At 72.5% G+C, this 55841-nt stretch carries 55 protein-coding genes (2 of these 55 running past the window's edge); 26 read left to right on the forward strand and 29 right to left on the reverse strand.

The window, feature by feature from the left end; translation table 11 throughout:
• From ACBJ32_RS40265 to ACBJ32_RS40275, 3 genes are all read right to left on the reverse strand, one after another.
• Positions 1-4, reverse strand: the 5' portion of a protein-coding gene (locus ACBJ32_RS40265; protein WP_375131252.1) for an MFS transporter. Its footprint begins 1403 nt before the window's first position; only the first 4 of its 1407 coding nucleotides appear in the window; its start codon is at positions 2-4; its stop codon lies beyond the left edge, outside the window.
• A 3-nt stretch (positions 5-7) separates the two neighbouring features.
• Positions 8-1072 carry a sigma-70 family RNA polymerase sigma factor gene (locus tag ACBJ32_RS40270; RefSeq protein ID WP_375131253.1) on the reverse strand — a complete coding sequence of 355 codons (1065 nt, stop codon included), beginning with the start codon at positions 1070-1072 and terminating at the stop codon, positions 8-10.
• A gap of 111 nt (positions 1073-1183) precedes the next feature.
• Positions 1184-1642, reverse strand: coding sequence for a hypothetical protein (locus ACBJ32_RS40275; RefSeq protein ID WP_375131254.1), 459 nt, complete (start codon positions 1640-1642; stop codon positions 1184-1186).
• Between the two features lie 365 nt (positions 1643-2007).
• On the opposite strand from ACBJ32_RS40275, the gene ACBJ32_RS40280 reads away from it, so the two are divergent.
• Positions 2008-5100, forward strand: coding sequence for a BTAD domain-containing putative transcriptional regulator (locus ACBJ32_RS40280; RefSeq protein ID WP_375131255.1), 3093 nt, complete (start codon positions 2008-2010; stop codon positions 5098-5100).
• 107 nt (positions 5101-5207) lie between these two features.
• On the opposite strand, the gene ACBJ32_RS40285 is transcribed toward ACBJ32_RS40280, so the two are convergent.
• A complete protein-coding gene (locus tag ACBJ32_RS40285; RefSeq protein WP_375131256.1) occupies positions 5208-5573 on the reverse strand; it encodes a YybH family protein in 366 nt (121 codons plus the stop codon).
• A 97-nt stretch (positions 5574-5670) separates the two neighbouring features.
• On the opposite strand from ACBJ32_RS40285, the gene ACBJ32_RS40290 reads away from it, so the two are divergent.
• Positions 5671-6573 carry a LysR family transcriptional regulator gene (locus ACBJ32_RS40290; RefSeq protein ID WP_375131257.1) on the forward strand — a complete coding sequence of 301 codons (903 nt, stop codon included), beginning with the start codon at positions 5671-5673 and terminating at the stop codon, positions 6571-6573.
• 176 nt (positions 6574-6749) lie between these two features.
• Entirely contained in the window at positions 6750-7703 is a 954-nt protein-coding gene (locus ACBJ32_RS40295) for a DUF3500 domain-containing protein (RefSeq protein ID WP_375131258.1), read from the forward strand.
• Positions 7704-7821: 118 nt separating this feature from the next.
• Here the strand turns inward: ACBJ32_RS40295 and ACBJ32_RS40300 are convergent, their stop codons facing one another.
• A complete protein-coding gene (locus ACBJ32_RS40300) occupies positions 7822-8415 on the reverse strand; it encodes an ankyrin repeat domain-containing protein (protein WP_375131259.1) in 594 nt (197 codons plus the stop codon).
• A 70-nt stretch (positions 8416-8485) separates the two neighbouring features.
• Complete coding sequence (locus ACBJ32_RS40305; protein ID WP_375131260.1) at positions 8486-9082, reverse strand: heme-binding protein; 597 nt, start codon at positions 9080-9082, stop codon at positions 8486-8488.
• Positions 9083-9291: 209 nt separating this feature from the next.
• On the opposite strand from ACBJ32_RS40305, the gene ACBJ32_RS40310 reads away from it, so the two are divergent.
• From ACBJ32_RS40310 to ACBJ32_RS40325, 4 genes are all read left to right on the forward strand, one after another.
• Positions 9292-10473 (forward strand): sensor histidine kinase, encoded by a 1182-nt coding sequence (locus ACBJ32_RS40310; RefSeq protein WP_375131261.1) that lies wholly within the window; start codon positions 9292-9294, stop codon positions 10471-10473.
• Positions 10470-11093 carry a response regulator gene (locus tag ACBJ32_RS40315; RefSeq protein ID WP_375131262.1) on the forward strand — a complete coding sequence of 208 codons (624 nt, stop codon included), beginning with the start codon at positions 10470-10472 and terminating at the stop codon, positions 11091-11093. Before ACBJ32_RS40310 ends, ACBJ32_RS40315 begins: the two co-directional genes overlap by 4 nt.
• A 231-nt stretch (positions 11094-11324) precedes the next feature.
• A complete protein-coding gene (locus ACBJ32_RS40320) occupies positions 11325-12041 on the forward strand; it encodes a dihydrofolate reductase family protein (protein ID WP_375131263.1) in 717 nt (238 codons plus the stop codon).
• 183 nt (positions 12042-12224) lie between these two features.
• Positions 12225-13451: an MFS transporter gene (locus tag ACBJ32_RS40325; RefSeq protein WP_375131264.1), complete on the forward strand. Its 1227-nt coding sequence runs from the start codon at positions 12225-12227 to the stop codon at positions 13449-13451.
• A 103-nt stretch (positions 13452-13554) separates the two neighbouring features.
• On the opposite strand, the gene ACBJ32_RS40330 is transcribed toward ACBJ32_RS40325, so the two are convergent.
• Positions 13555-14565 carry a MerR family transcriptional regulator gene (locus tag ACBJ32_RS40330; RefSeq protein ID WP_375131265.1) on the reverse strand — a complete coding sequence of 337 codons (1011 nt, stop codon included), beginning with the start codon at positions 14563-14565 and terminating at the stop codon, positions 13555-13557.
• Positions 14566-14636: 71 nt separating this feature from the next.
• Positions 14637-16292, reverse strand: coding sequence for a serine hydrolase (locus ACBJ32_RS40335; RefSeq protein WP_375131266.1), 1656 nt, complete (start codon positions 16290-16292; stop codon positions 14637-14639).
• Positions 16293-16505: 213 nt separating this feature from the next.
• Between ACBJ32_RS40335 and ACBJ32_RS40340 the strand changes: the two genes are divergently transcribed.
• Entirely contained in the window at positions 16506-17456 is a 951-nt protein-coding gene (locus ACBJ32_RS40340) for a helix-turn-helix domain-containing protein (RefSeq protein ID WP_375131267.1), read from the forward strand.
• A gap of 217 nt (positions 17457-17673) precedes the next feature.
• On the forward strand, positions 17674-18897 hold the full coding sequence (gene fdhA, locus ACBJ32_RS40345) for a formaldehyde dehydrogenase, glutathione-independent (RefSeq protein ID WP_375131268.1): 1224 nt from the start codon (positions 17674-17676) through the stop codon (positions 18895-18897).
• Between the two features lie 8 nt (positions 18898-18905).
• Here fdhA and ACBJ32_RS40350 read toward each other — a convergent pair whose 3' ends face one another.
• Entirely contained in the window at positions 18906-19562 is a 657-nt protein-coding gene (locus ACBJ32_RS40350) for a TetR/AcrR family transcriptional regulator (protein ID WP_375131269.1), read from the reverse strand.
• Positions 19563-19840: 278 nt separating this feature from the next.
• Between ACBJ32_RS40350 and ACBJ32_RS40355 the strand changes: the two genes are divergently transcribed.
• Positions 19841-21196, forward strand: coding sequence for a sensor histidine kinase (locus ACBJ32_RS40355; protein ID WP_375131270.1), 1356 nt, complete (start codon positions 19841-19843; stop codon positions 21194-21196).
• 171 nt (positions 21197-21367) lie between these two features.
• Positions 21368-21832 (forward strand): hypothetical protein, encoded by a 465-nt coding sequence (locus tag ACBJ32_RS40360; protein ID WP_375131271.1) that lies wholly within the window; start codon positions 21368-21370, stop codon positions 21830-21832.
• 83 nt (positions 21833-21915) lie between these two features.
• Here the strand turns inward: ACBJ32_RS40360 and ACBJ32_RS40365 are convergent, their stop codons facing one another.
• From ACBJ32_RS40365 to ACBJ32_RS40375, 3 genes are all read right to left on the reverse strand, one after another.
• A complete protein-coding gene (locus tag ACBJ32_RS40365) occupies positions 21916-22182 on the reverse strand; it encodes a hypothetical protein (protein ID WP_375131272.1) in 267 nt (88 codons plus the stop codon).
• Between the two features lie 116 nt (positions 22183-22298).
• Positions 22299-22856 (reverse strand): GNAT family N-acetyltransferase, encoded by a 558-nt coding sequence (locus ACBJ32_RS40370; RefSeq protein WP_375131273.1) that lies wholly within the window; start codon positions 22854-22856, stop codon positions 22299-22301.
• Between the two features lie 80 nt (positions 22857-22936).
• The gene (locus ACBJ32_RS40375; RefSeq protein WP_375131274.1) at positions 22937-24859 is read right to left on the reverse strand and encodes a serine/threonine-protein kinase; all 1923 of its coding nucleotides are present in this window, start codon (positions 24857-24859) and stop codon (positions 22937-22939) included.
• Positions 24860-25007: 148 nt separating this feature from the next.
• On the opposite strand from ACBJ32_RS40375, the gene ACBJ32_RS40380 reads away from it, so the two are divergent.
• Positions 25008-26183: a tyrosine-type recombinase/integrase gene (locus ACBJ32_RS40380; RefSeq protein ID WP_375131275.1), complete on the forward strand. Its 1176-nt coding sequence runs from the start codon at positions 25008-25010 to the stop codon at positions 26181-26183.
• 365 nt (positions 26184-26548) lie between these two features.
• Here the strand turns inward: ACBJ32_RS40380 and ACBJ32_RS40385 are convergent, their stop codons facing one another.
• The 4 genes from ACBJ32_RS40385 to ACBJ32_RS40400 form a co-directional block, all read right to left on the reverse strand.
• Complete coding sequence (locus ACBJ32_RS40385) at positions 26549-26782, reverse strand: hypothetical protein (RefSeq protein WP_375131276.1); 234 nt, start codon at positions 26780-26782, stop codon at positions 26549-26551.
• Between the two features lie 112 nt (positions 26783-26894).
• Complete coding sequence (locus ACBJ32_RS40390) at positions 26895-27590, reverse strand: hypothetical protein (protein WP_375131277.1); 696 nt, start codon at positions 27588-27590, stop codon at positions 26895-26897.
• A complete protein-coding gene (locus ACBJ32_RS40395) occupies positions 27587-28492 on the reverse strand; it encodes an ABC transporter ATP-binding protein (RefSeq protein ID WP_375131278.1) in 906 nt (301 codons plus the stop codon). The genes ACBJ32_RS40390 and ACBJ32_RS40395 overlap by 4 nt, the downstream gene beginning before the upstream one ends.
• Positions 28489-28863 carry a GntR family transcriptional regulator gene (locus ACBJ32_RS40400; protein WP_375131279.1) on the reverse strand — a complete coding sequence of 125 codons (375 nt, stop codon included), beginning with the start codon at positions 28861-28863 and terminating at the stop codon, positions 28489-28491. The genes ACBJ32_RS40395 and ACBJ32_RS40400 overlap by 4 nt, the downstream gene beginning before the upstream one ends.
• A gap of 293 nt (positions 28864-29156) precedes the next feature.
• On the opposite strand from ACBJ32_RS40400, the gene ACBJ32_RS40405 reads away from it, so the two are divergent.
• Positions 29157-29396, forward strand: a complete 240-nt coding sequence (locus ACBJ32_RS40405; RefSeq protein ID WP_375131280.1) for a hypothetical protein — start codon at positions 29157-29159, stop codon at positions 29394-29396.
• Between the two features lie 33 nt (positions 29397-29429).
• On the opposite strand, the gene ACBJ32_RS40410 is transcribed toward ACBJ32_RS40405, so the two are convergent.
• Both ACBJ32_RS40410 and ACBJ32_RS40415 read right to left on the reverse strand, forming a co-directional pair.
• A complete protein-coding gene (locus tag ACBJ32_RS40410) occupies positions 29430-30302 on the reverse strand; it encodes a hypothetical protein (protein ID WP_375131281.1) in 873 nt (290 codons plus the stop codon).
• The gene (locus tag ACBJ32_RS40415) at positions 30259-30618 is read right to left on the reverse strand and encodes a DUF4158 domain-containing protein (protein ID WP_375131282.1); all 360 of its coding nucleotides are present in this window, start codon (positions 30616-30618) and stop codon (positions 30259-30261) included. The genes ACBJ32_RS40410 and ACBJ32_RS40415 overlap by 44 nt, the downstream gene beginning before the upstream one ends.
• A 363-nt stretch (positions 30619-30981) precedes the next feature.
• Between ACBJ32_RS40415 and ACBJ32_RS40420 the strand changes: the two genes are divergently transcribed.
• Complete coding sequence (locus ACBJ32_RS40420) at positions 30982-32397, forward strand: cellulase family glycosylhydrolase (RefSeq protein WP_375131283.1); 1416 nt, start codon at positions 30982-30984, stop codon at positions 32395-32397.
• A 209-nt stretch (positions 32398-32606) separates the two neighbouring features.
• Here the strand turns inward: ACBJ32_RS40420 and ACBJ32_RS40425 are convergent, their stop codons facing one another.
• Complete coding sequence (locus tag ACBJ32_RS40425) at positions 32607-32936, reverse strand: hypothetical protein (RefSeq protein WP_375131284.1); 330 nt, start codon at positions 32934-32936, stop codon at positions 32607-32609.
• Positions 32937-32999: 63 nt separating this feature from the next.
• Here ACBJ32_RS40425 and ACBJ32_RS40430 point away from each other — a divergent pair, with 63 nt between their 5' ends.
• A complete protein-coding gene (locus tag ACBJ32_RS40430) occupies positions 33000-34535 on the forward strand; it encodes a long-chain fatty acid--CoA ligase (protein WP_375131285.1) in 1536 nt (511 codons plus the stop codon).
• A gap of 13 nt (positions 34536-34548) precedes the next feature.
• Here the strand turns inward: ACBJ32_RS40430 and ACBJ32_RS40435 are convergent, their stop codons facing one another.
• From ACBJ32_RS40435 to ACBJ32_RS40445, 3 genes are all read right to left on the reverse strand, one after another.
• Entirely contained in the window at positions 34549-35520 is a 972-nt protein-coding gene (locus ACBJ32_RS40435; RefSeq protein WP_375131286.1) for a helix-turn-helix transcriptional regulator, read from the reverse strand.
• A complete protein-coding gene (locus ACBJ32_RS40440; RefSeq protein WP_375131287.1) occupies positions 35517-36737 on the reverse strand; it encodes a cytochrome P450 in 1221 nt (406 codons plus the stop codon). The genes ACBJ32_RS40435 and ACBJ32_RS40440 overlap by 4 nt, the downstream gene beginning before the upstream one ends.
• A 106-nt stretch (positions 36738-36843) precedes the next feature.
• Positions 36844-37869, reverse strand: coding sequence for an NAD(P)H-dependent flavin oxidoreductase (locus ACBJ32_RS40445; RefSeq protein WP_375131288.1), 1026 nt, complete (start codon positions 37867-37869; stop codon positions 36844-36846).
• 183 nt (positions 37870-38052) lie between these two features.
• Between ACBJ32_RS40445 and ACBJ32_RS40450 the strand changes: the two genes are divergently transcribed.
• From ACBJ32_RS40450 to ACBJ32_RS40485, 8 genes are all read left to right on the forward strand, one after another.
• Positions 38053-39903 carry an RNA ligase family protein gene (locus ACBJ32_RS40450; protein ID WP_375131289.1) on the forward strand — a complete coding sequence of 617 codons (1851 nt, stop codon included), beginning with the start codon at positions 38053-38055 and terminating at the stop codon, positions 39901-39903.
• A complete protein-coding gene (locus tag ACBJ32_RS40455; RefSeq protein WP_375131290.1) occupies positions 39903-41615 on the forward strand; it encodes an RNA repair domain-containing protein in 1713 nt (570 codons plus the stop codon). Before ACBJ32_RS40450 ends, ACBJ32_RS40455 begins: the two co-directional genes overlap by 1 nt.
• A complete protein-coding gene (locus ACBJ32_RS40460; RefSeq protein ID WP_375131291.1) occupies positions 41612-42679 on the forward strand; it encodes a hypothetical protein in 1068 nt (355 codons plus the stop codon). Before ACBJ32_RS40455 ends, ACBJ32_RS40460 begins: the two co-directional genes overlap by 4 nt.
• A gap of 58 nt (positions 42680-42737) precedes the next feature.
• A complete protein-coding gene (locus ACBJ32_RS40465; RefSeq protein ID WP_375131292.1) occupies positions 42738-43721 on the forward strand; it encodes a hypothetical protein in 984 nt (327 codons plus the stop codon).
• A complete protein-coding gene (locus ACBJ32_RS40470) occupies positions 43721-44086 on the forward strand; it encodes a GntR family transcriptional regulator (RefSeq protein WP_357885471.1) in 366 nt (121 codons plus the stop codon). The genes ACBJ32_RS40465 and ACBJ32_RS40470 overlap by 1 nt, the downstream gene beginning before the upstream one ends.
• Before the next feature lie 82 nt (positions 44087-44168).
• Complete coding sequence (locus ACBJ32_RS40475; protein ID WP_375131293.1) at positions 44169-44723, forward strand: GNAT family N-acetyltransferase; 555 nt, start codon at positions 44169-44171, stop codon at positions 44721-44723.
• A 166-nt stretch (positions 44724-44889) separates the two neighbouring features.
• The gene (locus ACBJ32_RS40480; RefSeq protein WP_357885475.1) at positions 44890-45315 is read left to right on the forward strand and encodes a spore-associated protein A; all 426 of its coding nucleotides are present in this window, start codon (positions 44890-44892) and stop codon (positions 45313-45315) included.
• A 147-nt stretch (positions 45316-45462) separates the two neighbouring features.
• Positions 45463-45651, forward strand: coding sequence for a cytochrome P450 (locus ACBJ32_RS40485; protein ID WP_375131294.1), 189 nt, complete (start codon positions 45463-45465; stop codon positions 45649-45651).
• Between the two features lie 62 nt (positions 45652-45713).
• On the opposite strand, the gene ACBJ32_RS40490 is transcribed toward ACBJ32_RS40485, so the two are convergent.
• Both ACBJ32_RS40490 and ACBJ32_RS40495 read right to left on the reverse strand, forming a co-directional pair.
• Positions 45714-46121 carry a hypothetical protein gene (locus tag ACBJ32_RS40490; RefSeq protein ID WP_375131295.1) on the reverse strand — a complete coding sequence of 136 codons (408 nt, stop codon included), beginning with the start codon at positions 46119-46121 and terminating at the stop codon, positions 45714-45716.
• Positions 46122-46236: 115 nt separating this feature from the next.
• A complete protein-coding gene (locus tag ACBJ32_RS40495; protein ID WP_357885481.1) occupies positions 46237-46911 on the reverse strand; it encodes a TetR family transcriptional regulator in 675 nt (224 codons plus the stop codon).
• Positions 46912-46999: 88 nt separating this feature from the next.
• Here ACBJ32_RS40495 and ACBJ32_RS40500 point away from each other — a divergent pair, with 88 nt between their 5' ends.
• From ACBJ32_RS40500 to ACBJ32_RS40510, 3 genes are all read left to right on the forward strand, one after another.
• Positions 47000-48529 (forward strand): acyl-CoA carboxylase subunit beta, encoded by a 1530-nt coding sequence (locus tag ACBJ32_RS40500; RefSeq protein ID WP_375131296.1) that lies wholly within the window; start codon positions 47000-47002, stop codon positions 48527-48529.
• A gap of 307 nt (positions 48530-48836) precedes the next feature.
• On the forward strand, positions 48837-50570 hold the full coding sequence (locus ACBJ32_RS40505; RefSeq protein WP_375131370.1) for an acetyl/propionyl/methylcrotonyl-CoA carboxylase subunit alpha: 1734 nt from the start codon (positions 48837-48839) through the stop codon (positions 50568-50570).
• 145 nt (positions 50571-50715) lie between these two features.
• The gene (locus ACBJ32_RS40510) at positions 50716-50907 is read left to right on the forward strand and encodes a hypothetical protein (RefSeq protein WP_375131297.1); all 192 of its coding nucleotides are present in this window, start codon (positions 50716-50718) and stop codon (positions 50905-50907) included.
• A 61-nt stretch (positions 50908-50968) separates the two neighbouring features.
• Here the strand turns inward: ACBJ32_RS40510 and ACBJ32_RS40515 are convergent, their stop codons facing one another.
• The 5 genes from ACBJ32_RS40515 to ACBJ32_RS40535 form a co-directional block, all read right to left on the reverse strand.
• Positions 50969-52618, reverse strand: a complete 1650-nt coding sequence (locus ACBJ32_RS40515) for a helix-turn-helix domain-containing protein (RefSeq protein ID WP_357885489.1) — start codon at positions 52616-52618, stop codon at positions 50969-50971.
• Between the two features lie 47 nt (positions 52619-52665).
• A complete protein-coding gene (locus ACBJ32_RS40520) occupies positions 52666-52815 on the reverse strand; it encodes a hypothetical protein (RefSeq protein WP_375131298.1) in 150 nt (49 codons plus the stop codon).
• 19 nt (positions 52816-52834) lie between these two features.
• Positions 52835-53695: a GNAT family N-acetyltransferase gene (locus ACBJ32_RS40525; RefSeq protein ID WP_375131299.1), complete on the reverse strand. Its 861-nt coding sequence runs from the start codon at positions 53693-53695 to the stop codon at positions 52835-52837.
• Between the two features lie 115 nt (positions 53696-53810).
• Positions 53811-55196, reverse strand: coding sequence for a serine hydrolase domain-containing protein (locus ACBJ32_RS40530; RefSeq protein ID WP_375131300.1), 1386 nt, complete (start codon positions 55194-55196; stop codon positions 53811-53813).
• Positions 55193-55841: the 3' portion of an ABC transporter ATP-binding protein gene (locus ACBJ32_RS40535; protein ID WP_375131301.1), read on the reverse strand. The gene runs 140 nt beyond the window's last position; 649 of the gene's 789 nt are visible here — the last part of the coding sequence; its start codon lies beyond the right edge, outside the window; its stop codon occupies positions 55193-55195. Before ACBJ32_RS40535 ends, ACBJ32_RS40530 begins: the two co-directional genes overlap by 4 nt.

Consider the following 55841-nt stretch of genomic DNA (forward strand, 5'->3'; position numbering starts at 1 on the left):
GCATCTCTCAGCGCTCGCCCGACGGGAGGCCGCGCAGCGACCGGGGCAGGCCGAACATCGGCAGGAACGAGTTGTCGTGGAAGCGCGTCAGCGCCGAGATGCGGTCCCCGGCCAGGGTCAGGACGAGCAGGCCGTACGCGTGCAGGACCGGGGTGCGCGGGTCGCGCAGGTAGCAGCCGAACGCCGGCTGGCCGTTCGCCCGGGTCGGGACCAGCACGTAGCGCCGGCAGCCGCGCACCGCGACCGTGGACAGGAAGTGCCCGATGGCATCCGGGCCCTGGTACTCCAGCGGCATCGGCGGCATCGTCAGCCACGCGTCGTCCGTCAGCATGGCGACGATGGCAGCCACGTCGCCGGCCTGGAGCGCGCGGCTGAACTCGTCCACGATCCGGCGTTCCTGCGGCGAGTCCGGCAGCGGGCCGCTCTCCCGGCCGCCGGGCAAGTCGCGCGCCAGCGCGGCCCGCGCTCGCTTGAGCGCCATCGTCACCGCGTTCTCGGAGGTGTCGAGCATGCCCGCCACCTCGGCGGCGCGGAATCCCAGCACGTCCCGCAGCACCAGGACGGCCCGCTGCCTCGGCGGCAGCTGCTGCAGCGCCGCCAGGAACGCCAGCGACACCGACTCCCTGACCTCGTACCTGGCCTCCGGCCCCGGCAACTGGTCGGCGATCTCGCCGAGCAGCACGTCCGGGTACGGCTCCAGCCAGCTCGGCTCCTCCCTGCGGCGCGACGGCTCGGGCATCGGTACCTCCGTCCGGTAGGCCGCCGGATCCCGCGGGCGGCGCCCGGCGGCCCGCAGAGCGTTGAGGCAGCGGTTGGTCGCGATCCGGTAGAGCCACGTCCGCAGCGACGCGCGCTCCTGGTAGTCACCGATGCCGCGCCACGCGGCCAGCAGCGTCTCCTGCAGCAGGTCCTCGGCGTCCTGCACCGAGCCGAGGATGCGGTAACAGTGCACCTGAAGCTCGCGCCGGTACGGCTCGATCAGCCTGCGGAACGCCTCGCCGTCTCCGCTGCGCGCCGCTTCCAGCAGCTCCGCAACGGCATCGGGGACCCCGGTCGGCGGGATCTCTCGCATCGTGACTCCTGGTGTCTCGTCATCCTGTCTTCACATGGATGGACACCAGCGGCCGCGGAAAGCGGTCGGCCGTCGCGCGATTTTTCCGGCCTCCGCTCGTCGCCGGGAACCTCAGGCCAGCGCGGGGATCTCGATCCGGGTGTTGTCGGTGCGGGCCACCAGGCAGGGGAGCACCACACCGCCCCGCTCCAGGCGTTCGCCCATGGACGAGGTGAGCCGGGCCGTGCGCTCGATCTCGTACGGGCTGCCGGCCTGAGGGGTGACGCGCAGCCGCAGCAGCCAGATGTAGCGCCCGTTGAGCTTGTTGGACGTCTCCTCGGCCCCCAGGACCGCCGCGTCGCACGGCATCGCCGCCGCGCGCTCCTGCTCCGTGAACGTCCGCAGCGCGGCGGACTCCAGGCTCGCGAACGAGACGGAGCCCATGGTGAGGATCCCCGCGCCCAGGAACAGGAACGTCGCGCTGATGTACGCCCCGGCCCGGGTCTCCGGCTTGCGCCTCAACCTGAGGAACAACACCACACCCACGACCACCGCGATCACGGCCGTGGTTCCGAAGACAGTCGATGCCATCCTGCTACCTCACGCTGAAGGGCGGGCCTGGTGGGCCGGCCTGATCCGTTCCGATGCGGCCAGTCGATCAGGTGCCGCTTGCACGGCGACTGCAACCCGCATGATCGTGCCGTGGTTCCGGCGGACGCTCCAGCGGGCTGCCGTGGACTCTCATCCGCAGTTACCCGGCGGACACAGGAGCGACCGGCGCTGATCGGGAGACCCGGGCCCGTCAGCCGGGCCCCTGATAACGGTCCGGTGAAGATCGGTGGCGAGGGCGGGCTGGGAGCGGTGGCGGTTCGTCTGGATCGTCCGGGTTCGGCACAATGGCTGGCGTGCGAGTCGGATTGCTAGGACCGTTCGAGGTCAGAGGCCGTGATGGGGCCGTGGTGGAGGTTCCTGGGATTCGGCTGCGCGGGTTGCTCGCCGCGCTCGCCCTGGAGCCCGGGCGGATCGTCACGCGGGCGAGGCTGGTGGACTGGATCTGGGGGGAGCAGCCGCCCTCGGACGAGGTGAACGCCCTGCAGGCGTTGGTGTCGAGGCTGCGCAGGGTGCTGCCGGACGGCGTGATCGAGGCGGACGCGGGCGGGTACCGGCTGGCGGTCGCTCCTGAAGCCGTGGACGTGTGGCGGTTCGAGCAGCTGGTCGGCAAGGCACGGGCGGCGGCGGAGCCCGCGGAGCGCGCGGAACTGCTGCGTTCGGCGTTGGCGTTGTGGCGTGGTTCGGCGATGGCCGACATCGCGCTGCGTGACAGCGAGCTGTTCGACGCGGCGGTCGCGCGGCTGGACGAGCTGCACGTGGCCGCGCTCGGGGACCGGGTGGACGCCGACATCCGGCTCGGCCGCGGCTCCGAGCTGGTCTCTGAGCTGACCGAGCTGGTCGCCACGTATCCGCTGCGGGAGGGGTTCGTGGCGGCGCTGATGCGGGCGCTGGCCGAGGCGGGCCGCGGGACCGAGGCGTTGACCGTGTTCCAGCGGACGCGGGAGCTGCTGGCCGAGGAGCTGGGCGCCGATCCGTCGGCGGAGCTGTCGGCGCTGCACACGGCGTTGCTGCGGGGCGAGCTGGGCGAGCGGGCGGAGAACCGCCGGACGAACCTGCGCGCCGAGCTGACGAGCTTCGTCGGCAAGGACGATGACGTCGCCACGGTGGCCGGGCTGGCCGTCAAGCATCGGCTGGTCACGCTCACGGGGCCGGGCGGTTCCGGCAAGACGCGGCTGGCCACCGAGACCGCGCGCAGGATGCTGGCCGAGCTGCCGGACGGCGCGTGGCTGGTCGAGCTGGCGTCGGCACGGGCGGGTGGCGAGCTGGCGCAGGCCACGCTCACCGTGATCGGCCTGCGGGACCAGGCCGTGCTGGGCGGCGCGCGGGGCGGGGAGCCGATGGATCGGCTCATCGCCGCGATCCGGGAGCGGACGATCCTGCTGATCCTGGACAACTGCGAGCACGTGATCGAGGAGGCCGCGGAGTTCGCGGATCGGCTGCTGGGGGAGTGCCGGAGGTTGCGGATCCTGGCGACGAGCAGGGAGCCGCTGGGCATCACGGGGGAGGTGCTGTGGCAGGTCGAGCCGCTCGCGCTGCCCGCGCAGGGCGCCGGCGCCGACGAGGTCCGGTCCTCTCCGGCGGTGCGGTTGTTGCGGGACCGCGCGGCCCTGGTGCGCAAGGACATCGGCTCCGACACGCCGACCCTGGCGGTCATGGCGGGCATCTGCCGGGCGCTGGACGGGATCCCGCTGGCGATCGAGCTGGCCGCGGCGCGGCTGCGGACGATGTCGGTCGATCAGCTGGCACGCCGGCTCGACGACCGGTTCCGGCTGTTGACCAGCGGCAGCCGTACGGCGCTCGCCCGGCACAAGACGCTGCGCGCGGTCGTGGACTGGAGCTGGGATCTGCTGAGCGAGGCCGAGCGCGGCGTGCTGCGGCGGCTGTCGGTGTTCTCCGGCGGGGCGAGCCTGGAGGCGGCCGAGCGGGTGTGCGGCGGCGAGACGTTCGCGGGGGAGCACGTGCTCGACGTGCTGACGGCGTTGATCGAGAAGTCGCTGCTGGTCGCCGACGGCGATGACCTGCCGCGTTACCGGATGCTCGACACCATCAGGGAGTACGCGGCGCACCGGCTCGCCGAAGCCGGGGAGAGCGAGCCGGTACGGCGGGCGCATCTGGCCTACTTCGTCGAGCTGGCCGAGACGGCCGATCCGCACCTTCGGCGGGCCGAGCAGATGGAGTGGCTGGCCACGCTGCAGGCCGAGCACGACAACCTGAGCGCGGCCATGCGCGGGGCGATCGCCGAGGGCTGGGCCGAGGAGGCGATGCGGCTGGTCGGGGCGACAGGCTGGTACTGGTTCCTCAGCGGGCACCGGGCCGAGGGCACCGAGCTGGGCATCGCGGCGGCCTCGCTGCCGGGTGAGGTGCCCGACGAGGTGCGGGCGCTGGCGTACACGATCCTGGCGGTGTTCGTCTCCTCGGGGCCTGGCGGCGATCAGTTCCAGGCGCGCGAGTGGATCGAGAAGGCGCACCGGTTCGCCAGGCCGGAGCATCGCAGTCCGATGGTCGGGTTCGTCGCGCCGCTGGAGCGGCTGCTGGAGAACCCCGCGGAGGTCATGCCCGCGTTCGAGCCGCTCATCGCCGACGACGATCCGTGGGTGCGCGCGCAGGCCAGGCTCAGCCGTGCCAGGTTCCGGCTCACGCTGGAACGCGACGAGACCGACGTGGACACCGACCTCGAGATCGGCCTGGCCGAGTTCCGCGCGCTGGGCGACCGGTGGGGGATCTCGCTGGCGCTGACGTTCCGGGCCGACCGGCTCGCTCTGCGCGGCGAGTTCGCGTGCGCGTGCGAGCATTACGAGGAGGCGGCCGTGGCGCTGGCCGAGGTGGGCGCGGGCGAGGACGTGGTCGGGCTGCGGACGCGGCAGGCGCAGCTCCACTGGCTGGCCGGCGACGAGCGGTCCAGCGCGTCGGCCATGGCGGAGGCCCAGCGGTGCGCGGACGGGATCACCTGGCCGGGGACGCTCGCCGGACTGGCGCTGTCGAAGGCACAGCTGGCCCGCTGGCGCGGCGAGCCGGACGAGGCACGCGAGCACCTGGCCACGGTGCGGGCGGTGCTGGGCGGCGCGGACGTGGGCGACGCCGTCCACGCCCAGGCCCTGGACCTCCAGGGTTACCTCGCCGAGGATCTCGAGGAGGCGCGGGGGCATCGGGCCGAGGCGTTCCGGATGGTCGTGGAGCAGCCGTATCCGCCGATGGTGGCCGAGATACTGGTCGGGATCGCGGATCTCGCGCTGCGGCAGGGGCAGGACGAGCAGGCCGTGCGCCTGCTCGCCGCGAGCGAGGCCGTGCGCGGCACGCCGGACCGTTCGCTGCCGGACGTTGCCCGGATCACGGCGGACACGCGCGACCGGCTCGGTGAGGAGGCGTTCACCGAGGCGGTTCGTGAGGGCCGGCAGCGGGAGTGGCGTGAGCTGGCGGAGATCACGCTCGCTCCGTGAACGACGCGCGCGCCCGCCGATGGCCGATCGGACCGGCGACAGCCCGGCGCGCCCGCTGGTAGCCGATCGGATCGGCGAGAGCCCGGCGCGCCCGCGGGCGGGGACCGTCAGCGGGCGGGGGTGACGAACTCGGGCTGGTCGAGCACGCGCAGCCAGCTTCCGTCCGGCTGGCGGCGCACGACCTGGGCCCGGGCGCCGGCCCCGTCCCTGGGCGGGGTGGAGGTGAGGGCGAGCTCCCCGCTGATGAGCGTCGGCAGCGGCTGCTCCGGCTCGAAACGCGGACGGCCGGCCAGCACCTTCTCCCACAGCTCCTGGATGGCCGCGCGGCCGGTGGTCCGGCTGCCCGGCGGGTAGGCGATCACCGCGTCCTCCTCGTACAGCGCGGCGACCCCGGCCGCGTCCCCGGCGTTGGAACGCTCGACGAACAGCCGGGTGATGTCCTCAGGCCGCATGGCCTTCTCGTACTCGGTCATGGAGTTCTCTCCTCTGCGTGTCTCGGTCCCTCCAGCCTGCCGCGCTCCGATCTAGAAGTCCAACAGCTAGTTCCGATGACATCTAGAATTGAGAGTTATGGAACTGAGGCAGCTCGAATACTTCGTGGCGGTCGCCGAGGAGCAGAGCTTCACCCGGGCCGCCGAGCGGGTGCACATCAGCCAGTCCGGCGTCAGCGCCCAGATCCGCCAGCTCGAACGCGAGCTCGGCGCCGAGCTGTTCGACCGTTCGGCCCGCGCGGCCACCCTCACCGTCGCCGGCAAGGCTGCGCTCGAGCACGCCCGCGCGGCGCTGGCCGCCGCCGGGGCGGTCGGCCAGGCGGTGGGGGAGGTCACCGGCCTGATCAGAGGGCGGCTGACGGTCGGCATGGTGATCGGCTGCACGGTCACGCCGCTGTTCGAGGCGCTGGCCGCCTTCCACGCGGCGCATCCCGGCGTCGAGCTCTCGCTGCTGGAGGACAACTCCGACCGCCTGGCGGCCGCCGTCCGCGACGGTGCCGTCGACCTGGCGCTCGTCGGCACCACCACCGCCACGCTCGACGGGCTGGAGGCGCTGACGATCATCGAGGAACGGCTCGTCGCCGCGGTCCCGCCCGGCCATCCGCTGGCGCGGGGCGGCCGGGCGGTCACCCTGCGCGAGCTGTGCGAGCACGCGATCGTGTGCATGCCGCCGGGCACCGGCCTGCGCACCCTGTTCGACCAGGCGTGCGCCGCCCAGGGCCTGCGGCCGGTCGTCTCCCTGGCGGCCAGCGCCGCCGACGCCATCGCCGACCTGGCCGTACGCGGGCTCGGGGTGGCGGTGCTGAGCGAGTCGATGGCCGCGCACTACCGCGACCGGCTCACCGGCCTGCTCATCGACGACGTGGCGGCGCCCGCCCTGCTCGCCCTGGTCTGGCGGCGGTCGAACAGCCCGGCGGTACGCGAGATGCTGCGTTGCGGCCGCCGTGCGTTCTTCGGGGGAGACGACGCCGCCCCGCGTTGAGAGCCGGTCAGCCGTCCCCTGGGCGCGAAAGACGCCGCCGCGATCGGCACGGTGACGAACATCGGCAAAGGGGCCGCGCCATATGCCGTTAAAGTGCAGTATGTTGCGGTTCGTGGCATCAGGACCCCGATGTTCTGATCTCTGTGGCGGCACCCCCACCCCTTAAGGAACCCTTCATGAGTAGCCATGACGTCCAGCTGATGCGGCAGGCGGCGTTGCGCTTCCTCGGCTCGCTCGACACCGAGCGGAGAGCCGCGGCGACGGCGGCGTTCGGCTCGCCCGAGCGCACCGAGTGGTTCTACCTGCCCGGCCCGCGTCCGGGGCTGCCGCTGGTCGAGATGACCTCGAGGCAGCAGGAGCTGGCGCTCGCCCTGCTCGACCTCGGCTGCGGTCTCGCCGGGTCGCGCGTCGCGAGAGGCGTCATCGAGCTGGAGCGGGTCCGGCGGCGCCTGGTGACCGGTGTCGACGAGATCGACGGTGACCGCTACTGGTTCCGGGTGTTCGGCGAGCCGGGAGGGCCGCAGCCATGGGCGTGGCGGGTCAACGGCCACCACCTCGCGGTGCACATCACGGTCGTCGGCGACTCGATCGCCGTCACGCCGAGCTTCCTGGGCGCCGAACCGGCCATGGTGCTGTCCGGGCCACAGCGGGGCCTGCGGCTGCTGGCCGAGGAGGAGGACATGGGCCGGGCCCTGCTCGCCGACCTCGCCCCGCACCAGCGGTCCACCGCGATCACCAGCGAGGTGGCCCCCGACGACATCCTCACCCGCAACGATCCCGTCGCCGACCCCGACCGGATTCCCTGCGGACTGTCCTACGCCGACATGTCGACCACGTCGAAGGACCTGCTGGAGCGGCTGGTCCGCCGCTACTTCGACCGCGCCCCCGGCTGGTACGGCGAGACCTGCTGGCGGCACGCGCTCGATGCCGGCCTCGACAAGGTGACGTTCGCGTGGATGGGCTCCGACCAGCGAGGACAGGGCCACTACTACTGCGTCGCCGGGCCCACGTTCCTGCTGGAGTACGACAACACGCAGGACGAGGCCAACCACATCCACTCCGTCTGGCGCGATCTGCGTGACGACTGGGGCGTGGACCTGCTCGCGCGGCACTACGCCGACCAGCACTGATCATCCGGGCCGGCCGGCCCGGTCCATCTCGCGCCCGGCGTGCCCTTCGTGCGGGCCCGGGCAGCCCGTACGCCGATCCCGCCCCCGCCCCGCCTGAGGCGGTGAGGACGGCGGGCGGTCAGCGGGCTCCGGCGGTGCGCAGGAGGGCGGCCACCTCGCCCTGGCCCTTGGCGAGCGCGTGGGCGAGCGGCGTCACCCCGTCGCGGTCGGCGAGGTTCACGTCGGCGCCCGCGGCGATCAGCAGGCGCACGATCTCCTGGTACGGCCCGCCGCCGTCGCCGAGGATGACGGCCTCCAGCAGGCCGGTCCAGCCGAGGTCGTTGACGTGGTTCACGTCGATCCCGGTCTTCAGCACCTCGCGGACGTAGTCGACATGCCCCCGCTCGCAGGCCGGGATGAGGGAGACGCCTCCGTACCGGTTGCGCACGGTCAGGTCGGGACCGGCCGGCAGGAGCGTGCGCAGCATCGCGACGCTGCCGGTGACACCGGTGACGAGCCAGGGCGTGTCCTGGCGGGCGTCCTGCGCGTCGGGGTCGGCACCGGCCTCCACCAGCACCTCGGCCACCTCGACGTGGTCGGCCGCGGCGGCGAGCAGCAGCGCCGTGCGGCGCCGGCCGTCGCGGGCCTCGATGTCCGCCCCGGACCGCAGCGCGTCCCGGACTGCGGCGGCATCCCCTCGTGCCGCGGCTGCCAGCAGTTCCTCGTCGAGCACAGTTTCTCCCTTGGTCTCGCGGCGGCCGCATGCGGCGAGCACCGAACCACTCCCGTCGATCTCGCGCCCTTCATCGCAGCCGGTCCGCGACCGCCTTGAGACCGGCGCGGGCGATGGCCTCGTCGAGGTCGCCGCTCGGCGCCCCGCCGACGCCGATGCCCGCCACGGGCGCGCCGCCGGAGGTGACGGGGACTCCGCCGCCGAGGAAGAGCGTACCGGGGATGTCGGCGATGGTCGGGCCGTCACCGTTCAGCCCCTTGGCGAGCTCGCTGGTCGCCCGGCCGAAGGAGACGGCTGTGAACGCCTTGCGCCTGGCCGACTCCTCGGTCTGCGGGCCGGCACCGTCGCCCTTCAGCACCAGCCGGGTCGCGCCCGAACGGTCGACGATCACCACGGTGACGCGCTGCTTCTGCCTGGCGGCCTCCTGCATCGCCGCCTCGGCGATCTCCAGGGCGGCGCCGGCCGAAAGCACCTCGGTCTGGACGACCGGCTGGGCCGCGCGCGAGCCCCGTACCGACGTGGCAGGGGTGGGAGAGGACACCTCGGCGGCGGTGCGGCCGAGAGGAGAGGACGCCTCTGCGGCGGTGGGGCCGAGGGTCGCGCCCAGGAGGGCGAGGCCCGCGAGCGGGCCGGCGGCGATCAGGCGGATGCGGCGGGAACCGGTCATCGTCTCTTCCGTTTCGTCAGGTTTCACATGGGGTGTTCGAGCAGGTCAAAGCCTTTCAGCGGCGGCGCCGCGAGCCATCGGGAGCACGGGCGATCCCGCGGCGCCAAGCGGTTGAGCCGCCGGTCAACCGATCGGTTGATGTGCCGCCGTCCCGGTCCGGCCGGTCCCTGGCACTGCATAGGGTCGGGGCAGAACGGACAGGGAGGGTGATGAGGGAGCGCGTCTGGCTCAACTGGGCCATGCATGCGGGCTTCTACCTGCTGCTGGCCGCCTCGGCATGGAGGCTGGTGTCCCGGCACGGCATGGTCGCGCAGACCGTGACGTCGCTGGCCGTCTGCGCCGTCCTCGCCCTGGCGTACCTGGCCGGCATGGTGTTGTGGAGCTGGCTCGGGCGCGGGCGGCTGGTCTGGCTCGGCTGCGTGGCGGTGGTCTGGCTGGGGCTGGTGGTGCTCGCGCCGTCGTTCAGCTGGTGCGCGGTGCCGCTGCTCTTCCTGTGCCTGCGGTTGCTGGACGCGCGCGCGTTCGCGGTGGCTGCGGCGGCGCTCACGCTGGTGGTGATCGCGGCGCAGACCAAGATCGCCCGGGAGATCGACCCGAGCCTGATCCTCGCGCCCATCGGGATCGCCGCGATGACGGCGGTGACGTTCTGGGAGCTCCAGCGCGAGAGCGCCGCCCGTCAGCTGCTCATCGACGACCTGATCGGCACCCGGGAGACGCTGGCCGGCTCGCGGCACCGTACCGGCGTGCTGGAGGAGCGCGAGCGGCTGGCCAGGGAGATCCACGACACGCTCGCGCAGGGGCTGACCAGCATGGGCATCCTGCTGCAGGCCGCCGACCGCGTCTGGGCCACCGACCCCGACCTCGCCCGCGCCCACGTACGGCGGGCCGCCGCGGCCGCCGCGGAGAACCTCGACGAGGCCCGCAGGTTCGTCCGCGACCTGCGGCCGCCGGGCCTGGACAACGGGACGTTGCCCGAGGCGCTCGGCCGCCTCTGCGCGAGCACAGGCGGCGACGGCGGCGGGCCGCGCGTGCGGCTGAGGCTGGAGGGCGAGCAGTACCCGCTGGAGCCTGGCGTGCAGACGGCGCTGCTGCGAGTCGCACAGGGCGCGCTGGCCAACGTCCGCGACCACGCGGGCGCCGAGAGCGCCACGGTGACCCTGTCCTACCTGGACGGCGAGGTCACGCTGGACGTCTTCGACGACGGGGCGGGGTTCGCCGAGCCGGCCCCCGCTCCCGGACGCGGATACGGTCTGCGCGCGATGCGCGAGCGGCTGGACGAGGTGGGTGGCGTCCTGATCGTCGAGAGCGCCCCTGGCGAGGGCACGGCGGTCGCGGCCAGGGTCCCCGTCCGGCCGTCCGGAGATCCGCACGGGCGGGAGGGGGCGCGGTGAGGCTGTTCCTGGTGGACGACCACCCGGTCGTCCGGGCGGGGCTGGTGGCGCTGCTCGGCGGCGAGGACGACATCGAGATCGTCGGCGAGGCGTCCGGCGCCGACGAGGCGCTGAGCGGGATCGCCGCGCACCGTCCCGACGTCGTGCTCATGGACCTCCAGCTCGGCGACGGCATCGACGGGGTCGAGGCCACCCGCCGGATCCGGGCGCTGCCCTCACCGCCGCAGGTCCTGGTCCTGACGACGTACGAGACCGACGCGGACGTCATGCGCGCCGTCGCCGCGGGGGCCACCGGGTACCTGCTGAAGGTGTGCCCGCCGGAGGAGCTGTTCCAGGGCATCAGGGCCGCGGCCAGGGGCGAGAGCGTGCTGTCGGCCAAGGTGGCGACCCGGATGATGCGGCGGCTGCGCGACCCGGGCCCGGCGCTGAGCGTGCGGGAGGTGGAGATCCTGGAGCTGCTGGCGAGCGGTGCGGGCAACCGCGAGATCGCCAGGCGGCTGTTCATCACCGAGGCGACGGTCAAGACCCACCTGGTGCACATCTACGGCAAGCTCGGCGTGGACACGCGTACCGCCGCCGTCACCGCCGCCGTCGAGCGGCGCCTCATCAGGCTGCCCTGACCTGCGCGGTCGCGTCGCCGATCGCGTGGACGGCCAGGTGGCGAGCCCTTCCGGTTCAGGCCGTGCCGTTCACCGTGGACGTGACCGCATCGCAGGCCCACGGATGAAGAGGTGACACGCGGCGGGCTGCACAGGCGACGGCAGGACGATGTAGAGAACCGGCCGGCGGCTACGACCTCCTGGCGAGCGGGCCCGACCGGGGCGCCGCCAGGAGGAGGAAGGCGAAGCACGATGACCAAGGTCACGGCACAGCTGTCGGTGTCACTGGACGGCTTCTACGCGGGCACCCGGCACAGCGGCGACGGAGACTGGACGGACTCGGCGGAGGCCGCGGGGTTCTTCAGGATCACCCGCTGGATGATCGACGCCATGTCCTGGCGCGAGCGGCAGGGCTTCGCCGGCGGCGAGCAGAGCACGAGCTCCGACCTCGTCGCCGAGTCGTTCGAGGCCGCCGGCGCCTACGTGATGGGCCGGCGCATGGCCGACGGCGGCGAGGTTCCCTGGGGGGAGGAGCCGCCGTTCCACGCACCCGTCTTCGTCGTGACGCACCGCCCCCGCCAGACCGTGGTGCGCCGGGGCGGCACCAGCTTCACCTACGTCACCGACGGCATGGCCGCCGCCGTCGAGCAGGCCCGCGCCGCGGCCGGCGGCAAGAACGTCGCCATCGCCGGCGGCGGCAGCCTGGTACGCCAGGTGCTCAAGGCCGGCCTGCTGGACGAGCTGGACCTCCACATCGTCCCCGTCGTGCTCGGCACCGGGATGCGGCTCTTCGACGCCGATCTCGACCTCGCCGGCAAGGAGGCGATCGAGCTGACACCGACCAGGGTCGTCCACACCCCGGACGTCACGCACGTGCGCTACACGGTCAACGGCCGCGCGGCACTCGTGCTCGACGACCGCGGAAGCGGCACCGGCCGGCCGATGCCCGCGAGCCCGGACGAGCCGTAAGCCGAGCCGTTAGCCGAGCCGTAAGTCGGGGCGGGGGTCGCACGCGGCGCGCGGGCGGCCCCTTCGGCACGGACGACTTGCTGTTCGGAGCCAGGTGCCGGGCGGGCGGCGGGCGCGCGCTGGTGCCGCCGGACCAGAAAACGCGTTGCCATGGATCCCGGCAAAACGTAAGGTTCTACGCTCGTGATCACAGTGGTTGAGCGAGTTCTCCCTGCCCGGCTGGGGACAGGGTTCAGGTGGTTGCTGGCCTCGAGCTGGCTGACGAACCTCGGTGACGGGATCGCGGCCGCGGCGGGCCCGCTGCTGATCGCGACGTTGACCCGCGACCCGCTGCTGATCTCGCTGGCGGCCCTGGTGAGCTGGGCGCCTCCGCTGCTGTTCGGCCTGTACGCGGGCGTGCTGTCGGACCGGTACAACCGGCGCGGCATCGTGCTCGTCGCGAACGCGGTGCGGGCGGTGGTGCTGGCGGCGCTCGTCACGCTGATGGTGACCGGCACCGTGACCGTGGCGACGGCACTGGTGGCGCTCACGCTCCGGTCCATCGCCGAGGTGTTCGCCGACAACGCGACGGCCACGCTGACGCCCATGATGGTGAGCAAGGACGATCTCGTCATCGCCAACGCCCGCCTGGGCACGGGTTTCATCACGCTCAACCAGCTCGCCGGGCCGCCGATCGGCGCGGCGCTGTTCGGCCTGGGCCTGACCTGGCCGTTCGCGGGCCAGCTGCTCCTGGTGGCGGCCGGGATCGTCCTGGTCTCCCGCATCACGCTGCCGCCGCACGGCCGGCAGGCCGGCGATCCCGCGCCCGACACCGTCCGGGAACTCCTCGCCGGGTTCACCTGGACCGTCCAGCACGCGGCGGTCCGCACGCTGGCGCTCACCATCCTGATCTTCAACTTCACGTTCGGCGCGGCCTGGTCGGTCCTCGTCCTCTACACCCAGGAGCAGCTCGGCCTCGGCGCCATCGGCTTCGGCCTGATGACCACCCTCGGCGGGATCGGCGGGTTGATCGGCACCGGCCTGTACGGGGCCATCACCCGCAAGGTGAGCCTGGGCGCCCTGATGCGGATCGGGCTCATCATCGAGACGCTCACCCACCTGGGTCTGGCCCTGACCCACTCGCCGTGGATCGCCGGAGGCATCTTCCTGGTCTTCGGCGCGCACGCTTTCATCTGGGGCACGACCTCGGTCACCGTCCGGCAGCGGGCGGTGCCGCACGAGCTGCAGGGCCGGGTGGGCAGCGTCAACACCATCTGCGTCTACGCCGGCCTGGTGGTGGGCTCGTTGATCGGCGGTGTCCTGGCCACCCACTTCGGTGTCGCGGCGCCCTTCTGGTTCGCCTTCGCGGGCTCCGCGGTGTTCGTGGTGCTGCTGTGGCGGCAGCTCATGCTCATCGCCCACGACGACTGATGGCGGGGAGACGCCGCAGCGTGGCGGCTGGGTCACGGCTTGCGTTCGAGCCTGTGTGCCCTTCCGCCGATGCGCCGGAAGGGCCTGTTCGTCGCCGGTCAGGTCATGGCTCGGAGGCGGCGCGCATGGCGTCGGCGATCCAGGTGTAGGGGAGGGAGTCGGGGCCCTCCTCGGTCGCGGTCCCGTTGATGAGCGCCACCAGGGACAGGTACCGGCCGTGGGTGGCGTCGTAGACGGGGCGTTCGGAGGTGGCTTCCTCTTCGGCGATCCGGCGAAGGATGTCGGGGATCTGCCGGTATCCGTCGGCCATCCGGTCGCGGACCTCGGGCGTGAGCGGTGTGCCGGACAGCGCGGTGGCCGCTTCCATGAAGCGTGTGACGGCCTGCTGGGCCCGGGGTGAGCGGGGGGAGTGCCCGGCCCGGTGCGCGGCGAGGAGCTCTTCCACGAGCGGGGCTCCGCTCTCGTGCATGAACTCCTGGAACGGCTCGGTGGCCAGGACCCGGGCTTCCGGCGCGGAGTAGGTGTCTTGCAGGTAGGTGCGGACCGCTTCGCGGAAGGCCGGGTCCGACACCAGGTCGCCCAGCTCGATCCAGGCTTCGAGCTGGGCGGCCGTGGGGTCGGCGGGCAGGACGGGGCGCATCGCCCGCAACCGGTCGACGAAGCCCTCGGGGACGTCGAGGTCCTGGCCGACGTCGTTCCAGAAGTCGTCGATGGTCCGTTCGCGTTCCTCGTCGGTCATCGAGACGAGCTTGTGCATCAGGTCGGCCTGCGCCGTCGTGCCGCCCTGTCGGATGAGGGTCCTGAGCACGGCCCGCCTGGCCCGCAGGGTGCGCTCCTGGCGCTCGACGATCTCCAGGTGCGTGGTGAGCAGGTCGTGCAGGGTGGTGCCGCCTTCGAGCAGGCGGCGGATCTCGTCCAGGTCGGTGTCCAGCTCACGCAGGGTGCGGACGAGTTCGAGCCGGGCGATGGCCTGGATGTCGTACAGCCGGTGGCCGGCCTCGTTCAGGGCCGTGGGGGTGATGAGCCCGGTGTCGGCGTAGAAGCGGACGGCGCTCACGCTCAGGCCGCTGCGGCGCGCGGCGTCCCCGATGGGGTACAGGTCGTGGTCGTTCATGGGGCCACTGTGGTACCTCAAGCTGCTTGAGACGCAAGCGGTTTCTGGACGGGCGGCCGTGCGGGGAGCGGTCAGGCCGTGGGGAGTCCGACCGCGTTGGCCGCGTCGGCCTCGAAGTACTCCGTGGTGGCGAAGGGGCCGGCATGGTCGTCGAAGAAGGTCCTGACGGCGTCGAGCGAGTCGTGGACGATGACGTTCACCGCCTTGCTCCCGTCGGTGCTCGCCACCGACATCGTCCATGTGGCGCCGCTGGGGAGGCGGCCGTACGCCTGCTTCAGGGCGTCCCAGAAAGCATCGTTGTCGGAAATCGTGGAAACGGCCATGACGTGCATCGTGGCGCCCTTCTCGTTGACTCTTGGATTCACTCGGCAATTGGTGTGCAGGTACTGTGCGGAGCCGTTCTTGAAGTCGTAGATCGCGACGGTCTGAGGGTCTTCCAGCGGGTCGTCCGAAGGCATCAAGAAGTGGGTCTCGCTGATCGGGAGCAGCTCGTAGTCGAGCTTTTCCGGTTTGTTGAGGAGGTGTGCCTCCATGGGGTTGAGGGTGAATCTCAGGTGGAGCTTTCCGCGTTCGGCCGCCACCTCGTAGCGGGTGCCGGGGCGCTCGTAGGAGCCTTCGTACCTGGACAGGTCGAGGGCCAGGGCCGGGTCGGGCTGGGGCAGGTCGGGGATGGTGACCGCGCCGAGTTCGGCCAGGATGTGGTTGAACACCTTCCGGTAGAAGCTGTCGCGTGGCCCGGCGTTGGCCAGCATCGAGATGGCGATGCCCGCTTCCGGCAGGATCCGCAGGCGGGCGCTCTGGCTGACCGTGCTGCCGTCGTGGGCGTAGACGGTGTGGCCGTGCCAGTCGCACACGATGAGGCCGAGCGCCCATTCCGGTCCGAACAGGTACGGGTCGGGGACGGGGACGCGCGACTGCGTCATCTCACGGATGATGCCGGGTGAGACGATCCTGGTCCCGTTCGGGGCGGTTCCTTCGTCGATGAAGACGCGGGCCATGGTGAGCAGTTCCCGGGCTGTGGTGTTGACGTTGCCGCCGGGGCCGAAGGAGCGCGGCAGGTGGGCCAGCGGTGAGGGGACGGGACCCTCGTCGAGGGAGCGGATGAGGTATCCCGTGGCGGCCCGGTGCTGGTCGGCGTGCTCGTGCCGGCTGGTCGTCGAGGTCAGTCCCAGGGGGTCGAACAGGCGGGCCTTCATGATGTCGTCCCACCGCTTGCCGTCGGTCACCTCCATGATGCGGGCGAGGACGGCGTAGCCCAGGGCGGGGCTGTAGCCGTGGGTGTGGCCCAGGGGGTGGACCTGGCGGGCGCCGGCGAGGTTCGCCACCATGCGCTCGTACACGTCGTCGTCCTCGCCCGGATCTCCGTAGTCCTCCTCGATGCCGCTGGTGTGGTTGAGGAGGTGGCGGGGCGTGACCTTGGCGCTGACGTCGGGGTCGGCGACCCGGAAATCAGGCAGGTAGGTGCGCACCGGCTCGTCGAGGGCGGCTTTCCCCTCGTCGACGAGCTGCATGAAGGCCAGGGCGGTCCAGGTCTTGGACACCGAGCCGCACTGGTAGATGGTGTCGGGCGTCGCGGGCTCCCGCGTGGAGATGTTCCGGACGCCGACGGCGAAGTCGGTGATCTCACCGTCGGCCAGGACGCCGATCGCGGCGCTCGGGATGCGGTACTCCGCGAGCAGCTCGGCGAGGCGCGCTCGCATCCGGGTCACGTCCAAGGTTGTTGCCATCAGGGTTTCCTCGTCCAGCCGATTCTTTCCAAGCGCGAAAAGGCTACGTTGCGTTTCAAGATCCGTCAACGAGAAAACCCTTGAAGAGGGCGTTCATACTGGGTTTTCACGTCAATCGTTGCATTGATATTGTCGATAAATGCAATTCGCGCCGACCAGTCGTTGCAATGTACTGTTGGTGAACGCACTCCCGAATCGACAGAAGGCGAGCTGATGCCCGGAGGCAGGCTGACCCACGAGGATCGCCGGCAGATCGCGAGCTGGCTGGCCGACGGGCTGGGATACGCCGAGATCGCCAGGCGGCTGGGCAGGCCCACCTCCACGATCAGCCGCGAAGTGGCCCGCAACAGCGCGCCCGGCGGCTACCTGGCCGACCGCGCCCAGCAGGCCGCCGGGCAACGCGCCCGCCGCCGCAGGCCCGCGCAGGCCGCGGAGCCACCGGCCGGAGGGCGGCCTGCCGAGGCCGTGCGGGGTTTCGTGGAGCAGTTCGCCGCGCTGCTCGTCGGGGTCGGCCTGCCGAGGATGCCCGCCCGGGTGTTCGTCTGCCTGCTCACCTCCGGGTCCGGGAGCCTGACGTCCGCCGAGCTCGTACGCCGGCTCCAGGTCAGCCCGGCGTCGGTGTCCAAGGCCATCGGCTACCTCGAGGAGATGGAGCTCGTCAGGCGCACGCAGGAGTCCGGCCGCCGCGAGCGGTACGTCATCGACGACGACGTCTGGCTCCGGGCGTTCAAGGCCGACACCGGGGCACACGCCGAGGTCGCGGCGGCCGCGCGGCGCGGGATCGAGATCTTCGGCGCCGGCTCGCCCGCCGGTGCCCGGCTGGGCCGGATGGCCGGCTTCTTCGCCTGGATCAGCGAGCAGATGAACGGCAGTGGCCTCACCGACGCGGCCGTCCGCGACGCCCTGACCGTGCTGGCCGCGCTGGTGCACGCCGCGCGGCCACTCTCCGTGGACGAGCTCGCCACGGCGCTGGGCTGGCCGGTCCAGCGGGCGGCCGGCGCCCTGGACACGATCGGCCGCCGTGAAGCCCTCGCCGACCCGCTCACGGTGGAGCGGGCCGGGCACGGCACGTTCGCCGTCACCCCGAGGCCGGACCGGCTGAGCGCGGCACAACGCGCCGCGCTGGCCGCCGGTCCGCGCCGGGACGAGGAGGCTCGCAGCTGACGGCCGGCCGGCGGGAGCCCGCCGGCGGCGGCACCAGCCATGGCATAAAACAGTGATGAATTAACAAAGCGGATTTGGGGCGAACTCTCGGGATATATTCGGATATTGGGGACAAAACGCTAGCCGATGTCCCCCGCCCCTCCGGAAGGGAGGTGATCTCCGAGCCCGTGCAGCGCACCGTACGTCCATCGCTTCCGCTCGAGAAAGAGATCACCACATGCCTGGCAACAAGGGAGTCGTGTACGAAGGCCCGGGCAAGGTCGAGGTTCACGAGATCGACTACCCCGGATTCGAGCTCAGGGACGGCCCAGGGGTGAACCCGGCCAACGTCGGGCGCAAGCTGCCGCACGCCGCGATACTCAAGACGGTCGCGACCAACATCTGCGGCAGCGACCAGCACATGGTCCGCGGCCGGACCACCGCGCCCCAGGGGCTCGTCCTCGGCCACGAGATCACCGGTGAGGTCGTCGAGACCGGTCCCGGCGTGGAGTTCGTCAAGACCGGCGACCTGGTGTCCGTGCCGTTCAACATCTCCTGCGGCCGGTGCCGCAACTGCAAGGAGGGCAAGACCGGGATCTGCGAGCACGTCAACCCGGACCGGCCCGGCTCGGCGTACGGGTACGTCGACATGGGCGGCTGGATCGGCGGCCAGGCCGGGTACGTGCTGGTGCCGTACGCCGACTGGAACCTGCTGAAGTTCCGGGACAAGGACCGGGCGATGGAGAAGATCCTCGACCTGGCCATGCTCGCGGACATCTTCCCCACCGGTTTCCACGGCTGCGTGACCGCGGGCGTCGGGCCGGGATCGACCGTCTACATCGCCGGCGCCGGCCCGGTGGGGCTCGCCGCGGCCGCCTCGGCGTTCCTGCTGGGGGCCGCCGTCGTCATCGTCGCCGACCTCAACAAGGAGCGCCTGGACCAGGCGCGCAGCTTCGGCTGCGAGACGGTCAACGTCGCGCTCGGCGATCCGAAGGACCAGATCGAGCAGATCCTGGGCGAGCCGGAGGTCGACTGCGCCGTGGACGCGGTCGGCTTCGAGGCCCGCGGGCACGGCCGCGAGGCGGAGGTGGAGCGCCCCGCCACCGTGCTCAACGCGCTCATGGACGTCACCAGGGCGGGCGGCGCGATCGGCATCCCCGGCCTGTACGTGACGGGCGACCCGGGCGCCTCCGACGAGGCCGCCAAGCACGGCTCGCTGTCCATCCGCATCGGCCTCGGCTGGGCGAAGTCGCACGCTTTCGCCACCGGCCAGTGCCCCGTCATGCGCTACAACAGGCAGCTCATGCAGGCGATCCTGCACGACCGGGTGCAGATCGCCAAGGCCGTCAACGCCACGCCGATCTCCCTGGACGAGGCGCCGCGGGGATACCGGGAGTTCGACGAGGGCGCGGCACGCAAGTACGTGCTCGATCCGCACGGCCTGCTGCCCCGAACGCCCTGACCGATGGATCAGGCCGGGTGAACGGGGGCCGGGCCGGCTCCGGTGGCGATGGCCGGCCACAGCACCGCCACGACCCGTTCGTGGATCTCCTGCTTGGGCTCGCCGGCGTAGAACGCGGCGAAGTAGCTGCCGAAGCAGAGCAACGCGATCGTCCGGACGTCGAGGCCGGCGTTGACCGCCCCGCGCTCGCGCAGGCGCTCCAGGACCTGCTCCACCAGCGCGACGCGGGGCTCGACGGCGTGCTGGCGCAGGATCTCCAGCAGCTCCGGGGTGCGGGACGCCTCGCCGGCGAAGTCGCCCATGAGGATCATGGCGCCGGGGTCGAAGAAGGCGGGGTCGAGCCGCCGGACGGCCTCGACCAGCGCCTCGCGGGGCGCCAGCGCGGACAGGTCGGCGGCGTACATGTCGCGCTGCTGGCGGAAGCCGTGGTCGAGCGCGTCCACCACCAGGTCGAACTTGTTCTTCCAGCGGCGGTAGAGGGTGGGCCGGGTCACCTCGGCCTCGGCGACGATGTCGCCGATCGTCATCCTGGAGTAGCCGTCGCGGGCGAGCAGCTTGCGGGTGGCCAGGATGATGGCCTCGTCGATGGCCGCGTCGCGTGGGCGGCCACCGGCGCCGGCGCGCCCGGCCTCCGCTTCGCCGCGTGCCGGCCGGGTGCGGCCCATCGCCCACCTCGCAGGATGCCCCGGTTACGTTACAGCTCGTAACTGTAACAGAAGGAGAGACGACAGGCAGAGGGTTACGTACGAGCAATAACTGTAACGCAACCTTAAGGGGAGAACTCGGTCATGAGCAGCACAGACCCACTCGCGGAGTCGGCCATGGCGAGGGTGTCCTGGCTCGACGGCACCGCCCCCGGCGAGCGGCCGCGCCGGCCGGCCGACGAGTGGCCGTCGTGACGCCGCAGGCCCCGGCCCGGCGCCTGCGGCCGTACGGAGACGACATGCCGCCCCTCGCCCGCCCGGGTTCGGTCCGGGCCCGGTGCACGCTGATCGCGGCCCTGTTCGCGATGTGCGTGCTGGTGGTGCTCGGCGCGACCGTGGACCTCGCGATCCGCTGGCGGGTCCAGTCCGACGCCTTCCGCCAGGCCGAACGGGTGGCGAGCCAGTGGAGCCCGATCGCCCGCGACGGTTACGTGCCGCACCCGATCCCGGCCAACCCGCCCGTGGATCTCATCCAGGTCGTGGACGCCCGTCATCGGGTCGTGAAATCCAGCCGGGAGGCCTCGGCGACCGTGCCGCTCAGCACCCTGCGACCGCCGCCGGACGCGCGCTTCCAGCCGCGCACCGAGTGCCCGCCGCACGGCAGGTGCATCCTGCTCCAGGCCATCCGCCTGTCCCCGGCGCCGGACGCGAGCGTCGTGTACGCCGGCATCCCGGAGCCGGACCTGCTGGCCACGCACGATCTGGAGTACGCCGTCGCGGCCGGGACCGCCGTGTTCACCGGCATCGCGGCCTGGACCGCGTGGGTGCTGGTGGGGCGCGCGCTGCGGCCCGTCGAGGCGATCAGGGCCAGGATCTCGCAGATCACGGTGAGCGACCTGAGCCTGCGCGTCCCGGTGCCGAGGGGCAACGACGAGATCACCCGGCTGGCCGCCACCGCCAACCACACGCTCAGCCAGCTGGAGGGCGCGGTGGAGCAGTTGCGCCAGTTCGCCTCCACGACCAGCCACGAGCTGCGCACCCCGATCGCCGGGCTGCGCACGCAACTGGAGGAGGCGCTGCTCTATCCCGGGGACGTCGATCCCCGCGAGGCGCTGCGCAGCGCGCTGGCCACGGCCGGCCGGCTGGAGGCGATCGTCGACGACCTGCTGCTGCTCGCCCGCCTGCGGGCCGCCGACCCGTCGCCTCCCGAGCGCATCGATCTCGGCGAGCTCGTCGCCGCCGAGGTGAACGCGCAGCCGGGCTCCGTCCCGGTCCGCGTCCACGCGCCCCGCGGGCTGGAGATCCGCGGCTCGCGCATGCAACTGGTCCGCGTGCTCGCCAACCTCCTGGCCAACGCTCGGCGGCACGCCGAGTCCGCCGTCGAGGTCAGCGTCGGACCGGCCGATGACGGGGTCGCGGTCACCGTGACCGACGACGGGCCGGGCATCCCGCCCGCCCACCGGGAACGCGTCTTCGAACGGTTCGTCCGCCTCGACGACGGCCGCCGCCGCGACCCCGGAGGCAGCGGGCTCGGCCTGGCCATCTCCCGCGACATCGCGCACTCCCACCACGGCACCCTCACGGCCGAGGACTCGCCGCGCGGGGCCAGGTTCGTCCTGTGGCTGCCGCTCGTCAGCGGCGGCCCCGGGCACTGACCATCCCCGCACGCACCGACCGCTCCTCACCCGCGCCTGATCGCCGTCGCGGGCACCACGATGGTCATCTAGGGTTGCCAAGCGAACCAGCTGATCGGAAACCGAGGCCGGCGAACCGCGTCAGGCAAGCAGGCCGGGCGTGCGGTCGCCGTGCCGGGGAAGGAGCCGCTCATGATCACCGATCCGACGATCCTCCGGATCGGCCACGGGGTGGAATTACACCACCACCAGGGCCGGCGTGAAGCTGCTCGCGACGTGTTCGCGCAGATCTGGGACGACATCGGCGGCGAGCAGGGCGATCCGCTGCACGTGTGCGTCCTCGCCCACGCGATGGCGGACGTGCAGGACGACGCGCACCAGGAGCTGACGTGGGATCTGCGGGCGCTCGCCGCCGCCGATCTGGTCACCGACGAGCAGGTGGCCCAGGCCGGGGTGACGCTCTCCGTGGCCGGCCTGTACCCGTCGTTGCACCTCAACGTGAGCGAGTGCTACCGCAAGCTGGGCGATCTCGCCCGCGCCCGTGAGCACCTCCAGCAGGCGCGGGCCACGATCGGCGCGCTCGGCGACGACGAGTACGGGCAGCTCATCAGGGGTGGCCTGGAGCGGCTGGCCGAACAGCTGGGGGAGCCCACCTGACCGCGCTGTGAGCCGGATCACGGTTGAGGTTGACCTTGGACCAGGGTGGAAGCTCGGCGCGACGCCGCCCCGGACACCGCTGATCAAAGGATCGACCCACCATGACGATCACCCTTCCCGGCCAGGACAAGAGCATCCTGCGCACCGCCGCGTACGGCGCCGTGTCGCTGATGGCCGCCGCAGGCGCCGCCGGCGAGCCGCGCAAGATCGCCGTCCACGGCGGCATCGCGCTGGGCTCGGCCACCGGCCTGGTCGGGCACTTCCTCGCCCATCCGGCGCATCTGAAGATCGTGACCGGTATGCGCGCCCGCACCGAGGCCGGGACCCGGTACAAGCTCCTCGCCCTGCACGGCGAGGAGCAGGGATCGGCCGGGGCCCGGGGGGTCGCGCTCGTCGAGGCCAAGCTCCGCGCCGCCGGCATCCCATCCCCAGACCGGACGCCCACTGACCGCGCCGGACCCCCGGATCAGACGCGGAACGTGGACAGGGGAGCCGTGCACAGGGTCTGCTCGGCGCCCCACTCCTCGAACGTGCCGACAGGGCGGAAGCCGAGGCGGGCGGCGAGCGCCAGGGATCGTTCGTTCGCGCTCTGGGTCACGAGCAGGACCGGCTGGTCGGGGAGCTCGACGGCCGCGGCGCGCAGCGCGGCCGTCGCGGCCTCGAAGGCGTACCCCGCGCCCCATGCGCCGCGCCGCAGCACATAGCCCAGCTCCAGTTCCTCGCCGTCCTCGGTGACGTGCCCGGTGTGATCGTTCGACCGGCGGCCGAGCATCAGCGTGCCGAGGAAGCGGCCCGTCGTGCCGTCCGCGATGACGAAGTTGCCGGGCCTGGAGGCGCCGGCGGTCATGACCGTGTCGAAGTGCTTCTCGACGTCGCTGCGCGGCCGGGGGCCACCGAGGTACGCCTGCACCTCGGGATCGGTCATGAGCTCGATGAATCCTTCCCGGTCGGCATCGCGCACCATGCGAAGCAGGAGCCGTTCCGAGAGGACTTCCGTGGCGGACAGCGTGCGCGATGGGCTCATAAGCGCATGATCATAGAACACCGGGGGCTCCCATGCCTGTGGTGCTTCCGCCGCGCCGGCCAGGGAACCTGGCGACGCGGTCAGCCCGTAGCAGGCGGGTACGGAGCTTGCAGGCTCCACACCCGCAGCTTGCCGTCGTCGCCGCCGGACACCGCCACCGGGCGGCCGTCCAGCAGCCCGACCGCCACCGACTCGATCAGGCCCCGGTGACCGAGGAAGGGGCCGCCGAGCTGCGTTCCCGCGGCGAGGTCCCAGACGCGCACCGTCCCGTCCCTGTAGCCGCCGGACACCGCCACGGCTCGGCCGCCGGGCAGCTCGCCCGCCGCCAGGCCCAGGGCCCAGCTCCGGTGCCCGGCCAGCGGCTCGCCGATCGGCGCCGCGCCGGCCAGGTCCCAGACCCGCACCGTGTGGTCGCCGTCGCCGCCGCCGGAGATCGCCACGGGGCGGTCGCCGAGCCGCCCGACCGCCGCCGACTCCACCGGGCCGCGGTGGGCCCGGGCACGTGCGGCCACCGTGGCGCCGGTGACCAGGTCGGAGACGAGGACGGTGCCGTCGTGGCCGCCGGAGACCACGACAAGGCGGTCGCCGAGCTGCCCCACGGCGACCGCCAGCACCCAGGACGCGTGGCCCTCGGCGGGTTCGCCGGCGAGGGCGCCGGTCGTCAGGTCCCACGCGCGTACGGTGCCGTCGAGGCCGCCGGAGACCGCCACGGGGCCGCCGGGTGACAGGCCCGTGGCCACCGACTCCACCGAGCCCCGGTGCCCCGTGAACGGTTCGAGGAGCGGCGTGCCGCTCGTCAGGTCCCACAGGCGCACGGTGCCGTCGAGGCCGCCGGAGACCGCCACGGGACCGCCGGGTAACAGGCTTGTCGCCACCGACCAGACCGGACCGCGGTGACCCCGCAGCGCCGCGCCCACGGGAGCGCCGGTGGCCAGGTCCGCCACGGCGACGGTGCCGTCGTAGCCGCCGCTGACCACGACCGGGCGACCGTTCAGCCGGGTCAGCGCCACCGACAGGACCCACTTCTGCCGGCCCGCGACCGGCTCGCGCACCAGGTTCCCGAACGGGACCCCGGCGCCGGAGGAAAAGAGGCTCGCCAGCCCGTACACCGCGGGGACCGCGGCGACGGCGGCGCCCGCCGCGAGCACCCGCACCAGGCGGCGGCGCCGCGGATCCACCCGGGGGCCGGGCAGCGACCGTTCCTGGGTGAGGGTGGTGAGCAGGTCGGCGACGGCGGGCCGGGAGCCGGGGTCCTTGGCCAGGCAGGCGGCCAGCAGCGGGCGCAGGCGGCCGGGCACGCCCGCCAGGTCGGGGTCGCGGGTCATGATCGCGTTGAGGACCACCGCCGTGACCGCGCCGGGGAAGGCCCGGTGCCCGGTGGCGGCGTAGACCATGGTGGCGGCCCAGGCGAACACGTCCGAGGCGACGTCGGCGGGGTCGCCGTTCAGCAGCTCGGGCGACAGGTAGGCCGGGGTGCCGACCAGGCCGGAGCCCGTGGTGGACTGTTCGAGCAGGCGAGCGATGCCGAAGTCGATGACCACCGGCCCCTCCGGCCCCATGATCACGTTGCTCGGCTTGAGGTCCCGGTGCACGACGCCGGCCCGGTGGATCGCCTGCAGCGCCGTCAACGTGGTGATCGCCAACCGGTCCAGGCCGCCGCCGGCGCGCGGCCCGTCGCGCGCCACGAGACCTTCCAGGGACGGGCCCGGGACGTACTCGCTGACCAGGTACGGCCGCCCGTCCTCGATGCCCGCGTCCAGCACGCGCGCGGTGCAGAACGCCGCCACCCTCGCGGCGATCGCGGCCTCACGCAGGAAGCGCTCCTGGGCCTCGGCGTCGCCGGCCAGACGGGCGTGCAGCGTCTTGACGGCCACCGGCTGCCCCTGCGGCGTCCGGCCCAGGTAGACCACGCCCTGGCCGCCGGACCCCAGCACGCCGGTCAGCCGGTAGCCCGAGATCCGCCGGGGATCGCCCTCGGCCAGCGGGCGCGGATCGGACGTCACGGCTCCCGCACCCGGCTCCACAGGTGAACCGTACAAGACGGGGTGCCGGTAAGAAACGTGTCATGAGCCCCAAACGAGCTGCTGGCCCAAGCTCGCGCTTGGCCGATTCTCTTCAGGAAATGGCCCTTCCGTGAAGTAATGTGGCCGCATGCTGTCCTCCACCCCCAGCTCGGCGTCCCTGCTCGCCGGGCAGGATCACGCCGAAATCACTTCACGAAAGGTGGCCGGGCTTCCCGAACGCCTCGATCCGGCCGACGACAGCCTCCCAGTCTGGACGGAGCGCTACCTCGATCTCGCCGTGCGCGGAGTCCGCTCAGCTGAGGTCACCGCCAAGATCTCCCGGCACCTGGAGCGCTTCGGCGCCTGGATCACCGGCGGCCTCGGGCACGACCGGCTCTCGGCCGTCACCCCGCGCGAGATCACAGCCTGGCGCGACCACCTGGCCGCCGCCGGCAACCGCGGCCGCGACAACATGCCCGCGCCGATGGCGCCAGCGACCGTCAACAACCACCTCGCGCACCTGTCAGCGCTGTTCACCTGGATCACCGCGCACGCCCCCGAAGGGCTGCTGCGCCACGGCGACCCGACCAGGAAAGTCCCCCTGCTACCACTGCCTGCCCCGCAGCCGCGAGCGCTGGCCGCCGCCCAGGTGCGCACCGTCAAGAACGTCGTGGACCGGATCGAGACCTTCCACGAGCTCAAGGGCCGCCGTCACCGCGGCGCCGCCACGCCCCGGGTGCACGCCCACGCTCGCCCGCTGCGGGACCGGGCCATCATCTACCTGCTGTTCGGCACCGGGCTGCGCCGCGCCGAGCTGGTCGGCCTGGACCTGGACCAGCTGGAGCCGGCCGCCCCCGAGCGGCTGCGCCAGGCCAAGAAGGCGCGCCTTGTCGGCGTGCGCGGCAAGGGCCGCACCAGCCGCACCGTGTTCCTGGGCCGCGACGCCCGCCAGGCGCTGGCCGACTACCTCGACCAGGAGCGGCCCGGCGACGCCGCCGCCAGCGCCGGCCCGGCCGCGCTGCTGCTGTCGGCCGCCTCCATCGCCGCCCGTCGCCCCGACGGCCGCCTCTCGGCCCGCTCCATCAACACCATCGTCGGCGAGATCGGCCGCCTGCACGACGCGCAGATGCCCGACCCCGACCGCAAGCTCGGCACCCTGCGCCCGCACGACGCCCGGCATACTTTCGCCTACGGCCTGTCGCAGGCCTCCGGCCACAACCGCGCCGAACTCGAGCGCCGCCTCGGCCACGCCAACGACCGCTACCTGCGCCTGTACACCAACCCACCCGACGACATCGCCGCCGACTACGTCGAAGACCTATGACCGCGAGACCTGGTCGCACCTCGACACGACGGGCAGCGTAGCCATCCGCCCAGTCGACGATCCGGTCGGCGAGTGCTTGACGGCAGCCGCGACGCCGGGAGCGCCTGGACCGCCGGCTGCGTCGATGACGCTGAGTGTGAGCCGAGTATGGAACACCGCTTGGCCTGGCGTCGGTTCGACCAAGCTGTACCGATACCACATCGCCATGGTGGTGGCCGGCTGCTGATCCAACTCAACCGCCACCAGATCTCGGCCCGCCGGGGCGCGATCATCTGACGCGGCCACCATCGCCAGCGCCGTTGCGTTGCTTCCTGGACTTCCCGGTGGCGCCTATGACCCCGTAGCCGATACTCGGGTTCGACGGTTCAGGAGTCGCGGCGGGCATTCCTTCGCGGCGCGATGAAGACGGCCCAGGCGGCTATGCCCAGGCCCGGACCGATGGACGAACCCAGCGCGACACCGTAAGCGAGGTTGTCGAAAAAACCCCCGACGACGACGCCGACGAGGAGGCCGAAGGCAGCGCCAAATGCGATCCAGATCCCGAGATTTTCCCAGATCCCGAGACCTTCGGCGGGCGGGGGCGTGTTGTTGCTCGTCATTGCATTTCTCCCAAGGACGGGGGCGGACAGGGCTGACAATCTGGCGGCCCATCACGGCGGATGTTGGCGTTCGCGTTGTCCGGTGTCCGGAGCGGCCGAGTGCCCGCCGCGCCTACGCCGTGGCACGGCGGATGAGCCCGTACCCGCCGACCGCGAACGCGGCGGCCACCAGGACCGGCCAGCCGGCGAGCAGCGCCGTGGGGGACTGGTCGAGAAACCAGCGGCCGATCGCGTGCCATTGCCGGGTCCACGTGATCAGCGCGGCGGCCAGCCCGAGCGCTGTGAACGCCAGGGTGAGGCCGGCGAGGACGCCGGTGGTGCCCCAGTGCAGGTACACCGTGCCGAGCAGGATCCCGAGGTGGGTCACGACCAGCATGGGTACCGCGTACCCGAGCAGGAGCAGCACCGGGTTGGCGTCATCCATGAACGGCAGGGCGAAGAAGCGCATCCCCCACCCCCAGTAGCCGGTGGCCTGTTCCATAGCGCGCAGCAGGCAGAGCACCAGCGCGTAGAGCACCGACTGGACGACCGCGAGCAGCGACCAGGCCAGGTAGAACTCCCGGCGGGTCACGCTCATGCCCAGCGCGTACGGGAAGATCTGGGTGACCGAGACGGTGGCCATCGCGATCGCGACGCCGCACAGGCTGACCAGGCCGCCGGTGGTCGTCACACCGTCGCCCGGGTCGTAGTTCGCCATGACGCTCAACAGGTTGATGCCGAACGCGACGGCCACCATGCTCCACGTCCATCCAAGGATCTGCGGCCAGGCCGGCATCTGGAGACGGACCACCTGACGGATGCGGTTCATCGGGCGGCCTCCCGGTCCGCCGGCGCCGTGGTCGTCGGCGGTACGGTCAGGCGGACCACGAGTTGCTGCAACGACAGCGGCTCCAGCTCGACGTCCAGCGCCTGCGCGAGCGCCTTCGCGTGCGGTCCGAGCCCACCGAGGATGGTCGACCGGACCAGGCCGCTCAACCGCTCGCGGTGCAACTCGGTGCGTCCGGCGGCGAACCCGTCCACGGCCTCCGCCCGTCCGGTGGCCGCCACCGCCCGCCCGCGCAGGTCGTCGGCGTCCTCATCGAGCAGCAGCCGGCCGCGGTCGATGAGCAGCACCCGCTCGACCAGGTCGCTCACCTCGTCGATGAGGTGAGTGGACAGCACCACGGTGCGGGGATGCCCGGCGTAGTCGGCGAGCAGGCGGTCGTAGAAAAGCTGCCGGGCGGCCGGGTCGAGCCCGAGGTACGGCTCGTCGAAGAACGTCAGGGGCGCCCGCGCGGCCAGCCCGACGGTCACGCCGAGGGCCGACAGCATGCCCCGCGAGAGCCTGCGGACCAGCCGCCCGGCCGGTAACTGGAAGTCCGCGGCGAGGCCGTGCGCGAACGTGTCGTCCCAGTTCGCAAACAGCCGGCGTGCGGTGTGAAAGACGTGGCGCACGGTGTAGACGTGGGGGTAGCGCTGGCTCTCCCGGACGAAACAGACCTTCGACAGGACGGCCGGGTTCTCCACCGGTGGCGCGTCGAAGACCGACACGTTCCCCGACGACGCGAACGCCTGCCCGGTGAGGATCTGCATCAGGGTGGTCTTGCCCGCCCCGTTGCGCCCGAGCAGGCCGTAGATCGTGTGCTCGGCCAGCGCGAAGCTCACGTCGTCGAGCGCCGTGACGTCACCAAAGCGCTTGGTCACCCCGTGTGCGGTTGCTACCGCTGTCATCCCAGGTCCCTCCCGACAACCGCACCGAATGAATCGATCATCTTCATCAGCTCGTCGTGGCCGATGCCGAGCTTGCGGGCCTCGGCGAGCAGGGGTTCCACGTACTGTTCGGTGAACCGTTCCCGTCGCCGCTCGCGCAGCCTGGCCCGGGCGCCACCGGCGACGAACATGCCGATGCCGCGTCGCTTGTAGAGCGTTCCCTCCGACACGAGCTGGTTGACGCCCTTGGCCGCGGTGGCCGGGTTGATCCGGTGAAAGGCGGCAAGCTCGTTGGTGGACGGGACCTGGGCCTCCTCCACCAGCGACCCGTCGATGATCGAGTTCTCGATCAGCTCGGCGATCTGAAGGAAGATCGGTCGGTCGTGGTCCATCGCTGGCTTGGCCGCCCAACTGGTTAGCTACATGTGTAACTAACCATGCAACCTTGCGTCGCGGCTGTCAAGCCGCCCGGGCGTCCCGCGACCTCAGCCGACGGCGGCGCCGGGACCCGTTTCCCGCTCAGGAAAAGGCAGCCGGGGATGCGTGGGCGGCGTCGTCTCGACGCAGCGGACGGTGTGATCGGGCCGTACGGCTGGCGGCGCAGTGCGCACCTGGGGCAGAGCGGACGCAGACACCGGCACCGACACCGACACCGACACCGACACCGACACCGACACGAGGAACGGTGGCCGACCAGGACGAGCGACAGCACCGTCCGCGGGACCGCGCCCTCGTGGAGCGCGTGCGCCTGGTCCGCGAGTCGGAGCTGAAGCTGACCGAGCGTGAGGACGATGCCGACGCACGGGACCGGGCGGCGGATGCCCGGGACCGCACCGCCGATCAGCGGGATCACCGTGCCGATGAGCGGGACAGGGCGTTAGAGCCTGGCTGTCATGGCCACGATCGCGGCGATCATCATCTGTGACTTGCATCGCTCCATGGCGTGATTCTGGGATCGCTATTTGGCGTACTTTTCGATCTTCGGAACGGTCTCGGCCAGACAGAATGTGGATACTGTCCTCTCCCGGGACTCGTGCACCAGATCCCGCAGCGTCTGCTCGCCGCCGCTGACAGCCGGGAAGATGACCTGGCGGACCGAATCGTCGGACTGGCCGAGCGCGGCGTCGGCGACCTTGAACAGGATGTTCTCCTTGCCGGTCACCCGCTTGAACGCGTTGATCAGCTCCTTGGTCACCTTGCTGTCGGCCCACGCCTTGATCCGGTGCACGGTGGCGATCAGCAGTTCCACCAGCGCGTCGGTGATCTCCCGCTCCCGCTCGCAGACCAGCGCCGCCAGCAGCAGCACCGTCAGCTCGCGCGGATGCGTGCGCATGTGGGAGGGCGCTTCCACCGCCGCCCGGGCCCGCCAGGCGGCCAGCACCTTGGGCGCCACGTCGGCGAACAATCCGGGCGGCAGCTCGATCGAGCGTGCCGCCGCCAGCTTGCGGATCTCGGTCATCATCGACTCCAGGCTCACGTTGCCCGGCGCGGACTTGATCAACGTCAGGAGGCCGGAGTCGATGTCGTCATCGTCCTCGGCGGGTGCCTCAACCATAGGTTCCTGACGGTCACCGGCCCCCTCGTTCACCGCGCGGCTCGCATCTTCGATGCCGACCAGCGCGTAGATCCGCTGCGTGGTCTCGGGACTCAACCGGGAGGCGATCCGCACCGACCGGGCGACCTCCGCGTTGTGCAGGGCCGAGGCCACGATCCGGGAGATCCGTCCAGGCGCCGGCGGTTCGATCCGCTCCTCGCGCAGATGCTTGAGCAACTCCTCCTGAACCCGTTCAGGCCGCCGCTCGGCGTGCGCGACCTCCTCGGCCAGCCACACCGCCAGCTTCGTTGCGTCCTCGGTCGTGCAGGTGCGAAAGCCCAGGTGCGGTACGGATCTGACTGCGGTGGCACTCGATCGTGGAGCCGGACCACTCATAAAAGCCGAGCTCCGAGGCAGGAACCCGGACGTGCTTGGCCACGTGATCAACCACGTCTTCCGGCAGCTCTGAACGGCCGCGCGGGAACCTGCCGTGCTGCGTGTAGCACTTCAGCAAGATCGCGAAGCCGAGTCGCGTGGCATCGCGCTTTCCGGCGATCAGGTCGCGCTCTTCATCCAGGATCGTCCAGTGCTCGACCAACTCGTCGATGTGCATCGGGGGGTGTTTCACGACCGCCCAGCATTGACCAGGCAAGTCACAGCAAGATCAACGCCGTTTGGGGCTCATGACACGTTTCTTACCGGCACCCCAAGACGGGCCTCCGCCGAGGACACACCCGGCGCGACGGCGGCCGGCCGCGTCCGCGGGCCCTGGACCGCCAGGAGAGGCGGCCGTGACCTTTCTGGAACTTGGGTCTTGTGTAAGGCGCGATGTCAATTTAGGCTGCGCCGCAAGTTAAGAAACCTTCCTAACCGGGTGAAGCCGAGACGGCCTTCCCGCCGATCCGCCCCTGCCTGTCCCCCCGAAGAATCGGAGTCGTACGTGAGGCGAAGTGCAGTAGCGAGGATCTTAACGATCGTGGCCGCGCTGGCGCTGCCGCTGGCGGTGCCGTCCGGCGCGAGCGCGGCCGGCGCGCGGCAGGCGGCGGCCGACCCCCTGGTGTCGCAGGGCAAGGCCGTGACGGCCTCCTCGGTCGAGGCCGCCGGCCTGGAGCCGGGCAAGGCGGTGGACGGCAGCACGTCCACGCGCTGGGCCAGCGCCGAAGGGGTGGACCCGCAGTGGATCCGGGTGGACCTCGGCTCCGCGTACAACGTCTCGCGGGTGCGGCTGACGTGGGAGGCCGCCCACGCCACGGCGTACCGGGTGCAGACCTCGCCCGACGGCTCCACCTGGAGCGACGTCCACTCCACCACCGCCGGCGACGGAGCGGTCGACGACCTCACCGTCACCGGCACCGGCCGGTACGTCCGCGTGTACGGCACGCAGCGCGGCACCCCCTACGGCTACTCCCTGTGGGAGCTGGAGGTCTACGGAACCCCCGCCGGCGGCGGAGGCAGTGGCACTCCCGTGCAGGCGAACGGGCAGTTGCGCGTGTGCGGCATCAAGCTCTGCAACGAGAACGGCAAGCAGATCCAGCTGCGCGGCATGAGCAGCCACGGCATCCAGTGGTACAACCAGTGCCTCAACACCGCGTCGCTCGACGCGCTGGCAGGCGACTGGAAGGCCGACGTCCTGCGCATCTCGATGTACATCCAGGAGGGCGGCTACGAGACCAACCCCCGGCTGTTCACCGACCGCGTGCACTCCCTGATCGAGATGGCCACCGCCCGGGGCATGTACGCGATCGTGGACTGGCACATGCTCACCCCGGGTGACCCGATGTACAACCTCAGCCGGGCCAGGACGTTCTTCACGGAGATCGCCCAGCGGCACAACGGCAAGAAGAACGTCCTGTACGAGATCGCCAACGAGCCGAACGGCGACGCGGTCACGTGGTCCGTCATCCGCGACTACGCGCACCAGCTCATCCCGGTGATCCGGCAGTACGACCCCGACGCCCCCGTCCTGGTCGGCACCCGGGCGTGGTCGTCGCTCGGCGTCTCCGGCGGCGGCGACGAGACCGAGATCGTCAACAACCCGGTCAACGCCGCCAACATCATGTACACGTTCCACTTCTACGCGGGCTCGCACGGCACCGAGTACCTGAACACGCTGTCCCGGGCCGCCGACCGGCTGCCGATCTTCGTGACAGAGTTCGGCACCCAGAGCGCCTCCGGTGACGGAGCCAACAACTTCACCAGGTCGCAGCAGTACCTCGACCTGCTGGCCCAGAAGAAGATCAGCTGGGTGAACTGGAACTTCTCCGACGACTTCCGCACGGGCGCCGTCTTCACCACCGGGACCTGCCCGAACGGGCCGTTCGCCGGGACGGGCAACCTCAAGGAGGCCGGGGTCTGGATCCGTGACCGGATCCGCACCGCCGACGACTTCTGACGCGGGCCGGGCGCGGGGAGGGCGGCTCCGGTGACGCCTTCCCCTGCTCCCGTCCCGGCGCCCGCCCCTCTCTGTCCCCGCGCCTGCCCCGCCACTGCCCCGCGCGCGGCCGGCCTCACAGGCCGCTCCAGAACTCGGACAGCACGCGGCCGGGCCTCCCGAGCGGGGTGCTGAAGCATCCACCAGTGACCGAGCTCGCCGGCGGGAGATCAGGCCATGGCCAGCAGGGCCGGCGCGGGTGCCGCCGCGATGAGGGTCATGATCAGGACCGGCGGCGCCAGGGCGCCTGCGGCGAGGAACGGGGTGACGATGACGGCGCCGAGGGGCGGCGTCGCCTGCATGAGCGTTCTCAGCAGGGCGGAGCCCCGGCCGCGCAGGGGCGCGGGGATGCGCGCCATGCGCAGCGACTGCGCCCACGGCTGATCGGCGGCGCGTTCCCGCGACCGTCGCGGCCGGACGGAGTCGGCACGTTCGTACAGCGGCCGGACGGAGTCGGCACGTTCGTGCAGCGGCCGGATGGAGTCGGCACGTTCGTACAAGTCTCGCCGGGACCCCACGGAGCATCCTGGGGGCGGACGACGCGTTCCGACGAGAGGGTCACGATGCTCAACCTGTCGATCATCCTGGAAGACAGCGCCCGCAACGCTCCGGACCGCACCGCCCTGGTCTTCGGCGACCTGCGCCTGCCGTACTCCGCGGTGGACTCCGTCGCGAACCAGGTGGCCGGCCTGCTGGTGGCGCGGGGGATCGGCAAGGGCGACAAGGTGGCGCTGCTCTGCCCGAACGTGCCCTACTTCCCCTTCGTCTACTTCGGGATCCTCAAGGCGGGGGCGACCGTGGTCCCGCTCAACGTGCTGCTGCGGCCGCGCGAGATCACCTACCACCTGGACGACAGCGACGCCAAGGCGTTCTTCTGCTTCGAGGGCACCGACGAGCTGCCGATGGGGGCGCACGGGCGGGAGGGGTTTGACGCCGTCGAGGGTTGTGAGCACTTCTTCGTCCTGCCGGCCACGCCGCTGGCCACCGAGTCGGAGCACGGCGAGTCGTTCTGGGCGGCGCTGAACGGGATGCCGGGGGAGTTCGAGACGGTGCGGACCGGGCCTGAGGACGTCGCGGCCATCCTCTACACCTCCGGCACCACCGGCCGGCCCAAGGGCGCCGAGCTCACCCACGCGAACATGCTGATCAACACCATGGTCAGCGACGCGATGTTCCCCACCGATCCCGAGGGCGACGTCTCTCTCGCCGTCCTGCCGCTCTTCCACTCCTTCGGCCAGACCTCGGTCATGAACGTGAGCCTGCGCCGCCGCGCCACCCTCGTGCTCCTGCCGCGCTTCGAGCCGGGCCAGGCGCTGGAGCTCATGCGCGGGGAGAAGGTGACCATGTTCGCCGGGGTGCCCACCATGTACTGGGCGATGCTGTCGAAGATCCACGCGGACGGGGCGGAGGTGCCCACGACGCTGCAGGTGGCGGTTTCGGGGGCGGCCGCCTGCCCGGTCGAGGTGCTCAAGGACTTCGAGGCCACGTTCGGCATCCCGATCCTGGAGGGCTACGGCCTGTCGGAGACGTCGCCCGCGGCCTGCTTCAACCAGCTCAGCCGGCCCACCAAGCCCGGCACCATCGGGTTCCCCATCTGGGGAGTGGAGATGCGGCTGGTGGACGGGGACGGGAACGTCATCGAGGGCGAGGGGCCGGGCGAGATCGCCATCCGCGGGCACAACGTCATGAAGGGATACTACGGGCGGCCCGAGGCCACGCAGGAGGTTCTGCGGGACGGCTGGTTCCGTACCGGTGACATCGCCACCCGCGACGAGGACGGCTACTACGCGATCGTCGACCGCACGAAGGACATGATCATCCGGGGCGGCTTCAACGTCTACCCGCGCGAGGTGGAGGAGGTGCTGATGACGCACCCGGCGGTCTCGCTGGTGGCGGTGGTCGGCGTGCCCCACGCCTCGCACGGCGAGGAGGTCAAGGCGTACGTGATCCCCTCTCCCGGCGCGCGGGCGAGCGAGGCCGAGCTCGTCGCCTGGTGCAGGGAGAACATGGCGGCCTACAAGTACCCGCGGATCATCGAGTTCCGTGAGACCCTCCCGATGACCGCGACCGGCAAGATCCTCAAGCGCGAGCTGCGTTAGTCACGCGCCGGAGTCAGGGCAGCCAGTCGATCGCGGCGGCGAGCTCGGAGGGCGCGTTCCCGAAGGTACGCCGGAAGGCCCGGGTGAAGTGCGGGCCGTCGGTGAACCCGGCGGCGTGCGCGGCCGCCGTCAGCGTCTCCCCGGCGGCCACCCGGTCGATGGCACGCCGCAGGCGCAGCCACCGCACGTAGGGCCGCAGCGGGATCCCCACGTGCGCGCTGAACAGGTGCGCCAGCCGGCTCGGCGACAGGTGGACCGCGTCCGCCACCGCTCGCAGCCGCACCGGCCCTGCTGGCAGGAGCGCGGGGATCACGGCGATCGCCGCCTCCACCGCCGGGTGGAGCAGGACGTCTCCGGCGCCGCTGTGGCCGCTCCACGCCTCGACGGCCCGCAGCGCGCTCGCCGCCTCGGCCGAGCGCGCGTGACCGGCCGGCGGGTCGGCGAACATGAGCGGCCGCGTTCCCCGACGGCCCTCTGACGGCGGGCTCTCGGGCGCCGGGTCCTCAGGCGGCTGGCTCTCGGGCGGCGGGCTCGCGGGTGGCGGGCCCTCCGACGGCAGGCTCTCGGGCGGCGGATTCTCGGGCGGCGGGCTCTTTGGCCCGGGTTCGATCGGGGAAGGGCCGTGGACGGGCAGATCGCCGGTCTGCGCGGCGGCCGGCGACCAGGTCGAAGCCCTCGGCCCGGTGCCGGAGCGCGCGAGCAGGGACCGGCCCGGTGAACTGCGCGGATCCAGGTGGACGAGCAGGGCTTCGCCGGCCCCGGCCAGCACCGTGTGGCCGGTGTCGGGCGGGATGACCGCGATCCGCGTGGTCAGCCGTTCGCCGTGGGCGTCGGCCATGGTGAAAGGCTCGGTGGCGACGATGAGCTGGACCGCGTGGTGCGCGTGCAGCTCGTTGCTGCCGACCGCGCCGCCGTACAGCAGCAGGCCGGGCCGCAGGAGACACCAGCCGCGCCACCCGCGCGGCGCGTGAGCGGTCCCGGTCATCGCGTGAGGCGTACCGGCAGCGAGGTGAGACCGTGCATGAGCATCCCGGGCCGCCAGGCTAGCCGCGATTCGGGCACGGCGAGTTCGAGGGCGGGGTAGCGGCGCAGCAGATGGCGGAAGGCGATCTCCGCTTCGACCCGGGCCAGCGGCGCGCCCAGGCAGTAGTGGATGCCGTGGCCGAAGGCCAGATGCTGGGCCGGCTTCCGGGTGACGTCGAACTGGTCGGGCCGCTCGTACTGGGCGTGATCGCGGTTGGCGGCCAGCAGGGAGACCAGGATGAGCTGCCCCGCCGGGATGTCGGCGTCCCCGATGGTCACCGGCTCGGTGGTGAAGCGGAGAGTGGAGGTGCTGATCGGGCCGTCATAGCGCAGCACCTCCTCGACCATGTCGGGGATCAGGCCCGGGTCGTCGCGCAGGCGGGCGAGCTGGCCGGGATGGCGCAGCAGCGCCAGCATGCCGTTGCTGATCAGATGGACCGTGGTCTCGTGCCCGGCGACCAGGAGCAGCCAGGCGGTGTCGACCAGTTCGGTGGCGTTCATCCGTCCGGCCTCGTCGTGCATCTGGACCATCGCGCTGATCAGGTCGCCGGCCGGCTCGGCCCGCTTGGCGGCGCACAGCTCCCGCAGGTAGGCGAGCGTTTCCTCGACCGCCGCGACCACCTGCTGGGGATCCTGGGCCGAGCCCTCGATGGTGATGCCGGACAGGTGGATCATCCGCGGCCAGTCGCGTTCCGGGATGCCGAGCAGTTCGCCGATGACCATGGCGGGCAGCGGTACCGCATAGTCCTTGAGCAGGTCGAACTCGTCCCCCAGCGCATCGAGCAGCCCGGAGCTGATCTGCTCGATGCGGGGGCGTAACGCGCGGATGCGCCCCGCGGTGAAGGTCTTGACGACGATGCGGCGCAGCCGTTCGTGCTTGGGCGGGTCCGAGAAGAGCATGTTGTCGGGAACGACGGCCGCCGCGCCACTGCTGTCGCCGCCGGCCACCTCGTTGGCCTTCATCATGCCGGGGTTGCCCGGGAAGTCCTTGCTGACGCGTGGGTCGGTCAGCGCCGCCCGGACGTCGTCGTATCGCGTGACCAGCCACACCTGGACGCCTTGGGGGGTGGTGGTGAGCGTCACCGGCTCTTCCGCGCGCAGCCTGGAGTAGACCAGATGCGGGTCATGCAGGTAGTCCTGATCGAACACGCTGTTGATCACGGGTTGTCCCTCCGCCATGCCGGTCTCCTCCTCCTGACCCGGCTCACCGCCGGGGAAAGACGCGCTCGTTCCGGAAGCTCGGGCGCGGACTCGCCGCCGCCCGCGTCACGTAGCGGGCGCGCGGTCAGCCCGCCCGGCCCCCGAAGCCGGTCAGCACCTGCTCGGCCTGCTCCATCATGTCCCTGACGATGTCCGCGGCCGGCTTGATGTCGTGGATCAGGCCGACGCCCTGCCCCATCAGCCACGGCATCTCCTCCCAGTCGGCCTCCGTCTCCGGAACCGCCAGCAGCAGGCCGAACTTGCGCACCGCCGTCTCCCGCCCCTGGACGACCGTGGTGCCGACCTGCTCCAGGGAGTCGGCATCGGCCGGGATCTCGTCCTGCCGGTCGTCCCACTCGGCCACCACGCGGTTGCGCTGCAGCCGCATCGGGTTGAAGCTCGGGAACTCCGGGCCGAAGACCGACGTGAGGACCGCGCTGTCACCGGTGGCGTCGACCAGCCGCCGGTGGTGCTCGGGGTGCACGTGGGCCTCCCGCGAGGCGGCCAGCCGGGTGCCGACCCACACGCCGTCCGCGCCGAGACACAGGGCGGCGGCCACCTGCCGGCCGTCGGTGATGCCGCCCGCGGCCAGGACCATCGCGCGCTCGCCCACGGCGTCCACGACGGCGGGCACGTTCACCATGGTCGGCAGGCCGCCGTAGTTGTGCCCGCCGGCCTCCCAGCCCTGGGCGATGACGAGCTCGGCCCCGTCGTCCACGGCGAGCCTGGCCGCGTCGGGGGAGCCGACCTGCTCCCACACCGACACCCCGGCCTCGTGCAGCAGCTTCAGCCGGTCCTCCGGCGGATGGCCCCAGTGGAACGAGACGATCGGCACGCGCTCCTCGGCGCACACCTCCACCTGTTCCGGGGTGGCGAAGAAGGTGATGAGGTTGACGTTGAACGGCCTGCCCGCCGTACGGTCCCTGACCTCGCGGATGGTCTCCCGCAGCTGGTCAGGGGGCATGAGCCCGGCCCCGATCGCGCCGATGCCGCCGGCGTTGGTGACCGCCGCGGCGAGGTCGGGGGTCTCGCCGACGAAGGCCATGCCGGCGCAGGCGAACGGGTAAGGGGTGGCGTACTTCGCCGTAAGCCTGGTGGACAGCACGGACATGGCGGCGTCCTTCCTCGAGACTTCTCCGCCCATTGTGATCCATGCCGGGCGGGCCGCAAGCAGGTCGGCCTCGACGGGCCCCGGCCAGGCGCAGGCAGCCATGGCCGGCACGTGCGCGAGGGCGGGGACGCGGGGCTGCGCCCTCGACTTGTACAGTGATCTCCGGCCGACGGGGGAGGGATCATGCGCGTGCACTATCCGCGGACCCCTCACCTGCCCTGGTCGCCCGGCGCGACCCCCGACGACGTTCGCGCGGGTGACCTGTCAGGGCTGCGCGGGCGCGAGGTCGTGGTCACGGAGAAGCTCGACGGGGAGAACAGCACGCTGTACGCGGACGGGCTGCATGCCCGGTCGCTGGACTCGGGTCACCATCCGTCCCGGGCGTGGGTGAAGGGCCTGCAGGGACGGATCGGCGGGCGGATCCCGGCGGGGTGGCGGGTGTGCGGGGAGAACATGTACGCCCGGCACTCCATCGCGTACCAGGGGCTGGACAGCTGGTTCTACGGGTTCTCGGTGTGGGACGGCGATCGCTGCCTGGACTGGGACCGGACCGTCGCCTTCTTGCGGGGGCTGGGGATCCCCGTCCCGCCGGTGTTGTGGCGTGGCGTCTTCGACGAGCGGGCGCTGCGCGGGTTACGGCTGGACCCGGAGCGGCAGGAAGGGTACGTGGTGCGGGCCGCCGAGGGGTTCGGGCGGGAGGAGTTCGCGGGCCGGGTGGCCAAGTGGGTGCGGCGGGAGCACGTGCGGACGGGGACGCACTGGATGCACACCGCGGTGGTGCCGAACGGGCTGGGGGCGGGGGCGGCGCTGTGGTCGGTGCGGTCCGGGGCCGCACCGGACGTCGGTGCTCTGCTGGCCGCGCTCGACCTCGCCCCGGCCGGCGCGGGTCCCGGCACGAGCGCCTCCACCGGGGGCGATGCGGAGGCGGTGATGCACGCGGAGGCGATGCGCGCGGAGTCGGTGCACGCGGGGGCGGGGGCCGAGGTGGCGGGGCACGCGGCGGCGGCGGTTGAGGAGGCGGCGGCCGAGGTGGCGGCGCGGCTGGACGCGATCGAGCGGTGGGGGGACGCGCGGCTGGCGGGGGTGCTGGCGGCCGTGCTGCATGCCCGGCCGCGGGCCTGGGTGGCGGCGCGCCTGGCGGGCCCGCTGGGCATGGCGTCGGCGCGGCGGGTGGCGGACCTGGTGGGGCTGCACGGTGGATTGCGGCGGCCGTATCCGGACGAACAGCGGCAGACGGGGTTACGGCGGATGGCGTTGGCCGCCGATCTGGGCGTGCTGCATGCCGTCGCGGCGTCCGTCCCGGCGGCCGGGCCCGCCGACGACGCGCGGGAGCAGGCCGAATGGTCGGCGCTGCATGCCGATGAGGCAGGGCTGCTCGGGCCGGAGCCGCTGGGGCCGTTGCGGGCCGGGCTGCGCGAGGCGCTGGCCGGACTCGGCGCGGAGGCGGCCGACCGGTGCTGGGCGGAGGCTCGCGACGCCTGGGTACGGGGCAGGCTCACCGCGGTCGAGGAGGCCGTGGCGGCGACATGGCGGTGGCGGCCCGGGCGCTTCCCCCGGCTGGTGCACCTGACCGGGCCGTCGGGCAGCGGGAAGAGCACGTTCGCGGCCGGGCTGACGGGGATCGACGCGTACGTGTCACTGGACGACCTGCGCGACGCCCGCGGCTCGCGAGCGGACCAGCGGGCGAACCAGGAGATCCTCGGCGAGGCGCTGGACCGGCTCGACGCCGCCCTGGCGTCCGGCGGCACCGTCGTGTGGGACGCCACCTCGCTCAACCAGCACCAGCGTGGCCTGGTCCACAGCGTGGCGCGCCGCCGCGACGCGCTGACGACGCACGCGGTCGTGCTGGTGGAGGCGGCCGAGCTCCACCGGCGCAACGCCCGCCGCGCCCACCCGGTGCCCGCGCACGTGCTGGCCGCGCAGTCGCGCCGGTTCGTCCCGCCGTATCCCGGCCAGGCCCATCGCACGTGGTACGTCGGGGCGCACGGAACCGTCGACGACGTGGACGGCGCCCTGTACGAGCAGGAGGCGTGATGCGTACCAGCGAGGAGATCTACCACCGGATCCGCTGGGACCCGAGGTTCGACCCGTCCCGGTTCGTCATGGGGGTGGGCCAGCGCGAGGCCGCCCCCGAGCGCGTCGCGCTGCCCGCGTTCGCCCCGGGAGGGGACATCCCCTGGCACCGGATCCTGTTCGTCGAGGCGGACGGCGAGCTGGTGTGGGACCGTGCCACGGGGCTCGACCGGCTCGACACCTGCGAGGCCGGCCGGGCACGGGACGCGCGCCTGCTGCGCCCGCCGTTCTTCACCGCCTCGACCCCGCACGCCTGGGACCCGGCCGGCGGCTGGCGTCCCGCCGCGCCCGCGCCCGCCATGCATGCGCCCGCCACGCATGCGCCCGCCACGCACTCGGCTGTGCGCGTGCTGACGTGGAACACGTTGTGGGACCGTTACGACAGCGACCGCATCGACACCGCCCGCCGCCGCCCCCTGCTGCTCGCGGCCCTGGAGGAGGCCGGCGCGGACGTGATCGCGCTGCAGGAGGTCGAGCCCGCGCTGCTGTCGATGCTGCTGGCCGCCCCCTGGGTACGGGACGGCTACACGCTCGGCACCGACCCGTACGGCCCGGACGTGGACGACGGCGGCCTGCTGCTGCTCAGCCGGCTGCCCGTGCGAGAGGCGGCACGGCACGAGCTGAGCCCGCACAAGGCGGTGGCCGCCGTCGTGGTGGACACCGCCACCGGGCCTCTCGTCGTCGCCGTCACCCATCTGACCAGCGATCACTCCACGGACGGCGCCTCCAGGCGGCGGGCCGAGCTGGCCGCGATCGCCGAGGGGCTGGCCGGCGTGGACGGCGACGTGGTCCTGGCGGGCGACTTCAACGACGGCACGGACACCCCCGCGGCGGCACTGGGCCTGCGGGACGCGTGGGCGGAGGCGTACGGGCCCGACCAGACGCCCACCTTCGACCCGGCCGTCAACCCGCTCGCGGCGCTGTCCTCCCGGTCCGGGCGGGCCGCGCGGCTGGACCGGATCCTGCTGCGGGGCAGGCCCCAGGTGGTCTCGGCGGCGCTGCGTGGTGACACGCCGGATCCCGGAGGGCTGTACATCTCCGATCATTACGCGGTGGAGGCGGTCCTCGACCTCACGGGTGACGTCCGGGACCGCGGGGTGCTCGACGTGCCGCCGACGGCGCGGACGGCGGTGGCGTGGCTGCCGCCGGCCGAGCTGTGGCCGGCGATCCAGGAGGTGCGCCGGGCGCACGATCCGCAGATCAGCCGGTGGCCCCCGCACGTCAACCTGCTGTTCGGCTTCGTGCCGGAGTCGGAGTTCGAGGCGGCGGCGCCGTTGCTGGCCGCTGCGGCGGCCGAGGTGGGGCCGTTCGCGGCCAGGCTGGAGGGGGTGCGGACGTTCCGTCATCGCGATCACGTGACCGCCTGGCTCGACCCGGCCGCCGGTGATCCGGCCCCGTGGGGGCGCCTGCACGAGGCGTTGCGGCGGCGGTTCCCCCGGTGCGGGGGACGTCCCGAGGGCTACACCCCGCACCTGACCCTCGGGCGCACCGAGGACACCATCCGCATGGCCGCGATGACGGCGCAGGTGGGGGAGCTGGTCCTGCTGTCGCGCCGGGCCGGCGAGCCCATGCGTCCCCGGGCGCGGATCACGCTGGGCACGGGCGAGCTCCGCTGGCTCCCCGACCCGGCGGCCGACGAGAACGCGGGGCCGGGGCCGGGGCCGGGGCCGTGACGCGGCGGCTGGAGGAGGCACTGGAGCCCGGGGTGGTGCACGTCGCCGGGTCGCGGCGTATGGGGTGCGAGCTGCCGGACGCCGACCTGGACCTGGTGGCGGTGCTGCCCGGCGAACCGGACCTCGCCGAGGTCGAGGCGCGGGTCCGCGCGGCGCTGCCCGAGGTCTCCAGGCTGCGGCGGGTGGTCGGTGCCCGGGTGCCGGGCCTGCGCCTGCGTACGGGCGGGCTGGACGTGGACCTGACCGTGGTGCCGTCCGGCTCCCTGCCGCCGCGGCAGGCCGTGGACCGCCGAGCCGAGCTGGGCCAGGCGGCGGCGACCGCCTTGAGCGCGGTGAGCGACGCGGACGCCGTGCGGGCCGCCGTGGGGGAGGACCACGACGCCTTCGCCCGCCTGGCCAGGCAGGTGAAGGAGTGGGCGCGAGCCCGCGGGCTGGACTCCGCCCCGTTCGGCGGGCTTCCCGGCCTGGCCTGGACGGTCATGGCCGCACGGACCGTGCACGGCGGCGGCGACCCGCTGAGCCGGTTCTTCGGTACGTGGGCCGCGTGGAACTGGCGGGACCCGGTCGGCCTCGCCCCTGGCGGCCCTGCCATCGCGGAGCCCGCCCCCGTCGTGGTGCTGACACCCAGCGCCCCCGTGCGCAACTGCGCCCGCCAGGTCACCCCCGGCGGCCTGGACCTGCTCACCCAGGAGCTGTACCGGGCCTGGGAGCTCGCGGAGGAGGGCCGCTCCGCCGAGCTGGCCGCCCCGCCGCCCCTGCACCGCCGTCACGCCGCCTGGGCGGTGGTGACCGTGCGCTCCGCGGAGCTCGACGCGCTGCTCGGCCGCGTCAGAGGACGCATGCTGGAGCTGATCGGCGCCCTGGAGGAGGCCGGGGCGCCGGACGTGCACGCCTGGCCGCGCCCGTTCGACAGCGGCCCCCGGCAGGCCCGGTACGCCATCGGCCTGGGCCGTACACCGCCGTCGGCCGCCCGGCTCGGCGAGATCGCCGGCCGGTGGGCCGGGGACCTGCCCGGCGTCACGGTCGAACGCGCCGACGGCGGCGCCGTGCCCACGCTGCGCTGAGCCCTTCCCCGCACTGTTTGCAGTGTTATAGTCAAAAGCAAACAGTTGGAGGTGGGCCATGTCCCGTTCCACCGATCCCGCCGCGCCGGGCCGCCTGCGCCGCCTGACGCTGGCGGCCGTCCCTCCGCTGCTCGTCCTGCTCGTGCCGACGATCCTGGTCGGCCTGTACGGAGACCGCCTGCCCGACCGCGCCTACATCGAGAGCTGGGCCACCCACACCAGCTACGCGCCCACCTGGGACGGCTGGCTGTCGGGGCGGCGTCTCTCCCTGGTGCTGTACGAGGCCACCCTCCTCCTGCCGTTCCTGAGCTGCTGGCGCGTGCCCCAGGTGCAGCGCGTGGTCGTGGCCCTGAGCTTCGCCGCCATCGCCTCCCTCACGACCTCCACCGTCCTGGAGCTGACGGCGTTGCTCGACTCCCCGGGTCCGGTGGCCCGCCCGGCCTGGCACCTCGGCACGGAGATCGCCGTGACCGTCGTCGCGGCCGTCCTGGGTTACCGGGCGTCCGGTCCGGTCCCGGGGCCGCCCGAGGTCACGGCCGTGCCGCCGCCGCACGCGCCCGCCATGGCGCTCGGGCCGCACCAGCGGGTCCTGTTCGTGACGTCGGCGTGGTCGGTCCGCCGGCTGGTGTTCGCCGCGGTGCTGGGCGCGCTCGCCGTGGTCAGCGCGGGCAACGGCTCCGGAGCCTGGCAGGGCACGGCGCTGCTGGCGCTGTGGGCGCTGTTCGAGGCGGCGCAGGCTCGTACGAGCCTGCAGATCGACGGCTCCGGCATCACCGTGCGCGCGACGTGGCTGCCCGCCCTGCGGCGGACGGCGCCCTACTCCCGGGTCCGCTTCGCCGAGGCCAGGGACCGGGCCCCGGAAGGGCGATACAAGCTGGACGACAGCTCGACCGGCTGGGGCGTCGTCAACGGCAAGGGGCCGGTTCTCGCGCTGTCCTTGAGCGACGACCGGTGGCTCGTCTACTCCACGCGCGAGGCGCCGACCGCCGCCGCGCTGGTCAACGGCTGGTTGAGCAGGCAACGGCAGGGAGGGGCGGCGTAGTGCTGATCACCATAGATCCGGCGTCGTCCCAGCCTCTGGCCGATCAGGTGGCGGCGTCGGTCCGCGCCGCGCTGGCCGCCGGGACGGCCGCGCCCGGTGACCGGCTGCCCTCGGCCCGCACCGTGGCCGCCACCCTCGGCATCAACCTGCACACCGTCCTGCGCGGCTACCAGCAACTGCGCGACGAGGGGCTGGTCCAGCTGCGCCGCGGCCGGACGGCCGTCATCACCGGCGCGGCCGACCAGTTCCGGCTGCGGCTGGCAGAGGCGGCCGAGGAGTTCGCCAGGGCCGCGCTGCACGCCGGCGCCTCCGAGGAGGAGGCGCTCGCCGCCGCCCGCCAGGCGCTGCTCGCCCTCCGGAAGTGACCCGGCGCGCTGGGCGGGCGCCGCTCGCCCTCGCCGTCGAAAACGCGTTGAAGCCCCCACGACCGGTCCCTACACTTCCCCCGTGCTCAAGCCCCACTACCCGATCATCACCGAGCGCCTGCTCCTGCGCCCCTTCACGCCCGACGACCTCGACGCCGTCAACGCCTACGAATCGCGCCCCGACGTCGCCCGCTACCTCTACTGGGAGCCCCGCGACCGCGACACCAGCGCCACCTTCCTGGACAAGAAGGCCACCCGCACCGCGCTCCACGACGAGGGCGACGCCCTCGACCTGGCCGTCACCCTGCGCGACACCGGCGACCTCATCGGCAGTTGCCTGCTCTTCTGGACCAGCAAGCAGCACCGCCAGGGCGAGCTCGGCTACATCCTGCACCCCGACCACCACGGCCACGGCTACGCCACGGAAGCCTCCCGCGCCATGCTCCGCCTCGGCTTCGCCGACCTCGGCCTGCACCGCATCACCGGCCGCCTCGACGCACTCAACACCGCCTCCGCCCGTGTCCTGGAGAAGCTCGGCATGCGCCGCGAGGCGACCCTCATCGACAACGAGTTCGTCAAGGGCACCTGGGCCAGCGAAGCCATCTACGCCGTTCTCGAAACCGAATGGACCCCCTGACCGGCCCGGCGATCAGCTGAGTGACCGTCGCCGAGGTGCGCTCGGAGACGGATCCACCTGTACCGCCGAACCTGTGTGAACCATCACATTGCGCACGAGTCGTGTGCGGCGGCTGTGAGCCGAGTGGTACTCATGATCACACCACTGGCAAAGCGAAAGGATCTTCGTGCGCATACGCAAGCTGGCGACCCTCCTGGCCGGCGCTACCCTGGCCGCCACCACCACGCTGGCAGCGACCGCCACCCCGGCAGGCGCGGCCGGGCCCTGCGGCAGCAGCTACTCCCGGATCGGCGTATACAACATCGGCATCGAGAAGTACGGGTACCGCACGGGCATCCTGGAGGTGTACTACAGCTCCAGCACAGGCAAGAACTGCGCCCTCGTCTACGGCGACGGCCCCTACGCCAACACCACGAGCTGGAAGGGCGTCGTCATCTCGCGAGGCGACGGCAGCGGGAAGGACAGCGACGCCGACAACTACAAGTACTACGCGGGCCCGGTGTACGTCTCGGCGCCCGGCCAGTGCATTGACGTAGAGGGAATCTCGCCGTCCTGGACGAGCGTCAAGCTCAACAACGTGCACTGCGGCTGAGCCTGTCGTAACCAGACGGGGCGCCGCGAAAGGGACTCGTCGGGCGGCACCCCGACGGCCGGGCCACGGCGCCCCGTTCGGCTCCAGGGTGGCCGTCGCGCCCCGGCCCGAGCACGCGCGCCGCCTGGTCTACACGCAGCGGAGGTGATGCGCGCCTACTCGACGGCCTGGGCGATGGCGCGGGTGGCCGTGGCCGACGACGTCATCGACGGGGTCGAGATCCCCGCCGGGTCCACCGTGGTGCTCTCTCCCTGCCTGACGCATCGGCTGCCTGACATCTGGCACCGGCCGGTCGAGCTGAAGCCGACGCCTCGCCGGCCCCGCACCACGGCCTGATCAGCCGGCACGGGTGCCGCGGATCCCCGCGACCTCCTCCGTCTCCGGCTCGATCCCGGGGCTCACCCGGCGGCGTACAGCTTGGCGATGCGCGCACCGAGGTCGGCGCCGTAGTTCTCGTGGTAGACCTGGGCGGAGCAGTAGACCGCGCCGCCCTGGCGGGCCAGCGCGGGCGTCCAGGCGGCGGCGTTCTCCACGCCGGGATCGGTCATCGCCAGGCCGGTGAGCGCGACGTCGTCCACGCTGACGTCGATGAAGTAGTCGCTGACACCTTTGCGCTCGTACAGGCGCCATTGCAACGTCGCGCTCGTCGCCCCGGCCGGCCTGGCCGTGAGGTCGACCGTCGCCTTCACCCAGGTGTCCGCCGCGTCGGCGGCGACGTCGCGTTCCCACGGACCCACGGCCTGAGACACGCCGGGGATCATCGACAGCAGCACGGCGAAGACGGTCACGAGCGCGAGGCGGATCACGAGGGTTCCTTCGGGCATGATCAGGTGAGGGGCCCGTCAGCGTAGCGAGCTCCGGTAGGCCGCCGGCATGCGGAACCGCCTGGCCGGTGGGGAAGGACGTCCGATGTGCGGCGGGTCACGCGCGCGAGCCCAGATGTTGCTGGATGGCGGCCATGACGGCCTGAGGTGAGGCCGTGCGGGTGAAGGTGGCGACGATCACCTGGTCGCTCTCCCGGGGTTGTTCGAGGTGGCGGAAGGTGGCGATGACGTAGCCGAGGGCGTGGTCGAGCGGCTCGCTCGGGTCGTAGGTGCCGCCGGCGCGCAGCCAGCCACGCAGCACCTGGTTGTGGGCGGCCACCACGGAGGCCGCCATGAGCTCGGCCCGCAGGCCGGCGTCGGGGGAGTCGCCCAGCCACGCGCCGACGAACTCGCGGAACAGCCGCTGGTAGCGGGCCACGCTGGCGATCTCGCGATCGCGCAGCGCGGGCACTTGGCGCACCAGGCGGTAGCGGCGCAGCGAGACCTCGGCGTCCTCGACGTAGTGGGCGAGCACGATCCGGACGGCGTCGGTGATGGCCACGATGGCGGTGCCGGCGGTGGAGGCCCGCAGCCGTGCGCCGATCCTGTCGAGCAGCGCGTCGTGGTCGGGAAAGATCGCGTCTTCCTTCGAGCGGTAGTAGCGGAAGAACGTGCTGCGGCTGACGCCTGCCCGGGCGGCGATGTCGTCGACGGTGGTCTCGTCGTAGCCGTGCTCGTCGAACAGCGTCACGGCGGCTTCGGCGAGGCGGTGTTTGATGGGCGGTTTCGGCACACGGCCATTCTCCCGGGGATCGGGGATGTTCAACCCCTTCGAAACTGAGTACCGTAATCGTGAAACTCAGTCTTATCGGTGGTGGTGGATGGCGACGCAAGGCACCGCGGGCAGTCTGGCCCGCCTGAAGGAGCGCCTGGACGAGGCGGTGCACGTCGGCGAGGCCCGCGCGGCGGCCAAGCAGCACGCCAGGGGCAGGCTGACCGCCCGCGAGCGCATCGAGCGGCTGCTGGACGACGGCTCGTTCGTCGAGCTGGACGCCCTGGCGAAGGGCTCGCTCGGCCACGGCGACGGCGTGGTGACCGGGTACGGGACGGTGGACGGCCGCCAGGTGTGCGTGTTCTCGCAGGACTTCACGGTCGCGGGCGGGTCGCTGGGCGAGGTGTACGGGCAGAAGATCTGCAAGGTCATGGACCTGGCGATGCGCAACGGCTGCCCGATCATCGGCATCAACGAGGGGGCCGGGGCGCGCATCCAGGAGGGGGTGGTCTCGCTCGGCCTGTACGGCGAGATCTTCCGCCGCAACATCCGCGCCTCCGGGGTGATCCCGCAGATCTCGCTCATCATGGGCGCGTGCGCGGGCGGCCACGTCTACTCGCCGGCGCTGACCGACTTCACGATCATGGTGGACGAGCGGTCGCACATGTTCGTCACGGGCCCGGACGTGATCAGGACGGTCACGGGGGAGGACGTGACGTTCGAGGACCTGGGCGGCGGACGGGTGCACAACAGCCGCAGCGGCGTGGCCCACTACCTGGCCTCCGACGAGGACGACGCCCTCGACTACGCGCGGGCGCTGCTGGCGTACCTGCCGGACAACAACCTCGACGAGCCGCCGTACCCGCACGTCGAAGCGGACCTGTCGGACGATCCGGCCCTGGACGCGCTCGTCCCGGACTCGCCGAACCAGCCCTACGACATGCACGAGGTCATCGGCGCGCTGCTGGACGACGGCGAGTTCCTGGAGGTGCAGGAGCTGTTCGCGCCCAACATCGTGATCGGCTTCGGCCGGATCGAGGGCCGGCCGGTCGGCGTGGTGGCCAACCAGCCGATGCGGCTGGCGGGCACGCTCGACATCGACGCCTCGGAGAAGGCCGCCCGGTTCGTGCGGACCTGCGACGCCTTCAGCATCCCGGTGCTCACCCTCGTGGACGTGCCCGGTTTCCTGCCCGGCACGGATCAGGAGTGGAACGGCATCATCCGGCGCGGCGCGAAACTCCTGTACGCCTACGGCGAGGCCACCGTGCCGCTCGTCACCGTCATCACCCGCAAGGCCTACGGCGGCGCGTACGACGTGATGGGCTCCAAGCACCTGGGCGCGGACGTCAACCTGGCCTGGTCCACGGCGCAGATCGCCGTCATGGGCGCGCAGGGCGCGGTGAACATCCTGCACCGCAAGCGCCTGGCCGCCGCAGAGGACCCCGACGCGCTGCGCGCGGAGCTGATCGCCGAGTACGAGGACACCCTGGCCACCCCCTACCTGGCGGCCGAGCGCGGCTACGTGGACAAGGTGATCCGGCCCGGCGAGACCCGCCGCGAGGTCACCCGGGCGCTGCGCCTGCTGCGCGGCAAGCGCGACTCCCTGCCGCCCAAGAAGCACGGGAACATCCCGCTGTGAAGATCACCAAAGGCTCGCCGACGTCCGGAGAACTGGCCGCCCTCGTCGTAGCCCTGCACGCCACGCGGCAGTCACCCGCCCCGGCACATGCACTGGCACCCGCCCCGGCACATGCACTGGCACCCGCACCGGCACCCGCACCGGCACCCGCACCGGCACCCGCACCGGCACCCGCACCGGCACCCGCACCGGCACCCGCATGGGCGCCCGTGACGCGCCGCCCCCGCCGCTCGTTGCGGCGCCCCCTCCTACCCCGCCCCGGCGGCTGGCGGGAGTCGCGATGGAATCTGGGAGGACACCCGTGAGCCTGCGCAAGGTGCTCATCGCCAACCGCGGCGAGATCGCCGTCCGCGTCATCCGGGCCTGCCGGGACGCCGGGATCGGCTGCGTGGCGGTCTACGCCGGCCCCGACCGAGACGCGCTGCACGCCCGGCTGGCCGACGAGGCGTACGCGCTGGACGGGCAGTCGCCCGCCGACACCTACCTCGACATCGCCGAACTGCTGGACGTGGCCGCCCGCTCCGGAGCCGACTCCGTCCACCCCGGCTACGGCTTCCTCGCCGAGAACGCCGACTTCGCCCAGGCCGTCATCGACGCCGGCCTCGTCTGGATCGGCCCGCCCCCTCCGGCGATCACCGCGCTCGGCGACAAGGTCCAGGCTCGCCACATCGCCCAGAAGGTCGGCGCCCCCCTCGTCGCCGGCACCCCCGATCCGGTGGCGGACGTCGCCGAGGTGACGGCGTTCGCGCGGCAGCACGGGCTGCCGATCGCGATCAAGGCCGCGTTCGGGGGCGGCGGGCGCGGGCTGAAGGTGGCCCGCAGCCTGGAGGAGATCCCCGACCTGTACGACAGCGCCGTCCGCGAGGCGGTGGCGGCCTTCGGCCGGGGCGAGTGCTTCGTCGAGCGCTACCTCGACCGGCCCCGCCACGTCGAGACCCAGTGCCTGGCCGACGCCCACGGCAACGTCGTGGTCGTCTCCACCCGCGACTGCTCCCTCCAGCGCCGCCACCAGAAGCTGGTGGAGGAGGCGCCCGCCCCGTTCCTCACCTCGGACCAGGAGGCGCTGCTGCGCGAGTCGTCCAAGGCGATCCTGCGCGAGGCCGGCTACGTCGGCGCCGGTACGTGCGAGTTCCTGGTCGGGCAGGACGGCACGATCTCGTTCCTGGAGGTCAACACCCGGCTGCAGGTCGAGCACCCGGTCACCGAGGAGGTCACCGGCATCGACCTGGTCCGCGAGATGTTCCGCGTCGCCGACGGCGAACCCCTCGGCTACGACGACCCGCCCTCGCGCGGCCACTCCATCGAGTTCCGCGTCAACGCCGAGGACCCCGGCCGCGGCTTCCTGCCCGCGCCCGGCACCATCACCCGCTGGCGCGCCCCCTCCGGCCCCGGCGTCCGCCTCGACGCCGGATACGAGCAGGGCGAGACCGTGCCCGGCGCCTACGACTCCCTGATCGCCAAGCTGATCGTCACCGGCGCCACCCGGGAACAGGCGTTGCAACGCGCCCGCCGCGCCCTGGCCGAGTTCGAGATCGACGGCATGCCCACCGTCCTGCCCTTCCACCGGGCGGTCGTGACGGACCCGGCGTTCGTCGACTTCGCCGTGCACACCCGCTGGATCGAGACCGAGTTCGACAACCGGCTCGCCCCCTACGCCGGCCCGGTCGCCACCGGTGAGCCGGGGGAGCTTGAGCGCGTCACCGTCGAGGTGGCGGGCAAGCGCCTGGAGGTCGTCCTGCCCGCCGGGCTCGGCGCCGCGCGTCCCGCCGCCTCCAGGGCCGTTCCCCGCCGCCGCCGCGCCGCGCAGGCGGCACCCGCCGGAGACGCCCTGGTCAGCCCGATGCAGGGCACCATCGTCAAGCTGGTGGCGGCCGACGGTGACAGCGTGCGCGCGGGGGACACGGTCGTCGTGCTGGAGGCCATGAAGATGGAGCAGCCGCTCACCGCACATCAGGACGGCACCGTGGTCGGCATGTCAGCCGAGGTGGGGGCCACGGTGGCCGCCGGCGCGGTGATCTGCCAGATCAAGGCCCCGTCATGACCGCCTCCACCCGGCTGCGACGCGGCCTCGTGTGATCGGCCGGCGGCGGCCTGTCGCCTCCGCTTCGAACAATCTACGGGACATCAATTCGGCAAGACACACGGTCACCACGGGTGTCTTGGCCATGCCGATCTACGCTTCTCGCATGGCATTTCTTATCCCGGAGATCAAGGTCGGACTGGCTGAGCTCGGCGGCGAGGCTGCCGCCTGGTGCTCGAGATGCGGCAAGCGTGCAACGCTGTACTACGTCGATCCGGCGACCGGAACCTCCACCTACGTGTGCTCGGCCGATGCCGGGCCGGAGGTGGAGGCGATGCTTCTGCGGTCCGCGGATTAGATGACCTCAGGCCGCCGGCGCTTGCAAACCGCGGCGGGACGCCGAACCGCGCGGGCGGCACCTAACGGGGTGCCAGGATCCGCAGCTGCAGCATCGCCGCGAAGCGCTGCTCCGGGTCCTCCAGGTCGATCTCGCCCACCTCGGCGACCCGCCTGAGCCGGTAGCGCAACGTGTTGGGGTGGATGAAGAGCGCGGCGGCCGCCTTGCCCACGTCGCCGAGCGCGTCCAGCCAGGCCTCCAGCGACTGGACGAGGCCGGCGTTGTTGCGCTCGTCGTACTCCATCAGGCGGGCGATCGCGCCGACCGGCCGCTCGCCGCGCGCCGCCGCGAGGTCCCGCAGCTCCAGGACCAGGGCGAGCGTCTGGACGTCGTCGAGCCGGGCCACCCGCAGAGCGGTGTGGCCCTCCCGCATCACCCGGAGCACCCGGTCGGCCTGCGCCTTCCCGTGGACGATGCCGCTGATGTCCGGCCCCGCCGGGGCGACCGCGACGATCGCGGGAAGGCTGCCGCCGACCCGGTCCACGAAGTCGGAGGCCAGGCGCACGGCCCGCTGTTCCGGGTTGCCGGTCGGGACGATGACGGGCAGCAGGCCGTAGACCGTGCCGCCGACGGCCGCCACGGCGGCGGACGGCACCGCCGCCGACAGGTGGACCGACAGGGCGTCCGCGAGCCGTTCGAGCTCGGCGGCCCTGCCGTGGTCGGCGCGGGCGTGGTCGGCCCAGGCGTGGTCGTCGCCGGTGAGCAGGGCCGCGCTCACGATGACGAGGGTGCGGCCGGACAGGCCGAGCCGCGCCAGCGCGTCCCGCGCGCCCGCGCCGCCTTCCAGGACCGTCACCATCAGGTCGGCGCGCAGCCGCCGCCGGACGTCGGCGCCGGCGCGGATGCGCAGCAGGTGCAGCGCGACCAGTTTCGAGGCGTCGAGCAGGGCGTTCGTACGCTCGCTGTCGAGGTCGCCGTCCATGGCGGCCCAGATCGAGCCGAGGATCTCGTCACCGGCGCGGACCGCGATGGCGACGCGCTGCACCGTCATCCCGTCGTAGCCGAGATCCTGCGGCGTGACGACGACCGGCCGCTGGTAGCGGTAGAGGTCGCGGAAGACGCCCAGCTCGGTCAGGCGGGCGGCGTACCGCTCGGGGACCTGCCGGCCGATGACCGTCTCGACGCGGGAGGCGTCCGCCTCGTCCTGGCGGCCGGAGAAGGCGAGCACGCGGGAGTTGCGGTCCTCGATGGTGATGGGCGCGTCGAGCAGCGCGGCCACGGCGTTGGCCACCGCGAAGAGGTCGCCGGACGGGAGCCCGCCGAGCGACTCGTGCTCGTGCTCGCCGATGTCCCCCTCGGCGAGCATCGACCGGATGAGCGCGGTGAGCTGCGCCCACGTGGCGCCCCGGCGCAGGCCGATCAGCGCCACGCCGCTCTTCGCGACCGCCTCCCGCACCTGCGGGGTCAGGGCGACGGGCGCCCGGACGACCAGGCCCACCGCGTCGTGGTCGCCGAGCGTGCCGAGCAGCCGGGGCAGCGTGTCGCCGGACGGGTCGACGCCGATGCCGAGCACCAGCGAGCGCGGCCCGAGCACGGGTTCGTCGAGCGGGTCGTGGATGACGAGTCCGCTGATCTCTTCGCGCTGGTCGACGTCACCGGCGACCAGCTCGAGAAGGGTGGTCCCCAGATCGTCCAAGACCCGGCCGAGGCTGGCACGGGGACGCTGGCTCACGCCCCGCAGTATAGGAGGCCGAGCCGCACGGTCGGATCGTCCGACGATCAGAGGACGAGCCACTCGGCGGACCTGGTCACCGCGAGGAGCTCGCGGCCGAATGAGCGGCCGAGCGAGTGGCCGAACGAGCGGACGAGCGCGGGATCGTGCCGGACGAGGTCCGGAACGGCGGCACGAGCGGCGTCGAGACGCGGCAAAGTTCGATTCCCCGCAGCTTCATGGCTTTCTCCGGATCTGTTCGGGGTCAGGGCGGGCGCCGGGGCCGGCGAGCCGGACGAGGTAGCCGAGCTCGCGGTCGAAGTCGACGACGCGGCCACCGGCGGCCATCAGCGGCTCCAGCTCGTCGCGGAGCCGGTGGCGCCAGCCCCGGGCGGCGGCCGCGTCGTGGACGCGGAGCGCCTCGATGTCGGCCGGCGCCGCGACCCGCCTGTTCGACGGGCCGTCCAGCGGCCGTTCGCGGGGCGTTCCCGAGCAGGCGGCGCGGACCCGCGGCGAGAGCAGCTCCCAGCGCACCAGGAGCCGGTCGGTGTCGTCGCCGCCGTTGATCGCGTCGTGCATCGCGCCGTAGAAGTTGGGGAGGTACTCCACCGGCAGCGCGCCCAGCTTGACGATGTTGAAGTAGGCGTTGCGGCTGACCAGCGGGTCGAAGGTCCACTCGACCGCGACGATGCCGCGGGCGAGCGCCCACGCGCGCTGGTGGAGCTTGAGCGCCATCCCGGTGCCGCGGCCGGCCAGCCCCGGCGCCACCCCGGCGATGTGGCTGTGCAGGGTGCGGGCCGCAGGCTCCTCGTGGAAGCCGATGCAGACCCCGATCAGCCGGTCGCCGTCGTAGGCGCCGGCGACGTAGTTGCCGGCCTTCGTCAGCGCCCGCAGGAACTCCACCGTGATCAGGGGGTTGTCGGGGCGGCCCCAGATCTCGACGAGCAGGGCGATCACGGCGTGGGCCTCGTCGAGGTCCCGGAGCTCCCGGACCGCCACGCCCGCCTCCGCGGCCCATCGCGCCGCCTCGCGCGCCGCCAGGCCGACGGCGGAAGCCTCGACGCCCAGGCTCCGCCCGCCGGAAGTCTCGATGCTCATGCCTGCTCCTCCAGGAGTTCGGCGATCGGCTCGCGCAGCGGCACCGTGCGGCCGGGCGGCCGGCCGGCGAGCAGCGGCCGGAGGCCGAGGGAGCCACGCGAGGTGACCGGCACGGTCAGCCGAGCTTCTTGGGGGTCGCGCGGGCGCCGAAGTGGACGTACTCCTCGCCGGTGGGCAGCGAGTAGAACGTCACCGGAGCCCACGACTCCATGCCCTCGGGCCGGACGGCGTACATGCCCGGCGAGACCGGGACCAGCTCGTACGTCTCCACCTGCTCGCCCTCGAGCTCGGCCAGGGGCCCCATCAGCGTGGTGCGCAGGATCGGCTTGCCGTCCTCCTCGAACACCTCCATGCGCACCGACTCGCGCTCGTACGTGCCCGCGTACGGCGCCAGGTCCGCCGTCACCGGCTCGGCCGGCGGCTCGAACGGCGCGGGCAGCTTCACCCCGGTGAGCTCGCTGAAGATCTCGTCGTAGAGGCCGGCGTAGAGATCGCGGGTGCCGCCGCCGTTGGTGGCGAGCGCGACCGCGACGCCGGCCTCCGGCAGGACGCGCAGGAACGCCGCCTGGCCGATGGTGTTGCCGTCGTGGCCGTAGGCCCGGTGGCCGTTCCAGTCGCAGCGGAACCAGCCGAGGCCCCACGAGTCGCCGAGCAGGTGCTTCTCGGGGCAGTCGGTCTGGTACGCCGACATCGCCGCGGTGCTCTCCTCGCTCAGCACGCGCGTGCCGTCGGCGGCGAGCCCGCCGGTCAGGTGCATCCGGGCGAAGGCCAGCACGTCGGCGACGGTCGAGGTGATCAGGCCCGCCGGGCCGACCGAGCGCGGCAGGCCCCACACCGGCGCGACCACGGGCTCCTCGCCACCCTTGACGTGGCCCATCGCGTGCGCGAAGACCATCGCCTCCTCCGGCAGGGTCGTGGTGCGGGTCAGGCCGAGCGGGGCGAACAGCTTCTCCTTGATCGCCTGGTCCCAGGTCTTGCCGGTGGCGACCTCGATGATCCGGCCGAGCAGCGAGTATCCCGCGTTGCAGTAGGACCAGGTGGCGCCGATCGGGTGGTTCTGCGCGGTGTCGGCCAGCAGCGCGACGTACTTCTCCAGCGCGTCGTCGCCCCGGCCGGTGTCGGTGAACAGGTCGCCGTCGATGCCGCTGGTGTGGGTGAGCAGGTGCCAGACGGTCACGGCCGCGGTGGTCCCCGGGTCGCGCAGCTCGAACCCGGGGACGATCTCCGCCACGGGGGTGTCGAGGGCGAACCGGCCCTCGTCCACGAGCTGCATGATCACGGTCGCGGTCCACACCTTGGAGATCGAGCCGATCTGCCAGACCGAGTCGGTGCCGGCCGGCTGGCCGGTGCCGGCGTGCAGCACGCCGGTCGCGGCGGTGACGAGCTCGTCGCCGCCGGCGCCGAGCCGGAGTATGCCCAGCTGGGCGCCGGGGACGCCGTGCTTGCTCGCCAGCTCGTCAAGGCGGCTCTGCCAGTGGGCCTGGTCGATGGCCATGGTCATGTCTGCTCCTTCGAGATCGGGATGAGAGGCGTCGCGCCTGGGTCCCCGGGTGGCCGGCGCGCCGCTCCGGGGAGTGCGGCGAGGAGATGGCGGGTGTAGTCGTGCCGGGGCGTGCCGAGCACCTGCGCGGTGGGGCCGTGCTCGACGATCTCTCCGTTGTGCATCACGGCCACGCGGTCGGCGACGTACCGGACGACCGCCAGGTTGTGGGAGATGAACAGCATGGACAGGCCCAGGTCGCGCCGCATGTCGCGGACGAGGTTGAGCACCGCGCCCTGGACGGAGACGTCGAGCGCCGAGGTGATCTCGTCGGCGAGGATCACCTCGGGCCGGGCGGCGAGCGCCCTGGCCAGCGCGACGCGCTGGCGCTGTCCGCCGGAGAGCCGCCCGGGCAGGTCGCCGGCCCGGGCCGCGTCCAGGTGGACCAGCGTGAGGAGGCGCGCGATCTCCGCCTGGCGGGCCTGCCTGCCCAGGCCTCCGGGCATGGCCTCCGCGATGCTCTCGCCGACGGTCATGCGGGGGTCGAGCGAGGAGTACGGGTCCTGGAAGACCATCTGCACCGGGCGCACGCGGCCCCGGCTGGGCACCGGCCGGCCGTCCAGCAGGATCCGGCCGCCGGTCACGGGCGCCAGGCCGACGGCCGCC

This window comes from Nonomuraea sp. GTA35 (genome assembly GCF_041950525.1).
GTDB lineage: Bacteria > Actinomycetota > Actinomycetes > Streptosporangiales > Streptosporangiaceae > Nonomuraea.

Bases quoted from the DNA above. Each gene is read 5' to 3' on its own strand.
- ACBJ32_RS40270 (WP_375131253.1), bottom strand. From the start codon at position 1,072: ATGCGAGAGATCCCGCCGACCGGGGTCCCCGATGCCGTTGCGGAGCTG.
- ACBJ32_RS40275 (WP_375131254.1), bottom strand. From the start codon at position 1,642: ATGGCATCGACTGTCTTCGGAACCACGGCCGTGATCGCGGTGGTCGTG.
- ACBJ32_RS40285 (WP_375131256.1), bottom strand. From the start codon at position 5,573: ATGACCGAGTACGAGAAGGCCATGCGGCCTGAGGACATCACCCGGCTG.
- ACBJ32_RS40290 (WP_375131257.1), top strand. From the start codon at position 5,671: ATGGAACTGAGGCAGCTCGAATACTTCGTGGCGGTCGCCGAGGAGCAG.
- ACBJ32_RS40295 (WP_375131258.1), top strand. From the start codon at position 6,750: ATGAGTAGCCATGACGTCCAGCTGATGCGGCAGGCGGCGTTGCGCTTC.
- ACBJ32_RS40305 (WP_375131260.1), bottom strand. From the start codon at position 9,082: ATGACCGGTTCCCGCCGCATCCGCCTGATCGCCGCCGGCCCGCTCGCG.
- ACBJ32_RS40310 (WP_375131261.1), top strand. From the start codon at position 9,292: ATGAGGGAGCGCGTCTGGCTCAACTGGGCCATGCATGCGGGCTTCTAC.
- ACBJ32_RS40320 (WP_375131263.1), top strand. From the start codon at position 11,325: ATGACCAAGGTCACGGCACAGCTGTCGGTGTCACTGGACGGCTTCTAC.
- ACBJ32_RS40330 (WP_375131265.1), bottom strand. From the start codon at position 14,565: ATGAACGACCACGACCTGTACCCCATCGGGGACGCCGCGCGCCGCAGC.
- ACBJ32_RS40335 (WP_375131266.1), bottom strand. From the start codon at position 16,292: ATGGCAACAACCTTGGACGTGACCCGGATGCGAGCGCGCCTCGCCGAG.
- ACBJ32_RS40340 (WP_375131267.1), top strand. From the start codon at position 16,506: ATGCCCGGAGGCAGGCTGACCCACGAGGATCGCCGGCAGATCGCGAGC.
- fdhA (WP_375131268.1), top strand. From the start codon at position 17,674: ATGCCTGGCAACAAGGGAGTCGTGTACGAAGGCCCGGGCAAGGTCGAG.
- ACBJ32_RS40350 (WP_375131269.1), bottom strand. From the start codon at position 19,562: ATGGGCCGCACCCGGCCGGCACGCGGCGAAGCGGAGGCCGGGCGCGCC.
- ACBJ32_RS40355 (WP_375131270.1), top strand. From the start codon at position 19,841: ATGCCGCCCCTCGCCCGCCCGGGTTCGGTCCGGGCCCGGTGCACGCTG.
- ACBJ32_RS40360 (WP_375131271.1), top strand. From the start codon at position 21,368: ATGATCACCGATCCGACGATCCTCCGGATCGGCCACGGGGTGGAATTA.
- ACBJ32_RS40370 (WP_375131273.1), bottom strand. From the start codon at position 22,856: ATGAGCCCATCGCGCACGCTGTCCGCCACGGAAGTCCTCTCGGAACGG.
- ACBJ32_RS40380 (WP_375131275.1), top strand. From the start codon at position 25,008: ATGCTGTCCTCCACCCCCAGCTCGGCGTCCCTGCTCGCCGGGCAGGAT.
- ACBJ32_RS40385 (WP_375131276.1), bottom strand. From the start codon at position 26,782: ATGACGAGCAACAACACGCCCCCGCCCGCCGAAGGTCTCGGGATCTGG.
- ACBJ32_RS40390 (WP_375131277.1), bottom strand. From the start codon at position 27,590: ATGAACCGCATCCGTCAGGTGGTCCGTCTCCAGATGCCGGCCTGGCCG.
- ACBJ32_RS40395 (WP_375131278.1), bottom strand. From the start codon at position 28,492: ATGACAGCGGTAGCAACCGCACACGGGGTGACCAAGCGCTTTGGTGAC.
- ACBJ32_RS40400 (WP_375131279.1), bottom strand. From the start codon at position 28,863: ATGGACCACGACCGACCGATCTTCCTTCAGATCGCCGAGCTGATCGAG.
- ACBJ32_RS40415 (WP_375131282.1), bottom strand. From the start codon at position 30,618: ATGCACATCGACGAGTTGGTCGAGCACTGGACGATCCTGGATGAAGAG.
- ACBJ32_RS40430 (WP_375131285.1), top strand. From the start codon at position 33,000: ATGCTCAACCTGTCGATCATCCTGGAAGACAGCGCCCGCAACGCTCCG.
- ACBJ32_RS40435 (WP_375131286.1), bottom strand. From the start codon at position 35,520: ATGACCGGGACCGCTCACGCGCCGCGCGGGTGGCGCGGCTGGTGTCTC.
- ACBJ32_RS40440 (WP_375131287.1), bottom strand. From the start codon at position 36,737: ATGGCGGAGGGACAACCCGTGATCAACAGCGTGTTCGATCAGGACTAC.
- ACBJ32_RS40445 (WP_375131288.1), bottom strand. From the start codon at position 37,869: ATGTCCGTGCTGTCCACCAGGCTTACGGCGAAGTACGCCACCCCTTAC.
- ACBJ32_RS40450 (WP_375131289.1), top strand. From the start codon at position 38,053: ATGCGCGTGCACTATCCGCGGACCCCTCACCTGCCCTGGTCGCCCGGC.
- ACBJ32_RS40455 (WP_375131290.1), top strand. From the start codon at position 39,903: ATGCGTACCAGCGAGGAGATCTACCACCGGATCCGCTGGGACCCGAGG.
- ACBJ32_RS40465 (WP_375131292.1), top strand. From the start codon at position 42,738: ATGTCCCGTTCCACCGATCCCGCCGCGCCGGGCCGCCTGCGCCGCCTG.
- ACBJ32_RS40485 (WP_375131294.1), top strand. From the start codon at position 45,463: ATGCGCGCCTACTCGACGGCCTGGGCGATGGCGCGGGTGGCCGTGGCC.
- ACBJ32_RS40500 (WP_375131296.1), top strand. From the start codon at position 47,000: ATGGCGACGCAAGGCACCGCGGGCAGTCTGGCCCGCCTGAAGGAGCGC.
- ACBJ32_RS40510 (WP_375131297.1), top strand. From the start codon at position 50,716: ATGGCATTTCTTATCCCGGAGATCAAGGTCGGACTGGCTGAGCTCGGC.
- ACBJ32_RS40525 (WP_375131299.1), bottom strand. From the start codon at position 53,695: ATGAGCATCGAGACTTCCGGCGGGCGGAGCCTGGGCGTCGAGGCTTCC.
- ACBJ32_RS40530 (WP_375131300.1), bottom strand. From the start codon at position 55,196: ATGACCATGGCCATCGACCAGGCCCACTGGCAGAGCCGCCTTGACGAG.